We start from the raw sequence: 52,761 nt of genomic DNA on the forward strand, positions 1-52,761 counted from the left end.
GGGCAAGACGGGGGCGGGCGCCTTCACCGGGTCGGCGAGGCGCGTCGGCAGGGTGTCGAGGCGCAGGGCCTTGCGCAGGGCGCGCGAGCCGGCATCGACGGCGATCGTCAGCGCGGCGGTGGCCGCGATCAGCACCGTGGCGACGTCGAGGCGCAATTCCGAGATCGCGGCGTCGACGTGGAAGCCCAGCGTCGCGACGCCCAGGATGCCGAAGATCGCGCTCTCGCGAAGGATCAGCTCCCAGCGGTAGAGCAGGTAGGCGAGGAACTGCCCGTAGAGCCGCGGCACGGTCTCGTAGGCGTAGAGGTTGAGGCCCGTCGGCGCGTCGGCGCGGTAGGGTAGGGCGTCGGCGTGGCGCCCCATCAGGTAGCCGACGATGCCGGCATTGTGGATCGTCAGCGCCAGGATCGCCGGCAGCATCGAGGGGCCGAGGGTCTGCAGCAGGACGTAGGCGAGCATGTATTCCGGCGTCGAGCGCAAAACCACGAGGAGCACCCGCCCCGCGGGCGCGCCGAACCGGCCGGAAAAGCGCCGCGACACCAGCGGGAACAGGACGAGGGCGCCGAGCGCGGTCGCGACCAGCGCGATCTGCGCCAGCACCAGCGTCTGCACCGCGCCGGGGAGGATCTGGCCGGTCAGGATCGGCGAGAACCAGGCCCAGAGCCGGGGCAGGGTGGCGGGGTCGAGGAGGCTCGCGTTGCGCAAGGGCGCGGGGACGACGTCGTGGGTGAGGAAGCGGACGAGGCTGGCGCCGACGTTGGTGGTGCCGACGGTGGCCGGCAGCGCCAGCGCGCTCGCCGCGATCAGCACCGGCACCGTGTTCGCCCGCACCCAGAGCCGGCGCGAGCCGATCAGCGCGTAGAACACCAGCAGCAGCGCCCCGGCCTCGGCGTAGCGCCCCTGGCGGAAGGCGGATTCGAGGTAGAACCCCATGGTCGGCAGGCCGATGAAGCCGAGCACCAGGGTCGAGCGCATGGCGCATTCGAAGCGGTAGAGGGTGTAGTGCCGGAACGCGCCCGCGACCTCCGGCAGGCGGGCGTAGAGGAAGGCCGAGACGGCGCCGGTGCCCGCGGGCAGCACCCGGAGCGCCGACAGGTCGGCCTCCTCGATGATCTCCGAGTAGACCTTCGCGCAGATGCCGGCATAGGGCAGGGCGATGGCCAGGATCCCGGTGGTGGCCGAAAGCCCGAACACCTGCATCAGCAGCAGGGCCCAGAACAGCTCGTGCACCGCGCGCAGGCCGGCGCAGAGGAGGCGGACCGCGCGGAACCGCGCAAAGGGAATCGCCAGCAGGAAGCCGGCGCCGGCGCCCAACGTCACGCCGAGCACCGCGAAGGCGACCGTGTAGACGACGCTCCAGCCCTCCACCGAGAGCAGGTCGGGCCGCAACAGGCCGGCGAGCAGCCGCTGGAGGTCGGCCCAGGGGTTCAGGCTGGTGACGTGGAGGTCGGCCAGGGACAAGGCGGCGAGCGCGGCCCCCGCGAACCACAGGCTGGTCGCGGCGTAGCCAGGGCGTTGAAGCCCGATCACGCCGCCGCCTGGTAGAACGGGCTCAGCGCCGCCGCGTCGAGGCTGCGGGCGGGCGCGTCGAGGACGATGCGGCCGGCCTCCAGCACCACGATCCGGTCGGTGTGGGCGAGCGCGAGCGCCACGTCGTGGAGGGCCACCACCAGGGTCTCGTGGCCGCGGGCCATCTCGGCGAGCACGGCTGCGCCCTGCATCCGGTCCAGCGCCGAGACCGGCTCGTCGCCGACCAGGATCGGCCGGCCGTTGTAGAGCGCGCGGGCGACCGAGACCCGCTGCTGCTGCCCGCCCGACAGCGCGCCCGCCTTCTCGCGGATCTTCTCGGCCAGGCCGACCCGGGCCAGCACCGCGCGGACTTCGGCGAGGTCGGCGGCGGCCGGGCGAACCAGGGTGCGCAGGTTGTGCAGGGTCGAGCGGCGGTCGAGGCGGCCCATGTAGACGTTGTGGAACACCGACAGGGTCCGCACGAGGGCCGCCGCCTGCGGCACCAGCGCGACCCGCTCCGGGCTCTGCGCCTGGATCAGGCCGATCAGCGTCGACTTGCCCGCCCCCGAGCGCCCCAGCAGCGCGACCCGCTCGCCCGGATAAATCGTCAGGTCGATGCCGGCGAGCACCGGGCGCCCGTCGTAGGCGGCGCCCGCATCCACGAGCCGGATCGCAGGGTCTGCCATCGTGTCGGTCAGTCGAGCAGGCCGGTGGACTGCCCCACCGCGATCAGCGGCGCGTAGGCGGCGTTGTCGACGGGGATGAATTTCGAGCGGCCGAACGGCTCCAGGATCGCCGGATCGGCGATGCCGACGAGCGCCGCCTTCAGCTTCGCGGTGAAGCCGTCGCCGTAGATCGCGTCCACGTCGCCGCGCACCGTCCACTGGTAGTCGGGGAAGGTCGGGCTCTCCCAGATCACCGTGACGGCCTTGGGGTCGACCTTGCCGGCCTTGGCGTCGAGGTCCCAGACCGAATAGTCGACCGCGCCGACGGCGAAGGCGCCCGACTGCACGAGCTGGATCGTCCGGCTGTGGTCGCCCGAGAAGCCCACCGTCGGGAAGACCTGCTCGGGGGTCTTGCCCGGAAAGGCCTGCCGGATGAAGTATTCCGGCATCAGGCGGCCCGAGGTCGAGGCGCGCGAGCCGAAGGTGAAGCTCTTGCCGGCGATGTCCTTCGGGAAGTCCTTGGACGGCTGGAGGCCGGTCTTCACGTTGGCGATCAGGTAGGTCTTGAAGGCGGCGTCCTCCGCGCCTTGCGCGATCGCCTGGGAGCCCGGCACCGCCTTGCGCGCCTGCACGCCGGTGAAGCCGCCGAACCAAGCGAGCTGCACCTGCCCGTTGGTGAAGGCGGTGACGGCGGCCGGATAGTTCTTCACCGGGATGTACGTCACCGGCACGCCGAGCTTGGCTTCGAGGTAGCGCGCGACCTTGCCGAAGCGCTCGACCAGGCGGCTCTCGTCCTGATCCGGGATGCCGGTGAACACGAAGGCGGGCTTGGCGGCTTGCGCCGAGGCCGGCCCCGCCGCGGGCAGGGCGGCGAGCACCGCCAGGATCAGCGTCCGAAATCCGTCGCGCATGCTTCGTCCCCGCTCCCCGTCGACCGCCTCGGCCCTGGGCCGCCATCCGCATCGGTGACCGGCCCGCATCGGTGTCCTGCCCTCATCGGTATCCTGCCCTAGAGCATTTTCGAGCGCGGTGGATACCGGCTCGCGTGCAGAAAAAGCGGCCACGCAGGCGGTTAGAGCATGGGCCGGTCACGCCGTGGATGCGGTGGCGGCGCCGCACCGGTCGTCCTCCGCCGTGCCGACCCGCCCGGCCCGACGCCTGGCCCCGCAGGGTCGAAGGCCACGCCTTCGACCGCGGCGGGAGACACGGGCGGCAGGCACGGGCGGCAGGATGGTACGATCAACGGGAACCCGGCCCTCCGAACGCCGTTCGAGCAGGGCGAACGAACGATCACGGACGGAAAACCACCATGAAGAAGATCCTCCTCGGCGCGACCCTGGCCATCGGCCTACTCGCCGGCACGAACATGCCGAGCCAGGCGGCCCCCGGCGACGGCCTCTCCCGCAACGCCGCGGCGACCGGCAACAGCACCTTCGCCGGCCAGCATCGGATGGCCCGCCGCGGCAGCATGATGGCGCGCCCGCACATGATGCGCCGTCACCGTCATCACCGCCGCCATCGCTGACCAGATCGCCGCCGCCGGATTCGATGACGGCTCCGGCGGCGTCATACCAAATCCGGTCGATCCCTTCGGGATGGCGGATGTGGGCTTCGCTCATGCGCCGCGCGGGATGCGCCGCGCGGGCTTGCCTGATACGGCCTCCGCTTCGATCGAGCGGAGGCCGTATCAGGCGGCGGCCGCCTCATCGAGCAACCATTCGATCCGCCCCCGGCTCGTCACCCGGCCCGCCGGCAGGTCCTCGCCGGCGGCGAGCCGCCGGAGCGCCTCGCGCTTGCCCGCGCCGCCCACCAGGAACAGGATCAGGGCGGAGGAGGCGATCGCCTTGAAGGTCAGCGTCACCCGCGGCACGAACGGCGTCAGGCCGGCCTCCGGCACGGGCGCCACGAGGGCGTCCGTCACGGACAGGGCGGGCTTGCCGGGAAACAGCGAGGCGGTGTGGCCGTCCTCGCCGAGGCCGAGCAGGACGCAGTCGAACAGCGGACGGGCGGGGTCGAGCCGGTCGGCGCCATAGAACGCGAGGAGCGTGCGGGAGTAGGCCTCGGCCGCCACCTCCGGCCCGAGGTCGGTCGGGATGAAGTGCAGGTGCGCGGCCGACAAAGCCGTGCCGTGGCCGAAGGCCTCGCGCACCATGCGGACGTTGCTGTCGGCATGGTCCCACGGCACGGCACGGTCGTCGCCGAAGAACCAGTGGACCCGGTCCCAGGGCACGCGGCCGACATGGTCCGGCCCGGCGAGCAGGGCGTAGAGGCGCTTGGGCGTCGATCCGCCGGACAGCGCGATCGCGATCCGCTCGGATCGCGAGGCCTCGCAGACCGCGATCAGGCGCTCGGCAGCCTCGCGGGCCACCGCGTCGGCATCGGGAAGGACCACGGCGTCGGGCGGCAGCGCGCCCATCATGACTTTTTGGGCTCCTGGTGGCCGCCGAACCCCTTGCGCATCGCCGACAGCATCTTGTCGGCGTAGGACGCGTCCTCGCGCGAGCGGAAGCGGCGGTAGAGCGCGTTCGACAGCACCGTGGCCGGCACGGATTCCTCGATCGCCGCGTTGATCGTCCAGCGGCCCTCGCCGGAATCCTCGACGTAGCCGGAATAGTCCTCGAGCTTCTCGTCGGTGGCCAACGCGCTCGCCGTCAGGTCGAGGAGCCAGGACGAGACCACGCTGCCGCGGCGCCAGACCTCGGCGATGTCGCCGAGGTTGAGGTCGAACCGGCGCTCGGGGGGCAGCGCCTCGCTGTCGGCGTGCTTGAGGATGTCGAAGCCCTCGGCATAGGCCTGCATCAGGCCGTATTCGATGCCGTTGTGGATCATCTTGACGAAGTGGCCTGCCCCGCTCGGGCCGGCATGGATGTAGCCCTGCTCGGCGCGGGGGTCGCGGCCGTCGCGCCCCGGCGTCTTCGGGATGTCGCCGATCCCCGGCGCGAGCGTCGCGAAGACCGGGTCGAGGCGATCGACGGCCGCCTTGTCGCCGCCGATCATCATGCAGTAGCCGCGCTCCAGCCCCCAGACGCCGCCGGAGGTGCCGACGTCGACGTAGTGGATGCTCCGGTCCTTGAGCTCGCCCGCGCGGCGCACGTCGTCGCCGTAGAACGAGTTGCCGCCGTCGATGATCACGTCGTCGGCCTGCATCAGGCCGGACAGCGCCTTCACCGTGGCTTCCGTGATCGCGCCCGCCGGCAGCATCACCCAGGCGGCCCGCGGGACGTCGAGCTTGGAGACGAAGTCCTCCAGGCTGTCGGCGCCGACCGCGCCGGCCTCGACCAGCGCCTTCACCGCCTCCGGGTTCTGGTCGAAGACCACCGCCGTGTGCCCGTCGCGCAGGAGGCGCCGGACGATGTTGCCGCCCATCCGGCCGAGGCCGATCATCCCGAGCTGCATGTTTGGCACTCCTCTGAGGCTCTGTGAGGCTCTGTCGGTGGCGGCCCGCCGCACCCGGCTGCGCCCGCGAGGGGCCCCGGGCGCGGCGATCCGTCGTGAGGCTTAGCCCGCCGCGGCGGTCAGGGCCGCGGCGATCCGCTTCAGGCCGGCCGGGACGTCGCCGCCCTTGATGTGGACCCGCAGCGCCCGGCGTCCGCGCTCGGCGAGGACCGACAGGTCGCCGCGCGCCTGCGCCGCGACCACGGTGCCGAAGCCGAGCTTGCGCCCCGGGATCGCGAGGTCCTCGGCGGGGTCGGCGGTGATCTGCACGAACACGCCGGTGTCGGGGCCGCCCTTGTAGGCCTGGCCCGTCGAGTGGAGGAAGCGCGGCCCGAATTCCAGGCAGGTCGCCACGTGCCGCGCGTCGCGGATCGCCAAGCGGGCCTGCTGCAGGACGGCGTGGTTCGCCTCGTTCCGCGGCACGTAGGCGAGGAGCGCCAGGTAGTCGCCGGCCTTGAGCCGGGCGACCTGCGCCTTCAGCCCGGCCTCCAGCCCGTCGGCCGCCTCCGGCAGCGCGCCGGAATTGGCCGTGTCGGCGTAGAGGGCGATGGTCTCGTCCTCGAACACCGGCGTCTCGGACGGCAGCGCTCCGCTCGCCTCGGCGGCCTCGAACAGCTTCTTCGTCTCGATCTTGCTCGCCTCGACGTCGGGCTGGTCGAACGGGTTGATGCCGAGCAGCGCGCCGGCCACCGCGGTCGCCATCTCGAAGCGGAAGAACTCCTGCGGAAGCTGCTCCACCGTGTCGAGGGTGATGCGCACCACCGGATGGCCCTCGCGCTCCAGGCCGCGCAGGGTCTCGTCCTGGCGCTCGTCGGCATGGCCGTCGAGGCGCAGGTAGACGAAGAGGCGGTCGTGGCCGTAGGCGGCCGGCACGTCGACCGGCTCGCCGTCGATCGGGATCAGGCCCTTGCCCTGCTTGCCGGTCGACTCCGCGATCAGCTGCTCGGCCCAACCGCCGAAGCTGGCGATCCCCGGGGAGGCGACGATCGTCACCTTGTCGCGACCCGCCAGACCAGCGGTGCCCATCGCGGCGCCCAGCAGCACGCCGGGGTTCTCGGTCGGCGGCACCGCCGGGCCGCAGGAGCGGACCATGATCCGCGCCCGCTCCAGGAAGTCCGTCACGTCGATGCCGACGCAGGCCGCCGGCACCAGGCCGAAGGCCGAGAGCACGGAGTAGCGCCCGCCGATCTGCGGCACGCCGTAGAAGATCCGCCGGAAGCCGTCGGCTTTGGCCGCCTTCTCCATCGCCGAGCCGGGATCGGTGACGGCGAGGAAGTGCTCGCCCGCCCGCTCGCCGACGACCGCCTTCATCCGCGCCAGGAAGTAGTCGCGAAACACGTTCGGCTCCAAGGTCGAGCCGGACTTCGAGGCGACGACGAACAGCGTGCGCGGCAGGTCGAGGGTGGCCTCGAGCGCGCGGACCTCGTCGGGATTGGTGGAATCGAGGATCGAGAGCTTCGGGAAGCCGTCGCGGTTGCCGTAGGTCAGGCCGAGCACTTCGGGGCCGAGGCTCGACCCGCCCATGCCGAGCACGACGACGTCGGCGAAGCCCTGCCCCTGAACCCAGGCCGAGAGCGCGGCGTAATCCTGCGCCTTCTCCAGCTCGTCCTCGACGATGCGGAGCCAGCCGAGCCACCGATCCTCGTCGGCGCCCGACCAGACCGTGGTGTCGTGCGCCCACAGGCGGCGGATCGCACCGCTCGCGCGCCAGGCTTCGACCGCCTTGCCGGTCTCGGCGGCCAGCGCGTCGCCGAGCTTCAGGCTCTGGACGTTCAGGCGATGGCCGAGCAGCGCCACGCGCTTGCCGGCGACCGCGCCGAGCAGCTTGTCGGCGGCGTCGACGAAGAGCTGCACGCCCTCCTCGACCAGCTGCTTGGCCATCGCGTCGATGTCGATGCCGGCCTCAGCCAGGCGCGCCATCACGGCTTCCGCCCCGGCCACGTCCTCCTCGATCGCGTTGCGCACCGCGCCATGGTCGCGGAACGCGTCCATCGTGGCCGGCGGCATGGTGTTGACGGTGTTCGGGCCGATCAGCTCCTCAACGTAGAGCACGTCGCGGTAGGCCTTGTTCTTGGTGCCCGTAGAGGCCCAGAGCAGCCGCTGCGCCTTGGCGCCCTTCTCGGCCAGCGCCGTCCACTTGCTGTCCGCGAACACCGCCTTGTAGCGCTGGTAGGCGAGCTTGGCGTTGGCGATCGCGACCTTGCCCTTGAGGGCTTCGAGGGCGGCCTTCCGCTCGGGGTCGGCTTCCGCCGCGGCCTTCTCGTCGAGCAGCTTGTCGGCCAGCACGTCGATGCGGCTGATGAAGAAGCTCGCCACGCTCGCGATCCGCGAGACGTCGCCGCCGTTCCTCGCGCGCTCCGCGAGGCCGTCGACGAAGGCGCGGGCGACCTTCTCGTACTCGCCCTGCGAGAACAGCAGGGTGACGTTGATCGAGATGCCTTCCGCCGTGAGCTGGCGGATCGCCGGGATGCCCTCCGGGGTCGCGGGCACCTTCACCATCAGGTTGTCGCGCGCCACGGCCTTGTGGAGCCTGCGAGCCTCCTCCAGCGTGTCCTCGGTCTGCAGGGCGAGGTAGGGCGAGACCTCGAGGCTGACGTAGCCGTCTGCGCCGTCGGACGCCTCGTAGACCGGGCGCAGCACGTCGGCCGCCGCCTGGATGTCGGCGATGGCCAAGCCCTCGTAGAGGTCGATGACGCGGCTGTCGCCCTGCTCCATCACGCTCTTGAGGCTGGCATCGTACTCGTCGGAATGGCCGATGGCCTTCTCGAAGATCGAGGGGTTGGAGGTCACGCCGCGCAGGCCGTCGTTCTCGACCAGCGCCTTGAGCTCGCCCTTGGCGACGAAGCCGCGGGCGACGAAGTCGAGCCAGACCGCCTGATCCTGTTCGGCGTGCAGGGCCTTGAGCGCGTTCATGTCGATGCCTCGCAAAGTCGTCGGTCTCGGTTCGTCGTGTCGTCGACCCCCCGCTCGGGAGATCAACCCGCGGACCCAGGCCTTGGCTCCGGCGTGGAGCGCAGGCCTGGGTCGCGATGCCCAGGACTCGTGCTTGTACGCGTGCTTGTACGCGTGCCTGTCTCAGTGCTTGTCTCAGTGCTTGGCGTTGTGATCGTTCTTGTGCTTGGCGATCTGGTCTCGCGCCGCCAGCAGCACCTTCTCCGGCGTGAACCCGAACTTGGCCTGCAGGTCCTTGATCGGCGCCGAGGAGCCGAAGGTGTGCATCCCGATGATCGTGCCGGCCGAGCCCGCATAGCGGTCCCAGCCGATCACCGAGCCCTGCTCGACGGCGACGCGGGCCAGCACGGCCGGCGGCAGCACGCTCTCGCGATAGGCCTCGTCCTGGCGCTCGAACAGGTCCCAGGACGGCATCGAGACGACGCGCGCCGCCACGCCCTCGGCCTTCAGGCTCTCGTAGGCCTGGAGGCAGAGCTGCACTTCGGAGCCGGAGCCGATCAGGATCACCTCCGGCGTCGCGTCGCCGCCCGCGAGCACGTAGCCGCCCTTGGCGACGCCCGACGCGCTGGCGAAGGTCGTGCGGTCGATGGTCGGCAGCGGCTGGCGCGAGAGGGCGAGCACCGCCGGCTGGTCTTTCAGCGAGAAGATCACGCGGTAGGCTTCCGCGACCTCGTTGGCGTCGGCGGGGCGCAGGGTCACGAGGCCGGGGATGCAGCGCAGGCTCAGGAGCTGCTCCACCGGCTGGTGGGTCGGCCCGTCTTCGCCGACGCCGATGGAGTCGTGCGTGAAGATGTGGAAGACCGGCAACTCCATCAAAGAAGCCAGCCGCACCGCCGGGCGCATGTAGTCGACGAAGACCAGGAAGGTCGCGCCGTAGGCCCTGAGGCCCGAGAGCCCGAGCCCGTTCACGATCGAGCCCATGGCGTGCTCGCGCACGCCGAAGTGGATGTTGCGGCCGCCCGGCTCGAACGGGGTGAGCGAGCCCGCCCCCTCGAAGGTGAGGTTCGACTTGTTCGAGGGCGCCAGATCCGCCGAGCCGCCGAGCATGAACGGCACGTGCTGGGCGATGGCGTTCAACACCTTTCCAGAGGATTCGCGGGTCGCGAGCCCCTTGGCGTCGGGCTCGAACACCGGGATGTCCCGGTCCCAGCCCTCGGGCAGGCGGCCCTCGAAGAAGGCGTCGAGGGTCTCGGCGTGCTCGGGGTCGGCGTCCTTGGCGGCCGTCAGGAAGCCCTGCCACTGGTCGTAGAGCTCGGCGCCGCGCTTGCCGATGTTGTCGGAAAAGTTCTGCTGCACGCCGTCGGGCACCAGGAACTGCGCGTCCTCCGGCCAGCCGTAGGCGCGCTTGGCGCCCTTGGCCTCGTCCTCGCCGAGCGCGTCCGAGTGGGCCTTCGACGTGTTCTGCTTCTTCGGCGCGCCGAAGCCGATGATCGAGTTGACGATGATGATCGTCGGCCGGTCGCTCGACTGCAGGAAGGTCTCGATCGCACCCGAGATCGAATGCACGTCGTTGGCGTCGGCGACGCGCAGCACCTGCCAGCCGTAGGCGAGGAACCGGGTCGCGACCTCTTCGCCGAAAGCCAGTTCGGTGTGGCCCTCGATGGTGATGGTGTTGTTGTCGTAGATCCAGCACAGGTTCGACAGGCGCAGGTGCCCGGCGATCGAGGCGGCCTCGGAGGCGACGCCCTCCATCAGGTCGCCGTCCGAGCAGATCGCGTAGACGTTGTAGTCGAACAGCGGCAGCTCGGGCCGGTTCAGGTGCTCACCGAGGTAGCGGCCGCCCATCGCCATGCCGACGGAGTTCGCCACGCCCTGGCCGAGGGGCCCTGTGGTGGTCTCGACGCCGGTGGTGAAGTGGTATTCCGGGTGGCCCGGCGTGCGGCTGTCGAGCTGCCGAAACTTCTTGATGTCCTCGAGCGTCACGGCCGGCGCGTTGCCGCCGTCCTTTTCCGCCACGCCTGCAAGGTGCAGCAGCGCGTAGAGCAGCATCGAGGCGTGGCCGCAGGACAGAACGAAGCGGTCGCGGTTGGGCCAGTGGGGATGCGCCGGGTCGTAGCGGAGGTATCGGTTCCACAGGGTGTAGGCCACCGGAGCCAGCGCCATCGGCGCGCCGGCGTGTCCCGAATTGGCCTTCTGCACCGCATCGATCGCCAACGTGCGGATGGTGTCGATCGAGAGCTTGTCGATCTCGGAAAGCGCCGTCTTGGGCACGGTGTCAGCTCCGCTCATGGTGTCGTCTTTCCCGTTGTCGTCACTGCGGCGCGAGACCGCTCGCGACCGCGTGCGGTTGGTGCACGCGCAAATCGCGGCCGGCGGGCGCGTCCGAATCGTCCGCGCCGCCCCGCTCCTTCGCAGGCCCTTCGGCCCGGCTGTAATTGAGGATGGTGTTCACGAGCGCAACATGCGTGAACGCCTGCGGGAAGTTGCCGACCAGCCGCCGGGCCTTCCCGTCATACTCCTCGGAGACGAGGCCGAGGTCGTTGCAGATGCCGATCAGGCGCTCGATCAGGGCGCGGGCCTCCGCGCGGCGGCCGAGGCCGATCAGGTTGTCCGCGTACCAGAAGGTGCAGGGCAGGAATGCGCCCTCGTTGCCGGGCAGCCCGTCCGTGGTCTGGCCCCGCGTGTCGTAGCGCAGGATGAAGCCATCGCGCATCAGGTCCCGGCCGATCGCCTCGACGGTGCCGACCACGCGCGGGTCGTCCTGGGGCAGAAAGCCCATATGGGCGATCAGCAGCAGGCTCGCGTCGAGCTTCTTCGAGCCGTAATACTGCACGAAGCTGTTCAGCTCCGGATCGAAGCCCTTCTCGCAGACCTCCGCGTGGATCTGGTCGCGGATCGCCTTCCAGCGCGCGACCGGCGCGTCGGGGGCGTCGGCCTGTCCCGTATGGCTGCGGATCGCGCGATCGAAGGCGACCCAGGCCATGACCTTCGAGTGGACGAAGTGCTTGCGCCCGCCGCGCACCTCCCAGATGCCCTCGTCCGGCTCGCTCCAGACCTTCTCCAGGTGGGCGATGATGGCGAGGCCCACGCGCCAGCCGTCCTTGTCGGTCGGCATGCCGCGCATCCGCGCCTGGTAGAGCGCGTCGAACAATTCGCCGTAGACGTCGAGCTGGAACTGCGAGACCGCGGCGTTGCCGACCCGGACCGGCTTCGAGCCCTCGTAGCCGGGCAGCCAGTCGAGCTCGATCTCGGGCAGCAGCCGCTCGCCGGCGATGCCGTAGAGGATGTGCGCCTGCTCCGGGTTGCCGGCCACCGCGCGCTGCAGCCAGTCGCGCCAGGCGCGGGCCTCGTCGAGGAAGCCGCCATCCATCAGCGCGAGGAGAGTGAAGGTCGAGTCGCGCAGCCAGCAGAAGCGGTAGTCCCAGTTGCGCACGCCGCCAAGGTCCTCCGGCAGCGACGTCGTCGGCGCGGCCACGATCCCGCCCGTCGGCATGTAGATCAGCGCCTTCAGCGTCAGCAGCGAGCGCTTCAGCATCGCGTCCCAGGGCGTGCCGCTGGCGCAGCGGTCGGACCAGTCCCGCCAGAACCGGTCGGTGGCGGCGAGCACCTTGCGCGGCTCGATCGGCGCCGGGTCGTCCTCGTGGCTCGCGCCGTAGCTCAAGGTGAAGGCGACCGCCTCGCCGGCATGCACCGTGAACTCGGAGACCGTGGTCTGCCCATGCCCACGCAGAGGCGCCTTGGTACGCAGGACCGCCTTGTGCGGCCCCGAGATCGCGCGGAGGTCGCCAAGCTCGTTGTGCGAGACCCAGGGGACCGCCGAGCCGTAATCGAAGCGCATCGCGAGATCCATGCGCATCGCCACGCGGCCGTGCAGGCCCTCGACCAGGCGGATCAGGTGCGACCCGTCGCCGACGGGCATGTAGTCGACGACACGCACCTCGCCCTCGCGGGTCTTGTGGTGGGTCTCCAGCACGAGGCTGCCCTCGCGGTAGGCCCAGCGGGTCTCGACGTGGGCGGCCTGCGGCGCGAGGCGCCAGAACCCGTGCTCCTCGGTGCCGAGGAGGGCGGCGAACAGGGCGGAGGCGTCGAAGCGCGGCCAGCACAGCCAGTCGACGCTGCCCTGCCGGCTAATCAGCGCGGCGGTGCGGCCGTCGCCGATCAGCGCGTAGTCCTCGATGCGTGCGGCCATGAAGCGGATCCGTCGCGGCCGGCGACGGGCGCCGTCCGATGCACTGCACCTAGTTCGGCAAAGCGATGCGGTCCAGGGCGCGACGGGGAAAACGGACGCCGCCCAAGACGCTAATCACGGCGCCCGTCACGGTGCGCACGCGGCCGGACGGCCGCAGCGCAGCATGGCGGAAAGCCCTCAGTCCAAACGGTCGACCAGGACCGAAACCGGGCTGCCGAGTGCGGAGGCGCCGGTGCGCAGGTAGGCGGCGGCGTCCCCGACCGCGCGCACGGCCGGGGCGAAGGGCAGGGCGAGGTCCGGCAGCAGGCCGTCGCGCACCTGCGCCTCGGCCTCGACGGGTGAGGGCCGGACGATTTCGGAGAACGGGTCGGGCCGGCGCGGCGGCCCCTCGGCGCAGCGCGGTCCGGAGCAGGCGCGGCGCGGCGTCACGGCCGTCGTCGCGACCCGCGCGACCGGATGCGACGCGGTGCGGATCTCCGGCAGGACGAGGCTCGGCGGGAACTGCGCGAAGGCGATCGCGGCCGGCGGCCGGGGCAGGGCGGCCTCGGCCGGGGCCGCCGCATGGAAGGCGTGGGGCGCGACGGAGGCGGAGGGCGCCGGGACGGCCGGTGCCTGGGCCGGCTCGCGGCACAGGAGCGAGGCTGCCCCGATCACGAGCGCCGTAGCCAGGGTCGGCAGGAAGGGGAGGGAAAGCCGGCCGGAACCGCCGCCGTCCAGGGTCGCGAAGGGGTCTGGCTTCGACATCCGATGCTTCGAACCTCCTCGACCGTCGCGACGACCGCCTGGGTGATCCCGATTTGCGGCGGAAGCTAGACCGTTTCCTTTCCGCTCCGTTGCCCGGAGCGATCCGGCAGGGCGCGAAGGGCGCCCCGCGGAGCGAAAGCCCAAACCCGTGGAGGCAGGCGCCGTTGATCGAGACCGAAGAAAAAAGAGCCGGCGCTTTCAAGCGATCGCCCTGGCGATCCGGGGCACGACGCTTGCCTTGCGGGGCAGCCGGCGGCATGCGTCGCCGCGATCCGATTTGTCGCCCAGCACCGGGCCTAGATGTCAGACACCAGCCTCACCGTCGCCGTGATCGATCCGAGCCGGGCGCGTGCCGCGATCCTGGAGGAGGGCCTGCGCGCCGCCGGGATCGGTCGCGTCGTGGTGATGGCCGACACCGCCGACCTGATGGAGCGCGTCGCCGCGCTCGCCCCCGACGTGGTGGTGATCCACCTGGAAAGCCCGAGCCGGGACATCCTGGAGCAGATGTCCGGCGTCGCGCGCCACGTCGAGCGGCCGGTGGCGATGTTCGTGGACCGCTCGGACGCCACGATGATGCAGGCGGCGGTCGACGCAGGAATCTCGGCCTACGTCGTGGACGGCCTGCGCCCCGAGCGGATCAAGCCGATCCTCGACATTGCGATCCTGCGCTTCAACGCGTTCTCGCGCCTGCAGCGGGAGCTCTCGGAGGCGCGCGGCGAACTCGCCGACCGCAAGCTGATCGAGCGCGCCAAGGGCATCCTCATGAGCATGAAGGGCCTGTCCGAGGACGAGGCCTACAAGCAGCTGCGCAAGAAGGCGATGAACGAGAAGCGGAAGATCGCCGACATCGCGCGGGCGATCGTCACCGCGGCCGACCTGCTCGGATGAGGGCGCCAGTGACTTCGCCGAGGAGGCTTCGCAGATGAGACTTCATCTGGGCTACGTGCCCCTCTGCGACGCAGCCCCCGTGATCGCCGCCCACGAGATGGGCTTCGCCCGCGCCGAGGGGCTCGACCTGGAGCTGACCGCCGAGCCGTCCTGGGCGACGCTGCGCGACCGGCTGGCGCTCGGATACCTCGACGCCGCGCACATCCTGGCGCCGCTGGCGTTGGCGAGCGCGCTCGCCCTGTCGGGGCCGCCCTCCGACCTGATCGTGCCGCTGTCGCTCAGCCTGAACGGCAACGCGATCACCCTATCCAACCCCCTCTGGGCCACGATGGCGCCGGAGAGCGAGCGCCTCGCCGACGTCGCCGGCGCCTTCGCCCGGATGGCGGGCGCGCGCAGGGAAGCCGGCCGGCCGCTGACGCTGGGCACGGTCCATCCGTTCTCCTCGCACACCTACCAGCTCCGGCTGTTCTGCGAGGCCGGCGGACTAGACCCGGCCGCCGTCCGCCTGGTGGCGGTGCCGCCCCAGCACAGCGTCGAAGCCCTATCGCGCGGGATCGTCGACGGCTTCTGCGCCGGCGCGCCCTGGAACGCGGTGGCGGTCGCGGCCGGACTCGGGCGCATCGCCGCGCTGGGCTGCGAGGTGGCCCCGGACGCGCCCGAGAAGGTGCTCGCCGTCGCGCCGCGGCTCGAGGGCGCGATCCCGCCCCTGGTGCGGGCCGTCGCCCACGCCGGGCGCTGGTGCGCCGACCCGGCCAATCGCACCGAGCTCGCCCACCGCCTCGCGCGGCGGCCCTACCTGAACCTCGACCCCCATCTGATCGCCCGCACCTTCGAGGGGACGATCGTCCTCGACGGGCCGGGCCGGGAGCGCGAAGCGCCCGATTACCTGCGCCTCGACGCGGCGGCGCAGGAGCCGCGCGCCGCCCATGTCGGCTGGATCCTGTCGCAGATGCGAGCCGCCGGGCAGATGCCGGCCGAGGACCTCCTGCCGGCCGCGGAAGCCGTCTACCGGCCGGACCTCTACGCAGCGGCCGGGCTGTCCCCGGCCTGAGCCCTCCGGACCGCACCGGCACGACGATCGCAACGGAACGCGGGCGCCGCGACGCAGTTATGGTTCTGCCATGCCAGGTTGCCGCAAGCTCGACACCGCCTCGTCCAGTCCCGCCTCGCGCGGACGCGTCGATCTTTCGGCCTACGTTCGGCACCGTGGACGCGCGCCGCGGGCGATGAACGACAACCGGCGCGCGAAGGCCGCGCATCCGTGGCGCTGGGTCCTGCTGATCGGCGCGGTTCCCGTCGTCGGCCTGATGGCCGCTCTCTCGACCCTCATCTAGCCTCCGCAGCGGGCCTCGACCCCGCCGAAGCGCATCGCGACCGCCCCCCTAAGCCGGAGCCGTCGCGTTCGCACATGCCTGCCTGATCAGCGCTCAATAGCCTGATCTTTGTGCAGCGCACGCGTGTGATCGAAAGGCCCGCGAAGGTGCCGTTCGCGTTCCCGGCGACAGCGGGCGAACCGTATCCTCACGAATTGGCACGGAACCTGCTGAGATCGCCTGCCCCGTCAACGACGACGGGCAACACCGTCAGCGAGGCCGCTGAACCGATGTCTCCTCGCGGGCGGATACGCTCGCCCGAGGTCGATCGGCGGCGGCTTTTTTCGTGGCGGACGTGCCCGCGCAGTTTTTCGAGGACGAGACCCTTCCACCGATGCTCACAGCGCAGACGGATCAGGTTCCAGCGGCGGAGATTCCGCGCGAGAGGCTCGTCGTGGTCGGCAACGGCATGGCCTCGTTGCGCTTCCTCGAACGGCTGACCGAAGGGTCGCCCGGCCGCTACGACGTCACCGTCGTCGGCGCCGAGCCGGTGGCCGCCTACAACCGTGTGCTGCTGTCCTCCCTGCTCGGCGGCGAAGTGGACGAGGCGGCTTGCGCCTTCCGCGGGCTCGACTGGTACGAGAGCCACGGCATCCGCCTGATCACCGGCGCCCCCGCGACGCAAGTCGACCGCGAGAACGCGCTGGTCGTCGTCGGCGAGACCCACGTGCTGCCCTTCGACAAGCTGGTGCTGGCGGTGGGCTCCGTGCCGATCCGCCTGCCCAAGCCCGGGATGGACCTGCCCGGCATCATCACCTTCCGCGACCTCGCGGACGTGTCGGCGATCCGGAAGGCGGCGGTCGAGCACGCCAAGGCCATCGTCATCGGCGGCGGCCTGCTCGGATTGGAGGCCGCGGTCGGGCTGGCGCGGCTCGGCGTCAACACCACCCTGCTCCACGTCATGGACCGGCTGATGGAGCGTCAGCTCGATCATTCCGCCGCCACCCTCGTCCGTCGGGCGATGGAGGCGCGGGGCGTCAAGGTGCTGCTCAAGGCCGACACCGACCGCGTCGAGGGCGACGGCCGGGTCGAGCGCCTGATCCTCGCCGACGGCACGGTGCTGCCGGCCGACCTCGTCGTCATGTCGGTCGGCGTGCGCCCGAACCTCGCCCTGGCGCAGGGCGCAGGGCTCGAGACCGGCCGCGGCATCAAGGTCGACGACCGGATGACCACCTCGGACCCGCGGATCTTCGCGCTCGGCGAATGCGCCGAGCACCGCGGCATGGTCTACGGCCTCGTCGAGCCCGCCTACGAGCACGCCGAGACCCTGAGCCGCCACCTTTCCGGGCAGGAGGCGCGGTATTCCGGCACGGCGCTGTCCACGAGCCTCAAGGTCTCGGGGCTGCCGGTGTTCTCCGCAGGCGTCGTCGACACGCCCGAGACCGCCGAGGCGATCGTGATGAGCGATCCGGGCGCCGGCCTCTACCGCAAGCTCCTGATCGAGCGCGACCGCCTGATCGGCGCGGTCTTCGTCGGCGACATCGGCGAGCAGGCCCGATGCAAGACACTGATCCGCACCGGCGAACCGGTGGGAGACCAGATCGACGACCTGATGTTCGGGCGCCCCGCGACGGCGGCCGACCCCCTCGCCGAGACCTTGGCCGCGTGAGCAAGGATCTTGGCCGCGTGAAGGAGGCGGACCATGGCTGAAGACTTCAACGCCGAGCAGAAGCGCTACCTCGAAGGCTTCGCCTCGGGCGTGGCCGCCGCCCGGCTGACGGGCGGCCTGGCCATCGGGCAGGGCGGTCCGCCGCCCGAGCCGACCGGGCCGGACGCGATCCACATCAAGGCGCAGGACGCCACGGTGAAGGCTGGCGGCAAGCTCTGCGAGCAGGAGAAATGGAAGCGCGCCGAGAACCCGTTCGAGGGCCACAACCGGCTGAAGGTCGAGGCGGCGACGGGCAAGGCGCCGAAGCCCGAGGACAACTTCCGCTGGCGCTATCACGGCCTGTTCTGGGTCGCCCCGAACCAGACCTCGTTCATGGCCCGCCTGCGCATCCCCAACGGCATCCTGCACCACTGGCAGTTTTCAGGTGTCGCCGACCTCGCCGACGCGCATGGCGGCGGCTTCGTCCACGTGACCACGCGGGCCAACCTCCAGGTGCGCCACATCGCGCCCGAGCACGCCCAGCCCTTCCTCGACGGGCTGGTCGACATCGGGCTGACCGCGCGCGGCTCGGGTGCGGATAACATCCGCAACGTCACCGGCTCGCCCACCGCCGGCATCGATCATCAGGAGCTTCTGGACACCCGCCCGCTCGCCAAGTCCTGGAACAACTGGATCATCAACGACCAGTCGCTCTACGGCCTGCCGCGCAAGTTCAACGTCGCCTTCGACGGCGGCGGCATCGTCGCGGTGCTGGAGGAGACCAACGACATCGGCTTCCAGGCGATCGAGGTGCTGGAGGGCGCGAGCGTCACGCCGGGCGTGTGGATGCGCCTCGTGCTCGGCGGCATCTCCGGCCACCGGGATCTGGCCCGCGACACCGGCATCGTGTTGAAGCCCGAGGATTGCAACAAGGTCTCAGACGCGATCATCCGCGTGTTCATCGAGAACGGCGACCGGACGAACCGCAACAAGAGCCGGATGAAGTACGTCCTCGACGCCTGGGGCTTCGACAAGTACCTCGCCGCGGTCGAAGAGAAGCTCGGATACAAGCTCGACCGGGTCGATCCGGCCCACGTCGTGCCGCGGAAAGCCACCGACCGGTTCGCCCATGTCGGCGTCCACGCCCAGGTGCAGCCCGGCCTCAACTGGATCGGCGTGATCCTGCCGGTGGGCAAGATCATGAGCGATCAGGTCCGCGAGCTCGCGCGGATCGCGCAGGAATGCGGCGACGGGCAGATCCGCATGACGGTCTGGCAGAACTTCCTGTTCTCCGGCGTGCCCGACGTCAAGGTCGCCGAGGTCGAGGCGCGGGTGGCGGCGCTCGGCCTCACCACCAAGGCGGCGGGCATCCGCTCGGGCCTCGTCGCCTGCACCGGCTCGAACGGCTGCAAGTTCGCCGCCGCGGACACTAAGGGCGACGCGATGATCATCGCCGGCCACGTCGAGGCGACGCTCCCCGAGCTCGACGTGCCGGTGAACGTCCACATCACCGGCTGCCACCATTCCTGCGCCCAGCACTACATCGGCGACATCGGCCTGATCGGCGCCAAGGTGGTGGTCTCGGAGGAGGGCGACACCGTTCCTGGCTACGACGTCGTGGTCGGCGGCGGGTTCGCCGAGAACCCGAAGATCGGCACCGGGATCTGGACGGCGATTAAGGCCGAGGACGCGCCGTCACGCGTCGAGGCGCTGCTGCGCACCTACCTCGCCCGCCGCACCGGGCCAGAGGAGAGCTTCCAGACCTTCACGGCGCGAACGGGGCCGGAAGCCCTGCGCGACCTTGCCGAAGAACAGCCAGCCCTCAAGGCAGCCGCATGAGCGAGCACGTCTCCCCCCCCCTCGTCCTCGTTCCCGAGAACGCCCCGTTCTCCGCCGACCAGCGCTCGTGGCTTTCGGGCTACTTCGCCGCCCTCCTCGGCCCGGCGGTCGAGGGCGCCACCGCGATCGGCACGGCCGAGATGCCCGGCGGCCCGAAGCTCGCCGACAACGACGACGCGCCCTGGCACGACCCGTCGATGCCGATCACTGAGCGCATGGAGATGGCCAAGGCCCGGCCCGAGCCGCAGAAGCTCATGGCGGCGATGGCCCAGCAGGATTGCGGCCAGTGCGGCTACAACTGCGCCGACTACGCCAACGCCATCTTCCTCAAGAGCGAAGCGCGTCTGAACCTCTGCCAGCCCGGCGGCAAGGAGACGCTCCGGATGCTGAAGAAGCTCGACGAGGAGTTCGGCACGGGCGACGCGGCCGCCCCGGCTGCGGCCGCAGGCGAGGCGGCGGCGGCGGACAAGCCCATCGACCTCGGCCCGCTGGGCTATTGCCGCGAGAACCCGGTCGAGGCGATCTTCCTCGGCCGGCGCCGGCTCAACGAGCCAGGCGGCGAGAAGGAGACGTGGCACGTCGAGTTCGACCTTAGGGACACGCCGATCACCTACGAGGCCGGCGACTCGCTCGGCCTCTTCCCGGCCAACGCGCCGGCGCTCGCCGACGCGGTGATCGCCGAGCTCGGCGCCCGCCCCGAGCGGGTGATCGGCGGCAAGACGCTCCGCGACCGGCTGATCGCCGACTACTCGCTCGGCGCCGCCCCCGACGGTCTCTACCAGCTGCTCTCGCTGCTGACCTCGGGCGAGGCCCGCCGCAAGGCCAAGGCGCTCTCGGCCGGCGAGGACCCGGACGGCGACGCCGCCTACCTCGACGTACTCGGCGCGCTCCACAAGTTCCCCGGCGCGCGTCCCGACGCCGAGGTGTTCCTCGAATCCCTCGACGAGCTGCAGCCGCGGCTCTACTCGATCTCGTCCTCGCCGAAGATGGATGCGGGCAAAGTCTCGCTAACGGTGGACGCGGTGCGCTACAACCACCGCTCGCGCCTCCGGCTCGGCGTCGCCTCGACGCATCTCGGCGAGCGCATGCCCGAGCAGACCCGGGCCAAAATCTACCTGCAGAAGGCGCACGGCTTCGCGCTCCCCGCGGACCTTTCCACCGACGTGATCATGTGCGGCCCCGGCACCGGCATCGCCCCGTTCCGGGCCTTCCTGCGCGAGCGCGCGGCGACGCAGGCGCCGGGGCGCAACTGGCTGTTCTACGGCCACCAGCGCCAAGCGAGCGACTTCTTCTACAAGGACGAGCTCACGCAGATGCGCGACGACAAGGTGCTCACCCGCCTGTCGCTGGCCTGGTCGCGCGACGGCACCGAGAAGACCTACGTCCAGGACCGCATGCGCGAGACCGGCGCCGACCTGTGGAAGTGGCTGGAGGGCGGCGCCCACTTCTACGTCTGCGGCGACGCCAAGCGCATGGCCAAGGACGTGGAGCGCGCGATCATCGACGTGGCCGCCCAGCACGGCGGCAAGTCGCCCGACGAGGCGGTGGCCTATCTCGGCACCCTGAAGAAGGCCGGTCGCTACCAGGCCGACGTGTACTGAGCGGCGACGGTTCTTCCCTTCCCCCCTCTGCGGGGGAGGAAGACTCCGCAAATGCCCGGCCCGACTCTTGCTGCCCTCCGCCGCGCCGGCCGACGTCGAAACCACCAAGACGTCGAAACCACGAGGACCTTGCCATGACCGTGCACGTGCCGGAGCCCAAGGTCTCGAGCCAGGCTGCAGCGGTTCGGACCACCTGCCCCTATTGCGGGGTCGGCTGCGGCGTGATCGCGACGCCGGACGGGACGGGCGGCGCCGGGATCGCCGGGGACACCGCGCATCCGGCCAATTTCGGCCGCCTGTGCTCCAAGGGCTCGGCGCTCGGCGAGACGCTGGGCCTGGAGAACCGCCTGCTGCATCCGCACGTCGACGGCGTGCGGGCGTCTTGGGAATCGGCGCTGGGCACGGTCGCCGGCGCCTTCCGCCGCACGGCCGAGAAGCACGGGCCGGACGCGATCGCCTTCTACCTCTCCGGGCAATTGCTCACCGAGGATTACTACGTCGCCAACAAGCTCGCGAAGGGCTTCATCGGCACGCCGCACGTCGACACCAACTCGCGCCTGTGCATGTCGAGCGCGGTCGCCGCGCACCGCCGCGCCTTCGGCTCCGACACCGTGCCCGGCTGCTACGAGGACCTCGACGAGGCCGACGTGATCGTGCTGGTCGGCTCCAACACCGCCTGGTGCCATCCGATCCTATTCCGCCGGATGGTGGACGCGCGCACGGCGCGCGGCACCAGGCTGATCGTGGTCGACCCGCGCCGGACCGAGACCGCCGAGGAGGCCGACCTGTTCCTCGGCCTCCGGCCCGGCACCGACAGCGCCCTGTTCTCGGGGCTGCTGGTGCATCTCGACCGGGTCGGCGCCTGCGACGCCCGCTTCGTGGCCGACCACACCTCCGGCTACGACGGCGCGCTCGAGCGGGCGCGCGCCATCGCGCCGACGCCGGCCGCCACCGCCGCGGCGACCGGCCTGTCGGAGGCGGACGTGTCCGCCTTCTTCGACCTGTTCGCCGGCACGAAGCGCGTCGTCACCGCCTTCTCGCAAGGGGCCAACCAGTCGGCACAGGGCACCGACAAGGGCAACGCCATCATCAACTGCCACCTCGCCACCGGCCGCATCGGGCAGCCGGGGGCGGGGCCGTTCTCGCTCACCGGCCAGCCCAACGCCATGGGCGGGCGCGAGGTCGGGGGCTTGGCCAACATGCTGGCCGCCCACATGCACTTCGCACCCGAGGAGGTCGACAAGGTCCGCCGCTTCTGGAACGCGCCGAACCTCATCACCGGCGAGGGGATGAAGGCGGTGGCTTTGTTCGACGCGATCGCACGCGGCAAGATCAAGGCGCTCTGGGTGATGGGGACCAACCCGCTGGTCTCGATGCCGCAGGCCGACGTGATCAAGGACGCCCTGAAGGGCCTCGACCTGCTCGTCGTCTCAGAGGTGATGGCCGATTCCGACACCGCCAGCGCGACGGCCAAGAAGACCGTGCTGTTGCCGGCCCTCGCCTGGGGCGAGAAGGACGGCACCGTCACGAATTCCGAGCGCCGGATCACGCGCCAGCGCCGCTTCCTCAAGGCGCCGGGCGAAGCGCGGCCGGACTGGGCGGTGCTCGCCGACGTCGGGCGCCGCCTCGGCCACGGCGCCGCCTTCGGCTTCACCTCGGCGGCGGCGGTGTTCCGCCAGCATGCTGCGCTCTCGGCCTTCGAGAACAACGGCACCCGCGACTTCGACATCGGCGCACTCGCCGACATCGGCGACGCCGCCTACGAGACGAACCTGCCGGTGCAGTGGCCCCTGACGAAGCGCGGCGGCACGAAGGCGCGGCTGTTTTCGGACGGACGCTTCTTCACCTTCGACAAGCGCGCCCGCTTTGTCGCGGTGCAGGCGCCGGCGCTGGCCCAGGCCACGAGCGAAACGATGCCGTTCGTGCTGAACACCGGGCGCGTGCGCGACCACTGGCACACGATGACGCGGACGGGGAAGAGCCAGCGGCTCTCGGCCCACCGCCCGGTGCCCTTCGTCCAGGTCCACCCCCGCGACGCCACCGCCGCGAATCTCGCCGAGGGCGGCCTCGCTCGGGTCTCGACCGCGCACGGCGCGGCCGAGCTGGAGGTGATCGTCACCGAGGCGGTGGCGCCCGGCACCCTGTTCATGCCGATGCACTGGAACGATTCGAACGCCTCGATGGCCCGCGTCGGGGCGCTGGTCCGGGGCGTGCCCGATCCGCTTTCGGGCCAGCCTGAGCTGAAGGCGACGCCGGCGGCGATCGCGGCGGCCTCTTACCGTTCGCGGGGCTTCCTGCTCAGCCGCGACCCGGTGACGACGCCGGCCGGGTGGTGGTGGGCGCGGGCGGCGATCGGCGGCGGCTCGGGCCTGCAATTCGCCACGCGGGAGGGATCGCGGGAGGCCATGCTGCTGATGCGCGGCCTGTTCCAGGGGCTGGAGCTCGCCGAATACGCCGACCACGCCCGCGGCCGCTACCGCTGCGCGGTCTACGACGGCGAGCGCCTCGTCGCCTGCCTCGCGCTCGGTCCCGAGGCGGGCCGGCCCGACTGGGAGGCGGCCAAGGCCCTGTTCGCGGGGGCGGTGCCCGGCGCGGCCGAGCGCCGCGCCCTGCTCTCGGGCCGCGCCGCCACCGCCGGCGCTGGACCGGTGGTCTGCGCCTGCCACGGGGTCGGGCTCGACGTCATCACGGCGGCCATCACGGGCGGCGCGGGCTCCGTCGAGGCGGTGGGCGCAGCCTGCAAGGCCGGCACGAATTGCGGCTCGTGCATCCCTGAGATCCGCAAGCTGCTGCCCGAGGCGCTTGCGCGCGACGCCGCGTAGCATCAGGTTCGTCCGTGACCCAGACGAGATCCAAGCCGACCCTCATGAGCACGCCCCGCCAGCCGCGCGAGACCCGCGCCGGCCTCGAACCCCTCGCCGTCCTCCCGGTCTTCGTGCCGCTGCAGGGCAAGCGCGCGGTGCTGGCCGGCTCGAACGGCGGCGCGCCCTGGAAGGTGAAGCTGCTCGCCGCCGCCGGCGCCCACGTCGACGTCTACGCGGCGGAGCCGAGCGAAGAGATGCGAAGCGTGCCGGGCGAGGTCGTCGCCGGCAGCGTGACCCTACACGAGCGCGCCTGGGCGCCGGACGACTTGTGGGGCTCGGCCTTCTGCATCGGCGCGATGGATGACGAGGCCGAGTGCGTTGCCTTCGTCGCCGCCGCGCGCGGCACCGGCGCCATCGTCAACGCCGTCGACCGGCCGCATCTCTGCGACGTGAAGTTCGGCGCCATCGTCAACCGCTCGCCCTTGGTGGTCGGCATCTCGACGGAAGGCGCGGTGCCGGTCTTCGGGCAGACCGTGCGGGCGCGCATCGAAGCGATGCTGCCGCGCGGGTTTTCGCGCTGGGTCGCGGCGGCGCGGGACTGGCGCGAGGGTGTCACCGCGCGCTTCCACGGCTTTGCCGAGCGCCGCGGCTTCTGGGAACGGTTTTCGGATCTGGCCTTCGCCGAGCCGGACCGGGCGCCGACGGACGCGGACCTCGAACGGCTGCTCGCGCAGACCGAATCCGCGCCCAAGGGCGGGGCGGTGACGCTCGTCGGCGCCGGGCCGGGCGACGCCGAGCTGCTGACGTTGAAGGCGCTGCGTTCCTTACGCAACGCCGACGTGATCCTCTACGACGACCTCGTCGCCCCCGAGATCCTGGATTACGCCCGCCGCGAGGCGCGCACGATGCTGGTGGGCAAGACCGGCCATGGGCCGTCCTGCCGCCAGGACGACATCAACGCGCTGATGGTCTCGCTCGCCAAGTCCGGCAAGCAGGTGGTGCGCCTCAAGTCCGGCGACCCGCTGATCTTCGGCCGCGCCGGCGAGGAGATCGAGGCCTGCCGGCAGGCCGGCATCCCCGTCGCCGTGGTGCCGGGGATCAGCGCGGCGCAGGGTGCGGCGGCCTCCCTCGGCGTCTCGCTCACCCACCGCGACGCGGCGCGCCGCCTGCAATACGTCACCGGGCACGACCGCCGCGGCGCGCTGCCAGACGACCTGAACTGGGGGGCGCTTGCCGATCCCTCGGTCACCACCGTGGTCTACATGCCCAAGCGCACCCTGCGGGTGCTGCTGGAGCGCGCGGTCGCCGAAGGCCTCGCGCCCGCGACGCCGGCGCTCCTGACCTTCAACGCCACCCGCCCCGATCAGCAGGTTGTGACGGGCACGGCCTTCGACCTTGCCGACCGCGCGGACGCGGCAGGCCTGGACGGTCCGGCGATCCTGATGATCGGCGAAGCCCTGCGCCACACGAAGGCTTCGTCCGCCCTCGACGACGTGGCCTTGCCGACGCCGTTCGAAGCAGCGGGCTCCGTCGCGTCCTGACCGCGTTGGTCGAGGCCTCACGCGGTCGGCGCTTGATCGGCGCGCCGGCGTCCAGGCGGATGGCCGTGGCGGTGGATACCGAGGCCTGAGGCAAAGCGCCAGGGTCCTTAGAAGTGCCCCGACCTTGCCACCCGCGGCCGCCCATGCTGTTCCAGCGGCCTTCGCGAGAAGGTCACCTCCATGCGCCGCTCCCTCCTGCCCATCATCGCCTTCGTGCTCGGCTTCGTCGGGCTCACGGCCGCGGCCGTGTTCACGCTGATGCCGGAACGGACGGAGGTGGCGGCTTCGAGCGTCGGCGGGCCGTTCACGCTAGTGGATCAGGACGGGAAGGCGGTCACCGAGGCCGACTTCGCCGGCGCGACGCACCTCGTGTTCTTCGGCTTCACCCACTGCCCCGACATCTGCCCGACGACCCTGCAGCAGATCTCGGACGTGCTGGCGGCGCTCGGGCCGAAGGCCAAGGCAATGAAGGTCGCCTTCATCACCGTCGACCCGGATCGGGACACGCCGGCGAGCCTCAAGGCCTACCTGTCGAGCTTCGATCCGCGGATCACCGGGCTCACCGGCAGCCCGGCCCAGGTGGCGGCGTCCGTGAAGGCTTATCGCGCCTACAGCCGCAAGGTGCCGGGCAGGGACGGCGACTACACGATGGAGCACACCGCCCTGGTCTACGTGATGGACGGCAAGAACCGCTTCCTCGGCGCGCTCAACCTGATGCGCCCGGCCGACGAGACGGCGGCGGAACTGGCCAAGCGGATCTGATCGGCCGCCCCAGGCGGCCCGGCCTCACGCCGCCGGGCGTCGCGGACGCAGCACGCCGCTGCGCGAGGTGCGTGACAGCCCGTGCTCCGTCTTGTTCCACTGCGAGGGCGCGCGGACGAACTCGATCACCGCGAGCCACGCGGCGACGCTCACCAGGGCGAAGTAGAACGGCATCACCGGCACGAACCACAGGAGGTCCCACCAGCCCCGGCGGATGCATCCGAGCGCCGGCGGCAGGATCAGGGCCGTGATGCCTGACAGGAACAGGGTGATCGCGACGGCGATGGGGAGGTTGCGCCAAAACTCGGGTGCGACCGGAATCTCGAAGAGCAGGAAGTCGGCGCACGCCCAGACGAGGAAGACCGGGTAGACCAGCGCGGAGGCGACCGCGCCGGGAATCAGCGTCGCGGCGCAGAGCGTGTCGAGGCGCCCGAGGCGCCGATAGGTTTCGATGGGGTTGCGGCCGTGGGTGACGGTGGTCTGCAGGAACCCCTTCATCCAGCGGACGCGCTGGTGCAGTTAGGCCCGCAGCACGATCGGTGCCTCCTCGATCGTCGCGCTCGGCAGGTCGCCGACGTGGTAGCCGGCGCAGGCCAGCCGCATCCCGAGGTCGGCGTCCTCGGTGACGTTGCGCGCGTCCCAGCCGTGCAGCTCGCGCAGCACCGCGGTGCGGACGTGCATCGAGGTTCCCCCGAGCGGCATCGGCAGGTGCCAGTGCGCCAGCGCCGGGTTCAGCACGTCGAACAGGCCGGCATATTCCAGGGCGAAGCACCGGGCGATCCAGGAATCCTCCGGGTTGTCGATCACCAGGCGGCCCTGCAGGCAGGCGGTGCTGGCGGGCGCCCGCGCAAAGATCTCGGCGGCGAGGCGCAGCTGGCCCGGGTCGGGCACGTCCTCGGCGTCGTAGACCACGAGCAGCTCGCCGCGGGCGAGAGGCAGGGCGACGTTGAGCGCCCGCGGCTTCGTCCGCGGCCGGCCGTCGGGAACCGCGATCACCTCGAAGCGGGCGGGCAGCGGGATCCGCGCGAGGGCGGCGATAGTGCCGGCATCGTCCGCCTCGACGACGAACTTCAGGTCGAGCTTGGCCAACGGGTAGTCGAACCGGGCCAGCGCCGAGACGAGGCGCGGCACCACGCGGGCCTCGCGATAGAGCGCCACGAGGACGGTGTACGTCGGCAGGTCGCGGTCGTTCAAGGGCGCGACGACTGGTGGCGGCACGGTCGGGGAGGGGATGAACAGGGCTCCGACGCGGAACATCGCCATCGCCAGGAACAGCGTCTGCGCCGCCACGACGAGGATCAAGGCAAGGATCGGCGGCAGGGCCTCGAAGGCGAGAGTGCCGGCGCAGGCGATCAGGGCGGCGAGCGCCAGACCCGGCCCGAGCGGCCGGGTGCCGAAGGCCCAACCCGGCGCCTTCGCTTCCAGGTCGTCGGCGGCGTACTGGGCGATGGCTTTCGGCATCGCCGCGAACAGGGCCGCGCGCAGGCGCGTCGGGCTCGTCACCGCAGGCATCCGCCCGCGCGGACTGCGCCCGGCGAGCAGTTCGGCGATCTGCCGCCCGCGCGGCGCCAGCACCGCCGGGGCGCCCGCCCCCAGCACCAGCGGCGCCATGCCGAGCGACAGGCTGTCGGGGAAGCGCGCGCCCATGCCGAGCGGGATCGGCCCGTCGAGGTACTCGGCCTCGAGGGCTTGGGCGAGGGCCCGGTAATACGGTTCCTCGTCCATCAGCCCGGCGCGCAGAAGGGCGGTCGCCGCGTCGGTCCCGCTCGCCTCGGCCAAATCCGCGGCGCGACGCAGCAGCTCTGGATCGACGCCCGCGTCCGCCAGGAACGCGATCTCCGGCGGCAAAGCCGGTGGGCCGGGGGAGGGGCCGAGGAAGCGGAGGAACGACACGGGGCGCCGGCTGCCGTCGGCTCCAGGACGTGCTAAGGCGAGGACGTGAGCCGGACCCCCTCCCCATCGCGCCGTCGGCGCTCCGCGATCATAGGCGCGCGCGCTCAGGGTGCAAGGACGATGTCCTTTTCAAAGACTATTCTCTTAGCGCTCTTCGCCTGCGCCGCCGCGATGCCGCGGGCCGGCGCCCAGCCCGTTGCCGCCCCGCAAGCGCCCGCGGCGGTGACGGTGCCCAACTTCTGGAACCCGCGCAGCCGCGGCGAGCGGGTCGAGGCGCCGCAGACCGGCCGGGCCGTGCGCTTCCTGACCGACGACGAGTTCCCGCCGCTGCACTTCGCCGGCCCCGACGGGAACCCGACCGGCTTCGCGGTGGAGCTGGCCCGCGCCGTCTGCGAGAAGCTGGCGATCACCTGCACCGTGCAGGCCCGGCGCTTCGACACCCTCCTCGACGGCCTGACCGAGAAGCAGGGCGACGTCGTCGCCGCCGCGATCCCGCTGACGCCGACGCTGCGGGCGACGTTCGCCGCGACGCGGCCCTATTTCCGGTGGCCGGCGCGCTTCGCCGCCCGCGTCGACCGGGGCCTGCCGGTTCCCTCGGCGGGCGCGCTGGCGGGCAAGTCGGTGGCGGGCAAGTCGGTGGCGGTGGTCGGCGGCAGCGCCCACGCCGCCTACCTCCAGGCGTTCTTTCCCAAGGCCGAGGCGAAGCCGTTTTCCGACCTCGCCTCCGCCGAGGGCGCGGTGAAGCGCGGCGAGGCCGACTACGTCTTCGCCGACGGGCTCGGCCTCGCCCTCTGGGTCGGCGGCCTGGAGGCGGGCAATTGCTGCGCCCTGACCGGCGGCGACTACCTGGAGAACCGCTACTTCGGCGAAGGCATCGGGCTGATCACCCGACAGGAGGACGCGGCCCTGTCGCGGGCGCTGGACGACGCGCTCCAGCGGGTGTGGGACGACGGGAAGTACACCGAGCTGTACCTGCGGTTCTTCCCCGTGAGCCCGTTCTGATTCAGGGCCATCGCTCGAAAGCGCCGGCCCTGTGTTCCTGACGCCTCGATCGCCGGCGCCCGCCTCCGCGGGCTTGGGTTTGGGCTTGGGCTTGGGCTTGGGCTTGGGCTTGGGCTTGGGCTTGGGCTTGGGCTTTCGCTCCGCAGTGCGCTCTTCGCGCCCTGCGTTCCGGTCCTTTTCGGATTTCGCATCGCGGTAAACCGCACGAGAGCATTTTCAGTGATCTTTGCATCACCGAAAATATTCTCACTTGTTGCGGGATTGCATTTTCTTCACGCGAGCCGGCATCCCCCTCGCTCGAAAATGCTCTAGGGTGCCGCACCCGCAAAAACCCCATGTCACACGCGAAGCGTCTCGAAGCCCATGTCCGCGCCTCTCCACCTCGACCCCGACCTGATCGAGGCCGCAGCCCACGCCGCCGCCTGGCCGTTCGAGGAGGCGCGCAAGCTCGTGGCGCGGCTGGAGCGCCGGCCCAAGCACGAGGTGCTGTTCGAGACCGGCTACGGCCCGTCGGGCCTGCCGCATATCGGCACCTTCGGCGAGGTGGCGCGGACCTCGATGGTCCGCCACGCCTTCAGGGTCCTGACGAAGGACGCCGTGCCGACCCGGCTGATCGCGTTCTCCGACGACATGGACGGCCTGCGCAAGGTGCCCGAGAACGTGCCCGAGCGCGCGATGCTGGCCGGCCACCTCAACCAGCCGCTGACCCGGGTGCCCGATCCGTTCGGGACGCATGACAGCTTCGGCGCGCACAACAACGCGGAGCTGCGCCGCTTCCTCGACGCCTTCGGCTTCGACTACGAGTTCCGCTCGGCCACCGCGTGCTACCGCTCCGGTGCGTTCGACGAGGCCCTGATGCGGGTCGCGGAGCGCTACGACGCGGTGATGGCGATCATGCTGCCGTCGCTGCGCGCCGAGCGCTCGGCCTCGTACTCGCCGTTCCTGCCGCTTCACCCGGTGACGGGGGAAGTGATGCAGGTGGTGATCGACGCGGTGCATGCCGACAAGGGGACGCTCGCCTGGCGCGACCCGAAGACGGGCGAGGCCTACGAGACGCCGATCACCGGCGGCCACGCCAAGCTGCAATGGAAGCCCGACTGGGCGATGCGCTGGGTGGCGCTCGGCATCGACTACGAGATGGCGGGCAAGGACCTGATCGACTCGGTGAAGCTCTCCGGGCAGATCGCCCGGGCGCTCGGCGGCGAGCCGCCGGAAGGCTTCAACTACGAGCTGTTCCTCGACGAGAAGGGCCAGAAGATCTCGAAGTCGAAGGGCAACGGGCTCACGATCGACGACTGGCTCGCCTACGGCACGCCCGAGAGCCTGAGCCTGTTCATGTACAACAAGCCGCGCGAGGCCAAGCGGCTGTTCTTCGACGTGATCCCGCGGCACGTCGACGAGGTCCTGAACTTCTCCGAGCGCTACGCCGGGCAGGACGCCAAGCTGCGCCTGGGCAACCCGGTCTGGCACATCCATGCCGGAAACCCGCCCGCGCCGGAGCGGATCGGGGAGGGCGCGGAAGGCGGGGCCAAGGGCGGCGTGAGCTTCGCGATGCTGCTTAACCTCGTGGCGGTGGCCAACGCCGAGGAGCCGGGGGTGCTCTGGGGCTTCATCCGCCGCTATGCCGCCGACGTCGGACCCGACACCCATCCCGGCCTCGACCGGCTCGTCGGCCATGCGCTGGCGTACTTTCGCGATTTCGTGCGCCCGGCCAAGAGCTACCGCGCGCCGAGCCCGGAGGAGCGCGCAGCCCTCGAGGACCTCTCCGCGTCGCTCGCCGAGCACGACGGCTCGACCGATCCGGAAGGCCTCCAGGCGGTGGTCTACGAGGTCGGCCGGCGGCATTTCCCGGACCTGTCGGGCAAGGGCAAGAGCCCGGACGGGCGGCCCGGCGTGTCGCAGGCGTGGTTCACCACGATCTACAACGTGCTGTTCGGCGAGGCCCGCGGCCCGCGCTTCGGCTCGTTCGTGGCGCTCTACGGCGTGGCCGAGACCCGCGCCCTGATCGAGAAGGCGCTGTCGGGGGACCTGCTCGCCGAGCACGCGGCGTTCAAGGCGGACCGGGCGGCGAAATCCACCTGAGGAAGACTGCCCTTCGCCGCGGCCGGACGCAGGGTCCCCGCAGCGCTCACGCGTTCGGCACCGCCACCTTCTGGCGCAACCCCGCGATCACCGCGCGCAGGATGTCGGCGCCCGCCTCGGCGCCGGCCTGGGGACCCATGTCGCCGCGCACCGCGTAGATGCGCTCGTGGACGAAGGCGAGCTTGGCGATCACCGCGGGCGTCAGGCGGAACGGGTAGAGGTCCGGCTGGCCCATGCTGCGCGAGAGCGAGTTCACCGCGTAGGTGAGGGGCAGCCACGCCGCGATCAGCTTGTCGAGGTCGGGGGTGCGATAGGGGTCGAAGTCGATCACCACCGGCTCGCTCGGCCCCCGGCGCAGCTGCGGCCGCAGCTGCAGCGCGAAGGTGGATGCGGTCTCCACCGTGTCGACGATGTGCAGGTAGTGCGCCCAGGTCTCGGCGAAGTCCTCCCACGGGTGGCTGGTGGCGTAGGCCGAGACGTAGGATTCCTCCCAATCGCTCGGGGCGCCGTGGGCGTAGTGGGTCTGCAGGGCGCCGACGTAGTTCAGGCTCTCGTCGCCGAACAAGTTGCGGAACGTCCACAGGTGCGGGCTGTTCTGGACGAGCAGGTACCAGAAGTAATGCCCGATCTCGTGACGGAAGTGCCCGAGCAGGGTGCGGTAATGCTCGCCGAAGCGGATCCGGCGCCGCTCGCGCTCGACGTCGTCGGCCTCGGCGATGTTCATGCTGATCAGGCCGTTGAGGTGGCCCGTCAGCACCGGCGGCCCGATCAGGAAGCTCTCGGACGGGTCGACGAGGAAGTCGAAGGCGAGCCCGTCGGTGTAGGCGGCCCGCGTCGCCAGCGGCAGGTCGAGGCGCAGCAGCGAGTAGAACAGCCGGTGCTTGGCCGCCTCCACCTGGCGCCAGCGGGTCAGGTTCCAGGCGAGCGTCAGGTCGGGCACCACGCGGTTGTGGCGACAGGTGACGCAGAACGTCTCGGGCGCGTCGTCCGGGACGAGCCAGTTGCAGGCCGCGTGCCGGGCGTTGGCGCAGAACCGGTAGCGCGGCCCGGGGCGTGCGTAGGCGTGGAAGGTCTGCGCCGCGCCCGAGCCCGGATGGGCCGATTGCCCGGACGGCTCCAGCGCCGAGATCTCGTGCACCTCGCAGACGTAGCCGAGGCGCCGCTGGCAGCTGTCGCAGGCCGTGCTCTCGAACGTGAGCGGCTGGTCGCAGGCTTGGCACTGGAAGATCTTCATGGCGGGTCCCGGCGCCCGAGGCGGGCAAGCACCCTGTCGTCGAAGGCGTCGTCGGCAGATGTCGGCGAGCGCAGGCAGGCGGCCCGCCCTCGCCGCATCAAACGGGCTTGCCCGGCAAAGTTCCCCGGGCGGGCGAAGGGGTGGGCGGAGCGGAATTCACGCGGCGCGCCGCAGGGAGCCGGAGGCCGCATGGAAATTGCTTGCCTCCCCCCCTTTGCCGCATAAGGCGAAGACGAGGGCACCGCCGGATTCGGTCCGGCCGCCACCTGCTTCGCCCAGACGAGAGTGCCCGTGTCGATCAAAGCCGCCCTGCACCACGTCACCCACTACACCTACGACCGGCCGATCGCGCTCGGTCCCCAGGTGATCCGCCTGCGGCCGGCGCCGCATGCCCGCACGAAGATCCCCTCCTACACCCTCAAGGTGACCCCGGAGAACCACTTCGTGAACTGGCAGCAGGACCCGAACGGGAACTGGCTCGCCCGGCTGGTCTTCCCGGAGAAGACCAGCGAGCTGAAGATCGAGGTCGACCTCACCGCCGACATGTCGGTGATCAACCCGTTCGACTTCTTCGTCGAGGACTACGCGCAGACGCGCCCCTTCGCCTACGCCCCGGACCTCGTCGCCGAGCTCGCGCCCTACCGCGTCCTCGACGACGCGCAGGGGCCCGAGATCGACGACTTCCTGACGCGCCTGCCGGCCGAGCCGAACACCGTGCTGTTCCTCGTGGCGCTGAACGCGCAGATCAGCCGCGAGGTCGCCTACGGCGTCCGCATGGAGCCGGGCGTCCAGACGCCGGCCGAGACCCTGACCCTGAAGAGCGGCTCGTGCCGCGATTCCGGCTGGCTCCTCGTCCAGGTGCTGCGCCGGATCGGCTTCGCCGCCCGCTTCGTCTCGGGCTACCTGATCCAGCTCGTGCCCGACACCACCGCGGTCGACGGGCCCGAGGGCACCAAGACCGACTTCACCGATCTGCACGCCTGGGCCGAGGTCTACCTGCCGGGAGCGGGCTGGATCGGCCTCGACGCCACCTCCGGCCTGCTCTGCGGGGAAGGGCACATCCCGCTCGCCGCCACCCCGCACTACCATTCGGCTGCGCCGATCTCGGGGCTGGCCGAGCCGGCCAAGGTCGAGTTCGGCTTCGAGATGACCGTGACCCGGGTCGAGGAGAGCCCGCGGATCACCAAGCCGTTCTCGGACGCGGTCTGGGCCGCCATGGACGCGCTCGGCGACCGGGTCGACGCCGACCTCGTCGCCCAGGACGTGCGCCTGACCATGGGCGGCGAGCCGACCTTCGTCTCGATCGACGACTTCGAGGCGCCCGAGTGGAACATCGCCGCCGTCGGCCCGTCGAAGCGGGGGCTGGCCGACCAGCTGATCCGGCGCCTGCGCGACCGCTTCGCGCCGGGCGGCATGCTGCATTACGGCCAGGGCAAGTGGTATCCGGGCGAGAGCCTGCCGCGCTGGGCCTTCGCGCTCTACTGGCGCCGCGACGGCCGCCCGATCTGGCGCGACGCCGACCTGATCGCGCGGGAGGACGCCCCGAAGTCGGCCGACGCCGACGCCGCGCGCAAGCTGATCGACGCGGTCGCCGGGCATTTCGGCCTGGGCGACTACGTGATGCCGGCCTACGAGGACCCGGCGCACTGGGAGGAGAAGACCGCCGAGCTTCCCGTCAACGTGACGACGCAGGAGGCCAAGAGCGGCTCGGTGGAGTTCGATTCGCGCATCAGCCGCGTCTACGAGCGGGGGCTCGGCAATCCGGCCGGCTTCGTCCTGCCGCTCGCGAGCCTGCCCACCGGCAAGGACGGCGATTCCGACCGGGTCTGGATCTCGGAGGCCTGGGCCTTCCGGCGGGGCCAGGCCTTCCTGGTGCCCGGCGACTCGCCGCTCGGCTTCCGCCTGCCGCTCGGCTCGCTCCCGCACGTGCCGCCGGAGCACTACCCCTATTACCAGCCGCAGGACCCGCTGGAGCCGCGCGATCCCCTGCCCGAGGGACATCCGGGCGAGGGACATCCGGGCGAGGGGCCGGGCAAGGAGGCAGGGAAGGCGACCGTCAACGGCGGCGGCATCACCGGCGTCGCGGTGCGCACCGCGCTCGCCGTCGAGCCGCGCGACGGGACGCTGCGGGTGTTCATGCCCCCGACCCAGCGCGCCGACGAGTACCTCGAGCTGATCGGCGTGCTCGAGGCGGCGGCGGACAAGCTCGGGCTCGCGATCCACGTCGAGGGCTACGAGCCGCCCTTCGACCCGCGCCTCAACGTCATCAAGGTCACCCCCGACCCGGGCGTGATCGAGATCAACGTCCACCCGGCGACCTCCTGGCGCGAGGCGGTGGCGATCACCACCGACCTCTACGCCGACGCGCGGCAGACGCGGCTCGGCGCGGAAAAGTTCATGGTGGACGGGCGCCACACCGGGACGGGCGGCGGCAACCACGTGGTGATGGGCGGCGCGACGCCCGACGACTCGCCGTTCCTGCGCCGGCCCGACCTCCTGAAGAGCCTGGTGCTGTACTGGCAGCGCCACCCGGCGCTCTCGTACCTGTTCTCGGGCCTCTACATCGGCCCGACGAGCCAGGCCCCGCGCATGGACGAGGCCCGCCACGACGGCCTCTACGAGCTGGAGATCGCGCTGGCGCAGGTGCCGGGGCCGGACGAGCCCAACATCCCGCGCTGGCTCGTCGACCGGGTGTTCCGCAACATCCTCGTGGACGTCACCGGCAACACCCACCGCTCCGAGATCTGCATCGACAAGCTGTACTCGCCCGACGGGCCGACCGGGCGGCTCGGCCTGCTCGAGTTCCGCGCCTTCGAGATGCCGCCGGACCCGCGCATGAGCCTCGCGCAGCAATTGCTGCTGCGGGCGCTGGTGGCGTGGCTGTGGCGCGAGCCGCAGGTCGGCGGCTGTGTCCGCTGGGGCACGGGCCTGCACGATCGCTTCATGCTCCCGCATTTCCTCTGGGCCGACTTCCTCGACGTGCTGGAGGATCTGCGGGCCGCGGGCTACGACTTCGACCCCACGGCCTTCGAGGCGCAGGCCGCGTTCCGCTTCCCCGTCTTCGGCCGGGTCGAGCATGGCGGCGTGAAGCTCGAGCTCCGTCAGGCGCTGGAACCGTGGCACGTGATGGGCGAGGAGGGGACCAGTGCCGGCACCGTCCGCTTCGTCGACAGCTCGGTGGAGCGCCTGCAGGTCAAGGTCGAGGGCTTCGTGCCCGGCCGCCACGTCATCGCCTGCAACGGCCGGCGCCTGCCGATGACCGGCACCGGCACGAACGGCGAAGCGGTGGCGGCCCTGCGGTTCAAGGCGTGGCAGCCGGCCTCGTCGCTGCACCCGACGATCCCCGCCCACTCGCCGCTGACCTTCGACATCCTCGACAGCTGGAGCGGGCGCTCGCTCGGCGGTTGCCGCTATCACGTCGCCCATCCGGGCGGGCGCAACTACGAGACCCATCCGGTCAACACCTACGAGGCGGAGGGGCGGCGGCTGGCCCGCTTCCAGGCCCACGGCCACACGCCGGGCAAGGTCGCGATGCCGGCGCCCGAGACCAACCCCGAATTCCCCCACACCCTCGACCTGAGAACGCCGAAACCGACATGAGCTCGACGCTGGGGGCGGCACAGGTCACGGCGGGGTATCAGGCGGCGACCGGGCCGGACGCGGCGGACGAGCCCGACCGGCTCGCCCGCTGGACCGACGGCTATCGGCCCGAGCCCGGACGCCCGGACGAGTACCGCGACGCCGACGGTCGCCCGCGCGGCGCGTGGCCCCGGCTGCTGGAACGGCTCGCGCGGCTCTCCGAGCCCGAGATCATGGCCCGCTTCGTCTCGGCCGAGCGCCACATCCGCGACACCGGCATCTCGTTCCGCATTTACGGCGACCAGCGCGAGCATGCCTGGCCGCTGGGCTCGCTGCCGCTGGTGATCGAGGCGGCCGAGTGGCGGAGCTTGAGCGCCGGGCTGATCCAGCGGGCCGAGCTGATGGAGGCGGTCCTCGCCGACGTCTACGGGCCGGGCCGCCTCGTCGCCGACGGCCTGCTGCCCGCGGCCGTGGTCGCCGGCAGCCCCGAGTTCCTGCGCCCGCTGCAGGGGGTCTCGCCCCCCGGCGGGCGCTGGCTCAAGCTCTACGCCGCCGACATCGGCCGCGGGCCGGACGGGGCGTGGCGGGTGCTGGCCGACCGGACGCAGGCGCCCTCCGGCCTCGGCTACGCCCTGGAGAACCGGATGGTGCTCGGCCGCACCTTCCCGGACGTGCTCGAAAGCCTGCAGGTCGAGCGCTTCCCCGCCTTCTTCCAGGCGTTCCGCGAGGGCCTGGCGTCCGGCGCCGCGCGCTCGGACCCGCGCATCTGCCTGCTGACGTCGGGTCCCTACAGCAGCACCTACGTCGAGCAGGCCGCGCTCGCGCGCTATCTCGGCCTGATGCTCGTGGAGGGCGACGACCTCGTCATGCAGGACGGGTGCCTGCACGTGCGCACCGTCTCCGGCCTGAAGCGGGCCGACGCGGTCTGGCGCCGGATCGACGGCGACTTCCTCGATCCGCTGGAACTCAACCCGGCCTCGCGGCTCGGCATCCCCGGGGTGATCGAGGCCTTGCGCAACGGCAGCCTGGTGATGGCCAACATGCCGGGCTCCGGCGTGGTCGAGTCGGCGGCCCTCAGCCCCTATCTCGACGGCATCGCCCAGCGCCTCCTCGGCGAGGGCCTGAAGCTGAAGAGCCCGCCGGCCTGGTGGTGCGGCGATCCCGCCGGGCTCGCCCACGTCCGGGACAACCTCGACGCGATGACGCTGCGCCCGGCCGCCACGCCGCAGCGCGGGGCGGGGCGCGACGCGATCCTCGGGCCGCAGGCGCTCGCGGCCGAACGCGAGCGGGTGCTCGCGGCCTTCCGGGACCGGCCGTTCGACTTCGTGGGCCAGGACCTCGGCCCGCTCTCGACCATGCCGGCCTGGGAGCGGACCGACCGGGGCCTGCACCTCGTCCCCCGCCCCTTCGCGCTCCGCGTCTTCGCGGCCCGCACCCCCGACGGCTGGCGGGTCATGCCGGGCGGCTTCTGTCGCGTCTCAGAACGCGAGAACGTCGACCCGATCGAGATGCGCCTCGGCATCCGCTCGGCCGACGTCTGGATCCTCTCCGAGAACCCGGTCGACGTCCGGCATCTCGGGCAGCAGGCCACGCCGCGGGTGCGGCGCATCTCCGGTCACCTGCCCTCGCGGGCGGCCGACAGCCTGTTCTGGTTCGGCCGCTACGTCGAGCGCGCGGAGGCGGTGATCCGCCTGACGCTGGCGCATCTGCGCAGCGTGGGCGACGCCGTCGTCACCGACATCTCGGGCGACACCGAGGCCCCCACCGCCTTGCGCATCCGCGCGCTGCTGGAGGAATGGGGCGCGACCCGGTCCGCTGACATGCCGACCGCGGCGCTGGCGCAGGAGGCCCTGGTCGGGCGCGAGGTGCACGGCTCGGCCCGCGCCCACGTGATCTCGGCGCGCACCAACGCGGCGACCCTGCGCGCCCGGCTCTCGGGCGAGGCGTGGCGGGTGCTCGCCGACCTGATCGACCTGCTCTCCCTCGACGCCGCCCGCGCGTTCACCGAATCGCAGCTGCTCGGGCGGGCCGAGCGGGCGCTGAGCCACATCGCGGCGCTCTCCGGGCTGACGCACGAGAACATGAACCGCGCCGCCGGATGGCACTTCGTCGACCTCGGGCGGCGGATCGAGCGGGCGATCAACACCAGCGCCTTCACCCTGGCCTTCGCCCACGACGAGGCCGGGGCCGACTGCCTCGGCGTGCTGCTGTCGCTCACCGATTCGCAGGTCACCTACGGCGCGCGCTACATGCAGGGCGTGGCCCTCGACCCCGTGCGCGACATGGTGCTCCTCGACCCCTACAACCCGCGCTCGGTCGCCTTCCAGGCGGAGGCGATCGGCCGGCACCTGGCCGAGCTGCCGGCGCTTTCGGCCGACGGCATCCCCGAGCCGCATTGCCGGCTGGCCGCACGGATCGTGGCGGCGCTGCGCAGCGGTGAGGCCGCCGACTTCGACGTCGTCGGGCTGACGCGGATCGAGGACGACCTGGAGCGGCTCGCCGACACCATCGCCGGCCGCTACTTCCCCAACGGACCCCACGCCCTGCGGCCCGAGAAGCTGGCGGGGCTGGCGTGATCTACACGCTGCGCCACGTCACCACCTACACCTACGCGAAGCCCGTGAGCTTCGCGCGCTGCTCGCTGCGCCTGAAGCCCGCCGAGGGCGAGGGCCAGTCGGTGATCGAGAGCGTGGTGACGATCGACCCGAGCCCGGCCACCGCGGTGATCCGGCGCGACACGTTCGGCATCGAGACCGTGGGCATCACCCTGGACGCGCCGCACACCCGGTTCCGGGTCGAGGCGCTGTCGAAGGTGCGGGTCGAGCGCGCGCCGCCGCCCGCCCCCGAATCCGGCCGCGGCTGGGAGGCGGCGCGGACGGCCGCGATCGCGTCCCGCGACCTCGGGGCCGACGCGCCGGTCCACTTCCTGTTCCCCAGCGCCCGGGTGCCGCTGCTGCCCGACGTGACCGACTATGCGCGAAAGAGCTTCTCGCCCGGGCGCAGCGCCTACGGCGCCGCCTTCGACCTGATGACGCGCATCCGCGCCGACTTCCGCTTCGACGCGAAGGCCACGGACGTGCACACGCCGCTTTCAGAGGCCTTCGCGCTGCGCGCCGGGGTCTGCCAGGATTTCGCCCACGTAATGATCGCGGGCCTGCGCGGGATGGGGCTGCCGGCGGCCTATGTCAGCGGGTATCTCCGGACGATCCCGCCGGCCGGCCGGCCACGCCTGCGCGGCGCCGACGCGAGCCACGCCTGGGTCGCGGTCTGGTGCGGCGACGGCTGGCTCGGCCTCGATCCGACCAACGGCATCGGCGTGCGCGACGACCACATCGTCGTGGCCCGCGGGCGCGACTACGGCGACGTCGCCCCGATCGACGGCATCGTCAGCGGCTCGGGCAAGCAGAAGCTCAAGGTCGAGGTCGACGTGATCCCGCAGGACGAGGCGGAGGCGCTGGCCCTCGTCGGCTGAGCGCCGCCCGCCGTCAGCGGCCCGGTTCGATCTGGAGCGTGAAGCGCTGGCGCGGGTCGCGCCGGAACGACAGCAGGTCGGACGCCGCCGCGAGATGCGCGCGCAGCCTCGGCAGCGCGTCGGCGAGACGTGGATGCGCGGGCAGCATGCGCATCCGTGCAGCCAGGCCCGCGAACGCCGCGGCCGCCCGGCCGCCGAACGTGGCCGCCGCACGACCCGCCACACCATCAGCCACTTGGCCGCGCAGGCCCGAGCGCGGACGCCCGGCGCCCGCGCGCTCCGGCGCCGCGACGGGGACGTAGAGCGCCTCGAAGAACGACAGGTCGAGGATGCTGGCGCCGTCCGCGTCGGTGACCGCCATCACGGCGTTCAGCAGGCGCGGCTCGCCGCCGTGCTGGACGACGAGGCGGCGGATGATGGTGCGCGCCACCGCGCGCGCCTCCTCGGCGTCCTGGACGAGCTGCCCGGTGCGTTCCGGCAGGAAGGCGTCGTCGAGGCGGATGTTGAAGTATGCGTGGATCATGATCGAACGCCCCGTTCCTCAGGTTGCGTGGGCCGGCGGACCTCCGACGACGGTCGATGGCAAGTCTCATGGGTCGGGACCCATGAGGTCCGGCGGATTGCCGCCGCCCCGCAATCGCGGGGGCCAGCCCTCGATGAGGCGGGCTCATCGCGAGGGCTGGTGTCAGGCGGCCTGGGCGCCGGGGTCGGCGGCGTCTGCCGCCGGGATGAGCCGCGGATGGAAGGCGTCGGCCAAGCGTTCGAGGCGGTGGGCCATGTCCCGCACCTCGTTGAGGGCGATGGACTTCTGGCCTTCCTTCACGGCGCGCGTGATGTCGCTGATCTGCGTCGTCGCGATGCGCTTCAGCTCGGTCGCGAGCTGGTCCTTGGTCATCATCGGTCCGGGTTCCGGTGCTGGTCGGGGGACACCGTGGCGCGGCGTCCGTTACCAGTCGGTTTCCCATCCTCCGAGGTCGCCGGAAGAGCGGTGGACAAGTCAGTCAGGAACGAATCCGGCGGCCGGACGCGACGCGCCGCCGGCCCCTTCGGACCGGCGGCGGACGCGGCACCGGCCGGGCGCGCGGGATCAGACCAAATCCGGTCGATCCCTTCGGGATGGCGGATTCGGGCTTCGCTCAAGCGCCGCGCGGGCTTGCCTGACACGGCCTCCGCTTCGATCAAGCGAAAGGCCGTGTCAGGCCGTGGGGTGCTGCGTCGCGAGGCGCTCGGCGAGGCCGAAGCCGACCCGGACGAGGAGGGCCTCGAGGGTCGCCTTCATCTCCGGCGTGCCGGCTTCCTCGATCAGGCCGTGCGCCTCGATGCAGATCTCGGCGAGGCGCTCCATCGGGTTGTCGGGCTCGGTGGGGGCGGGAAGGGTCTGGCGGGGCATCGGTACGTTCGCGTGTTGGCGTCTGTCGGGGGTCCGGCGGCGGCGCCGCCGGAGCGGACGGGTCTCAGCTGGCCAGGCGCTGGGGCAGGGCGGGCCGGGCGGTGAGCACGGAGGCGGCGTCGCCCCGGGTCTCGCGCAGGCGCCGGAGCGTGCGCACGTCGAAGGCCGCGACCACGGCGAGGGTGTCCTCGCCGGCGATCCGGCAGGGCAGGCCGAGGGGCGTCACCCGGAAATGCAGCTGCACGAGGCGCAGCAGCCAGAGCGGGTTCATCTCGATGACGATCGACTCGATGCCGCTCTCCAGGCCCCACTCGACGATGCCGGCGAGCAGCGCGCTGCCGACCGGGCTCAAGATGCGGCCGCGGTCGCGCACGTCCCGCTGCACGGCGTAGCGGGTCCACTCCCAGACCCGGGCGCTGCGCGGCGCCTCGACCTCGCAGAGCTCCGGCAGCACCTCGGTGAGCAGGTAGGGGCGGGTGGTCGGCAGCATGCGCTGGTAGCCGACGACGCGGTCCTCCTGCATCGCCAGCATGTGGACGGCGTGGCCGTCGTCGAACTGGTCGATCTCGCGTCCGTCGGGCTTGGCGAGGTCGTGCCAGCCCTTCTCTTCGACGAAGACTTGGTGCCGCAGGCGATAGGCCTGCTCCATGGCATCGCGGTAACGATCGACGTTCTCAGGGGTGACGATATGGATCAAGACGGCCTCCATTGATTGGCCGTCAGTATCGTTCCTAAGTATTTCTCCGAAAGTACGCGTTCGCGTACTATTCTGCACTTAAAATTGGCGCAGCTTGACTGGATTTTATCAATCCGTCCGCGTTTGCGGTCGGCCGCCCCGCCACCTCGCCGGCAGCCGTTTTCGAGAAACCGGTATCCGATACGAGGGCTTGCTGCGCCTACTTCAGCAACCCGCGACGAAACCCTTCCGCGACCGCGTGCGTCCGGCTTGCGGTGCCGAGCTTGGTCCGGATCGAGCGCAGGTGCTTCTCGGCGCCGTGCTCGGAGATCGACATCAGCTCGCCGATCTCCCACTCGGTCTTGCCGTCGGCGGCCCATTGCAGGGCCTCGCGCTCGCGCGGGGTCAGCCGGACCTCCGGCCGCGGCGGTCCTTCGCCGAGCGCGATCGACCGGCCGAAGGCGTAGCTCGCCACGAGCTGCAGCATGCCGCGCAGCTCCGGCGACGGGTCGAACCGCTCGGCACCGAAGCTGAACCCCGCGACGCGCCCGTCGAGGGTGATCAGCGGCACGGTGAAGCCCTGGCGCAGGCGGAAGTCGCCGGCCTCGTCCATCACCCGCCGGGCGGCGGCGTCGGCGCGGTAGGCCGGCTCGATGTCGGACCAGCGGAACGGGGTCAGGTCGGCGGTCAGGCGGCGGATGGTCGGATCGCGGAAGAGGTGGCCGGCCTTGAAGTAGCGCTCGGTCCACCCGGGCGGCGTGCTGTCGAGCAGGACGTGGGCTGCCTGGTCGCGACGGCTGGTGCCGGGGATCGGGATGATGCCGGCGAACGTGCTCTCGACGCCGAGCTTGGACACCGCGTCGAGCAGCGTGCGGTCCAACGCGTCGACCGAGCCGGCCCGGTCGAAGGCCTGGAAAAGGCCGTAGGTGACGTCGAGGGCCTTCGTGATCATGCGTTGCGCAGCCCTTTCGCAGGAGCCGTACGACGGAGCCGGCCGTCGCCCGCCGGTCGCGGACGCGACGGATATCGCGTCCGGCGGCTGGACAGACACCATCCTGCCCTGTTTATAGAGTCCTGTAAGTTTATTCTAGGTTGCATAACGAGACCGTGGCGTAAGGAGCCCACCGTGGAGGACGGCCGGAACGACGGATCGGATCGATCCGAACGGGCGCAGATCCTGCTGGGCAAGATCGCGGAACTGCTTCGCGTCGACACGGCGTTCTTCCTCGGCCCGCGCACCGGCGTCCAGGCCTCCGATCCGGACCCTGCCGAATTGCTGCGGCTGTTCCAATCCATCGGCGACGCGGAGCTCCGCCGCTCGGTGATCGCCATGCTGAAGGACCTCGAGGCGAAGGACGACACCCGCCGCGATTCCTGAGGGTGCGACGCCCCGCGTCCTCGCGCCCGCTTGCCCCCGGACGGGCGCGGACGATCTCTGGACGACGTGTCCCACATCTTCGAGGCCTGCGTGCTCAGAATTTCGATCCCGTCCCGAGCGGTCGCTCGCCCGCATGCGCGCCTCTCCGTTCCCCGCTTCGCCACCCCCCACCTCGCCATCGCCTACCTCGCCATCCCCTACCTCGCCTTGCCCCTGCTCGCGCTCGCGCTCGGGGCCGCGCCGGCGGCGGCGATCGAGGGCGGCGCCGCGGGGCGGGCGGGCGACGCGCTCGCGCAGGCCACCGTCGGGCTCGGCACCGTGACCGACCCCGGGGACGGCCTGCACCTCTCGCGCTGCACCGGCGTCCTGATCGCCCCGGACCTGATCCTCACGGCGGCCCATTGCGTCAACGGCGATCCGCTCGGCTCGCTCGTCGTGTTCTTCCGCGGCAGCGAGCCGGTGAAGCCGGTCCGCACCGCCCGCGTGACCGCGCGCTACAGCCCCGACCCTGGGCAGATGACCTCGAACGTGGTCGACGTCGACCTGAACGCCCTGTCGCTCGACCTCGCCGTCCTGCGCCTCGCCGAGCCGGTGCGCGACCGCGTGCCGGTGCCGCTCGCCACCGATCCGAGCCGGGTGCCCCGCAGCCTGCGCGTCGCCGGGACCGGCGTGTCCGGCCGCACGGTCGGCCGGCTGCGCACGGTCGGCCTGACGCCCGTCGCGGCGTCGAGCACCGGGCTGACGGTCGCCCGCGTGAACGGCGGCCGCGTCTGCTTCGGCGATTCCGGCGGACCCGTGGTCGGGCAGGACCGGCGCGGCCTGTTCGTCTGGGGCGTGGCCAGCGCGGTGCTCTCGCGCCAGGCGCCGTGCGGGAACCTCGTCGTGATCGCCCCGGCGGCGCAGGTCTTCACCAGCCCCGGGATGCGCTGACGCGGCCGTCGCGGTTTTTCGGGCCGCCCATGCAACGGCGGCCCGGCAGCGTCGTTGACCCGGCATTACGTCGTCCTGCGTCGCCCGCGTTCCTGCGTCGCCCTCGTGCCGCCACCTCGGGTCTGGCGGCCCTGCCGAATTCCGCCGTCCTCGATCGCGCGGGTGCCCCATGCTCTACGAACGCCTGCTCGACCTCGCCCCGGGCGCGCGGCTCGAACGCCGCCTCGCCGAGCGCGTCGCCGCCCGGCTCGTGATCGGGCTTCTCCTCGGCCTTCCCCTCTGCGCGGTCGCCGCCTTCGTCCTCGTCGCCGGCGCGGTCCACGCGGTCTTCGCCGCGATCTGGGATGCGGGACGGGTCGCGGGCCTGCGCCTCCGGGACGGGTTCGAAGCCGTCTCGCCGCGCTGAAGCCGGACGCAGGCCGTCCCACCGGGAACGCCCGGTCGCATCCGGGGTTGGTAGCCGCGCCGCGGTGGTGCGCGTTTGCCTGGCGCCCTTGCCGGCCCCTCTGACTGGACGACGGCTCCCCTCGATGCAGGATCGCACCTCCGAGAGCACACCCGCGAGCACCTTGGCGCTGACCCTCGGGATGCTGCGCGAGTCGAGCCGCCTCGTCGGGCGCACGCTCGACCTCGCGCGGACCGAAATCGACGGCAACATCCGCGCACTGATCGGCCTGCTCGCGCTTCTGGGAACGATCGTCGTGCTGCTCGTCGCGGCGTTCTTCGTCTTCCTCGACGCGATGGTGAAGGCGCTCACGGTGCTCATCGGCTCCGAGGTCGTGGCGGCGCTCGTCGTCGCGAGCCCGTTCCTGGTCGCCGCGGGGCTGCTGGCGGCCCTCGGCCTGCGCCGGATCGCCCGCGCCACCCGGATCGTGCCTCCGAAGGTACGCGGGCAGGCGGCGCTCGCGACCGGTTCCTGACGGGACGCGGCGGGCAAGCCCTTCGGGCCGCCGGGATTCGGCGCGTCGTCGGGGGATGCGGCGGCCGCCGGCCTCGACAAATCCGGCGCGCTGCGCTTCGTGGATGTACCGCGACGCCCGGACGCCCCTCCGCCATGAAACCGATCCTGCCATCAGCCGTCCTGATCCTCGGCTGCATCGCCGTCGCGTCGGCGCAGGCGCCGAAGCCGCGGAGTTCCGACTTCTTCGCGCGCGACGCCGAAGAGCGGCCCGCCAAGCCGAGGGCGTCCGAGTTCTTCTCCCGCGGCGACGCGCCCGCGCCCGCCATCTCCGCCCTCGGTGCCGACGGCCTCGTCGCCGAGGGCGTCCGCCACGTCTCCGGCGCGATGACGCTCACCGCGCCCCGCATCGAGGTGCGCGGCACGTCCCTGACGCGCGAGGACGTCGCCCGGCTCCTCGACCCCGCCGCGCCCGGCGACCTGCGCGAGCGCCTCGCGGCGATGAAGGCCCGCGAGATCGTGGTGCCGGACCTCGCGATCACGCTCGGCTCGGCCGTCGCCAGCCTGAAGGACCTTCGCCTGTCGGATGTCGGCGACGGCCGGATCGGTGCGGTCGTGGTCGGGCCGGGATCGGTCGCCCTCGGGGAGGGCGCAACGCCCGCCCGCGCCGCGTTCGCGCGGTTCGAGACGGCCGGGGTCGACGTCGACCACCTGCTCGCCCCGCTCCTGCCGCACCCGGTGGACGACGCGAGCGCCCTGAAGGCGGCGTTCGTCGGCGCGGCGCTCGACGGCATCGCGCTGACGAGCCCGGACGGCGACGTCGTCCGGATCGCACGGGTCGTCGGGCGCGACGCCCGCAGCCGCCGCACCGCCGCCGGCCTCGGCGCGACCTTCGACCGGATCGCGGCAGGCCTCGACAAGGCGGCCGACGCCGGCGCGAGCGCCCGCGGGCTGGCGGCCGCGGCCGACCTCCTCGGCGCGTTCCAGGTCGGCAACCTGGAGGCGGTCGGCCTCGACTACGCGGACCCGCACGGGACGACCGGACGGATCGCGCGGATCGGGCTCGCCGCCGCGGCCGGTGCGCCGGGAAGCGTTCGGCTCGACGGATTCGAGACCGCCGGCCCGGATCTCACGGCGCGCGTCGCCTCCGTCGCGGTCGAGGACGTCTCGCTGCGCAGCCTGATCGACGGGATGGCGGCGGCGGCCGCGACCGGTTCCCGGGTCGGCCCGGCGGAGGCCCGGCGCTTCGTGCCCCAGGTCGGCGCGATCCGGCTCGGCCGCATCGAGGTCGCGAAGTCTGGATCCAAGGACGGCTCCAAGGACGGCTCCAAGGACGGCTCCAAGGATGGCTCCAAGGACGGCACGACAGGCGGTGAAGGCGCCGGCGCGGCAGCCTTCGCCCTCGACGGCCTCGAGCTCGTGACCTCCGACCTCGTCGAGGGCGTGCCGACGCGGCTTCGCTTCGCGATGCGCGACCTGTCCGTGCCGGCGGCCTTCGTGTCCGGGCAGGATTCGTCCGGCCAGCTCGCCGCCCTCGGCTACACCGCCATCGCCACCAGCGTCAGGGCCGACCTCGCCTGGAGCGAGGCGAGCCGGCAGCTCGCCGTGCACGAGATCGCCGTCGAGGGCGGCGGAATGGGCACGGCGAAGCTGCGCGCCGTCGTCGGGAACGTGTCGCGGGACCTGTTCGGCCGCGATCCGGAGGCGGCGACGCGGGCGGCGCTCGGCGCCACCGCACAATCCCTCGACCTCGACATCCAGGATCGCGGCCTGCTCGACCGCGTCCTGGCGATGCAGGCCCGGCAGAGGGGCGTCGCGGCGGAGGACGTCCGCATCGAGTACGCCGCCTACGCCCGCCTCGGCATCCCGCAAATGCTGAGTTCCATGCCGGGCGCCACCGAGCTGGGCCAGGCGGTGGCCCGCTTCATCACGCGGCCCGGCCAGCTCCGGCTCGGCGTGAAGCCGCTGCAGCCGGCCGGCCTCAGCGCAGCCGAGGTGGCGGCGGCCGAGGACCCGGCGACGCTGCTCAGCCGCATCGCGGTGACGGCGACGACCGAGTAGGCGTCGCGAGCACCGACGGCGCCCTTCGCGGCGCCTCTCGCGGGGCTTCCGAACCGCTGGTACAGGGAGCGCGCTGCAACCACGCCGCCGGGCGGCGGGAGGATATCCGTGACGCCTTGGGTCCACGTCGACACCGGTCTCGTCCCCGGCGAGAAGACCACCTTGCGCCTGATGCGGCAGGGCGACGCCTTCGCGATCACCGTCGGCAACCAGGACCTGATGCGCGACCGGCACTGCGAGTCCGAGCGCGCGCTCGCGACCCTCGTCGCGGCGCGGCTGCAGGACCGGCCGAAGGCGCGCGTGCTGATCGGCGGCCTCGGCATGGGCTTCACCCTGCGGGCGGCGCTCGACGCCTTCGGGCCGGAGGCCGAGATCGTCGTCGCCGAACTCGTGCCCGCGGTGGTGGCGTGGGCGCGCGGCCCCCTGGCGCACCTCTTCGCCAGCAGCCTCGACGACCCCCGCCTCGCCCTGCACGAGGCGGACGTGAACCGCCTGATCCAGTCCGGCCCGGCCATGTTCGACGCCATCCTGCTCGACGTCGACAACGGCCCGGAGGGCATGGTCCGGGGCGAGAACAACCGCCTGTACGACGCCTGGGGCCTGAAGCGCGCGCATTACGCCCTGCGACCAGGCGGCGTCCTCGGCGTCTGGTCCGGCCGCCCGGATCGCAAGTTCAAGGCGCGGCTCGCCCGCTCGGGCTTCTCCGTCGAGGAGGTGCGGGTGCGGTCGCGCGCCAGCGGAGACGGCCCGCGGAACGTCCTGTGGATCGCCACCCGGACGGGGCCGCCGGTCTCGCCGCCCGCCCGTCCCGCATCGGAGGCGATGCCCTAGGGCATTTTCAAGCGAGGTGGTTGCCGGCTCGCGTGAAGAAAATGCGACCACGCAACAAGATAGAGCATTTTCCGTGATCCGTAGATCACGGAAAATGCTCTAGACGATGCGGATCGACAGCGGCGGCAGGCCGTCGATGGTGCCGAGCAGGACGTCGCCGCGCACGACCGGCCCGACGTTCTCCGGCGTGCCGGAATAGATCACGTCGCCCGCCTTGAGTTCGAACGCCTCGGAGAGGTTGGCGATCTGTTCGGCGACCGACCAGATCATGTCGGACAGGTCCGCATCCTGCCGCACGGTGCCGTTCACCGCGAGCCGGATCCGGCCGCGCGCGGGATGGCCGAGGGTCGCCGCCGGCAGGATCGGCGTGATCGGCGCGGACCGGTCGAAGCTCTTGCCGACCTCCCAGGGCTTCTTCTGGTCGCCCATGCCGCGCTGAAGGTCGCGCCGGGTCATGTCGAGGCCGGTCGCGTAACCGTAGACGTGGTCGAGGGCGCGGTCCTTCGGGATGTCGCGTCCGCCGGACTTCAGCACCGCGACGAGTTCGAGTTCGTGGTGGTAGTTCTTCGTCAGCGACGGATAGGGGTGGTCGGCCACCATGCCGGGCTCCACCACCTGGATCGCGTCCGCCGGCTTCTGGAAGAAGAACGGCGGCTCGCGGGCCGGGTCCGATCCCATCTCGCGGGCATGCGCCGCGTAGTTGCGCCCGATGCAGTAGATGCGCCGCACCGGGAAGGCCTGCGCCAGCCCCGCGACGGGGATCGTCGTCTGCGCCAGGGGAAACAGCGTGGCGCCGCGGTCCGGCTCCGCAGCCGCGGGGTCTACGGCAAGGCCGACGAGGGCGGCCCCGGCGGCTCCGAGGGCCGTGCGGCGATCGAGGCGGGTCGTGATGCGGCTCATGAGGGCGGGTCCGATGGGAGCGCGGCGAGGCGGCATCGTCGCATATCGGGCGCGGCGGGGCGACGGTCGCGGTCGTCGGGCCGGCGCGCCGAGACCCGCGAGGGCCCGTCAGGCCCGGAACGACAGCACGGCCCGCGTGCCGACGCGGTCGGGGACGTAGCACAGGCCCGAGCGCAGGTTCGTCGCCATCGCCCGGACGATGCGCGAGCCGAGGCCGGTGCCGCGCGGCCGGCCTTCGCCGGTCCAGCCGATCCCGTCGTCCTCGACGGCGAGCTCGAGGGTGTCCTCGGCGCGGCGCCGGAGCTCGACCCGGATCTCGCCGGCCGCGTCCACGGGGTAGGCGTACTTGTAGGCGTTGGTGACGAGCTCGGTCACGACCACGCCGACGGAGACCGCCTTGTCGGTGGCGAGCCGCACCGGGTCGGCGCTCAGCCGGATGGCGTGGTCGCGCCCCGAGGCCCGCATCGCCGCCTGCAGCTCCTCGACGAGGCTGGCGAGGTAGGCGTCGAGCTCGACCGCCTCGACGTCGTCGGAGGTGTAGAGCCGGCGGTGGATGCCGGCGATGGCCGAGATCCGCGCCTGCATCTCCTCGAGCGCCGCCTTGGCGGCCGGGTCCGAGACGGCGCTGGTCTGCATGTGCGTCAGCGCCGCCACCAGGGCGAGCGAGTTGGCGACCCGGTGGTTGACCTCGCGCAGCAGCATCACGGCGTGGTCGCGCGCCGCGCGCACCTCCGCCTCGGCGCGCTCCTTGTCCCGGCGCAGCGCCTCCTGGCGCAGCGCGGTGTCGATGGCGCCGCCGAGCAGTTCGCGGAACTGCCCCTGCACGTCCTTCCAGACGTAGTCGACCGCCCCGGCCTTCAGCGCGGCGACGGCGACCCGGCTGTCCTCGGAGCCGGTGACGTAGACCACCGGCGGCGCATCGGGCAGCGCGCGGATCGCCGGGAGCACGTCGAGGCCGGTCTGCCCCGGCATGTGGTGGTCGAGGGCGACGACGTCGATGCCGCCCTGGGCCAGCCGCGCCAGCCCCGCGTCGCCGTCGGCGGCGAGCTCGACCACGTAGCCGCGCGCGCCGAGCGCGCGCTGGACCAGGCGCGCGAGACCGGGGTCGTCGTCGATGTAGAGGATGCGGGCCGTGCCGGCCGGTCCGGCCGCGGCGGGGGGAGGGCCGGTCATGGGTTCTCGGGCACCTGGATCACCGAGAAGAACAGCCCGAGCTGCCGGATGGCGTTGGCGAAGCCTTCGTAGTTCACCGGCTTGGTGATGTAGACGTTGGCGCCGAGATCGTAGCAGCGCTGGACCTCGCGGCTGTCGTCCGTGGTGGTCAGGACGACGACCGGCGAGCGCTTGGTGTGCGGGTTGGCCTTCACCTTCTCGAGGATGTCGATCCCGGTCATGTCGGGCAGGTTGAGGTCGAGCAGGATCAGCAGGTGGCGCCGCGCGCTGACCTCGCCCGAGCCGTCCGGCCCGAGGAGGAAGTCCAGGGCCGAGGTGCCGTCGCGGAAGGGGATGATCTCGTTGTTCACGCCCGCGCGGCGGATGTTGCGCTCGATCAGCCGGGCGTGCCCGTCGTCGTCCTCGATCATCACGATGCTGACGGCGTTCATGGCGGCCTCCAGGGTCATTCCGCGGCCAGGGTCGTCGGGGCGCCGTGTGCCTCACGACCTGTAGCCGCCTCGCGCGGCAGCGTCACCTCGAAGGTGGTGCCCTCGCCCAACGTCGAGGTCAGGTCGATGCGCCCGCCGAGCGACCGCACCAGCGCCTTGACGTGCGCCAGGCCGATCCCCTCGCCCGGCCGGTCCTGGACCCCGGAGCGGCGGAACAGCTCGAACACGCGGGCGTGGTCGCGCGGGGCGATGCCGCGCCCGTTATCCGTGACGGCGATGCGCACGCGGTCGCCGCCCGCCGGCCGGGCGGTGATGGCGATCCGGCCGGGCCGGCCTGCGTCGAGGTACTTCACGGCGTTGTCGATCAGGTTGCCGACGACCTGCTCGACCGCCAGCCGGTCCGCGACGATGGTGGGCAGGTCGGCGGCGACGGAGACCGTCGCCCCGGCGGTCTCGATCTGGTGGCGCTGCGCGTCGGCGAGCGACTGCAGGAGGCTCGTCAGCGCGAGGGGTTCGGGGGCGAAGCGCCGTCGCCCTTCGCGCGACAGCTTGAGGATGGCGGCGATCAGGCCCTCCATCCGGGTGACGGCGGCCCGGATGAAGCCGAGCGCCTCGCCGAGGTCCCGGTCGATCCGCTCGGCGTCCGGGTGGTCCCCCAGGGCGCGGCGGATCTCGGGACGGGCCTCCTCCAGCTCGGAGGTGAAGCCCATGACGTTGACGAGCGGCGAGCGCAGGTCGTGGCTGACGATGTAGGCGTAGCGCTGCAGCTCTTCGTTGGATTCCAGCAGCTCGCCTTCGGCCTCGCGCTGCTCGGTGATGTCGGTGTGCACCCCGACCCACTCGGTGATCCCGCCGCGGTCGTCGAGCACCGGCACGGCGCGGATCGCGAAATGGCGCCAGGCGCCGTCCTGCGCGCGGACCCGGTGCTCGTGCACGAAGGGCCGGCGCGCCGCCACCGTCGCGTTCCAGGCCGCCACGCTCGGCGCCACGTCGTCGGGATGCACGGCGCTCGCCCATCCGAACCCGGCATAGGCTTCGGGCGTCTGGCCCGTCAGCGCCGCCCAGCCGGGCTGCTCGCCCACCATCCGGCCCTCGGCGTCGTTGGTCCAGAGCACGCCGCGCACCGCCTGCACCGCCGCGCGGAACCGCGCCTCGCTGGCCTGCAGCTCGCGCTGGACCCGCTGCTGGTCGATGGAGGAGGCCAGCATGGCGAGGAACAGGATCAGGAAGGTCGCGCCGCCGACGGCCAGCGCGAGGTTCTGCTGCCCGGCCCCGACGCCACCGGCATGGACCTCGCCAGCATGGGCCGCGTGGGCGCCGGCCGCCTCCGCCGTGAAGGTCGCCGCCGCCATCCCGGTATAGTGCATGCCGGCGACCGCGAGGCCCATCACGAACGCGGCCGCCAGCTTCTGCCCGACGCCGTGCTGCCGGAAGGTCAGCCAGAGCGCGGTCGTGGCGGCGGTGACGGCGATCGCCACCGACAGCGCGACGACGGGCAGGCTGTAGGCGAGGTTGCCGGGCACCCGCATCGCCGCCATGCCGGTGTAGTGCATCCCGGCGACGCCCACGCCCATCAGCGGGCCGCCGACGAGGATGTCACGCAACCCCGCGCCCGGCCGGCTGATCAGCACGAAGGCCGCACCGGTGGCGCCCACCGCGATCAGCAGGGAGGCCAGCGTGAGGCCGAGGTCGTAGGCGGCCGGCATCCCCATCTCGAAGGCGAGCATGCCGACGAAGTGCATCGACCAGATGCCTCCGCCCATCGCCAGCGCGGCCCCGGCGACCCAGGCCCAGCGCGGCCCGCGCGCGGAACCGCGCATGCGCCCGGCGAGGTCGAGCGCGGTGTAGGAGGCGAACACGGCGATCGCGAGGGATAGGGCGACGAGGGCTGGGTTGTAGCCGGTGTGGACCATGGCGCGACCGGTGGACGGGGACACTCGCGCGAGGCCGGCCGCGGCCGTCGCCGCACGGCTCGGGCCGGCGAGGGCGCTCGCGGTCGGCGCGACCTTAGAGGGCTTTCGGCCCGGCGGGATACCGACCGGACGAAAGAAAGCGCGTCACGCGACCGGTCGTCGACGCCTCTTGCCGAACGCGCGCAGATCGACGGCACACGACGCTTCCTGCCCCGTCGAGCCCGGACGTCCGTCAGGCCGGGAGAAGCTGGATCAGCAGGTCGCCGACGAGGAGGACGAGGAGGGCCGCGCCGATATAGGCCGGCATCCGGCTCGTGCGCCCGCGTTCCCAGACCGGGAACGCCGCGACGTCCTCCGCGTCGTCGAGGCGGCCGAGCCTCAGCACGGCGCCGGGGACCGGGCGTCGGCGAAGGCCGGGGGGACGCGGTCGGCGGCCCGTTCGGCGTCGGCGATCTCGCGGATCAGGTCGGCGCGTTGCGCGTCGACGAGGTCGGGCAGGATGTCGTCGTCGCACGCGTCGATCGCCGCGATCAGGCGGAAGCCCGACCCGATGCGCTCGAAGGCGACCCGGACCTCGCGCTGCGCGTAGGGGTCGTGCGGGTCGAGGCAGACATGCTCGGGCATGGTATCGGGACGCGATGCCGCCGAGGCGGCGAGGGCGTCCGCTTAAGGGGGTCGCGTGACGGCCGGATGACGGGCGCGGGCGCCCGTCGTCGAGGTCCTCTCCTCGGTAGGCCCTACTTGCCGCCGGACTGCGCGTAGGCGTCGATCGCCCGGCGGCAATTCTCCGTCAGCGCGTCGCGGTTCTTCTTGAAGCACGCGTCCATCGCCGGATCGTCGGGATCGATGTCGCCGCAGAGTTTCAGCGCGTCTCCGGTGCAGTACTTCTTCAGGTCCGCGTTGCCGCGCGTCGAGGCGGGGGCCGCGAGGGCCGGGACGGCGGTGAGGGCGAGGACGAGGGCTAGGAGCGCGTCCGAGTAATCCTCTCGACGGCGGGGCCGGAGGGTGATTCACTTGGCTCATGGCCAAGGTGTTTCGCTCCTGGGATGTGGATCAGGGCTGGTTGCTGCCGCCCTCGCTGCACGAGT

Annotated in this window: 44 protein-coding genes; 20 read left to right on the forward strand and 24 right to left on the reverse strand. The window is 71.9% G+C overall.

What is annotated here, in order from left to right; translation table 11 throughout:
* The 3 genes from FV226_RS13795 to FV226_RS13805 all read right to left on the reverse strand — a co-directional run.
* Positions 1-1,530, reverse strand: a 1,530-nt coding sequence (locus FV226_RS13795; RefSeq protein WP_147763358.1) for an ABC transporter permease, incomplete at its 3' end; no start/stop codon positions are given.
* Entirely contained in the window at positions 1,527-2,195 is a 669-nt protein-coding gene (locus FV226_RS13800) for an ATP-binding cassette domain-containing protein (RefSeq protein WP_147751493.1), read from the reverse strand. The genes FV226_RS13795 and FV226_RS13800, both read right to left, overlap by 4 nt.
* 8 nt (positions 2,196-2,203) lie before the next feature.
* Positions 2,204-3,085: a putative selenate ABC transporter substrate-binding protein gene (locus FV226_RS13805; protein ID WP_147763359.1), complete on the reverse strand. Its 882-nt coding sequence runs from the start codon at positions 3,083-3,085 to the stop codon at positions 2,204-2,206.
* A 398-nt stretch (positions 3,086-3,483) separates the two neighbouring features.
* On the opposite strand from FV226_RS13805, the gene FV226_RS13810 reads away from it, so the two are divergent.
* On the forward strand, positions 3,484-3,699 hold the full coding sequence (locus FV226_RS13810) for a hypothetical protein (RefSeq protein ID WP_147751495.1): 216 nt from the start codon (positions 3,484-3,486) through the stop codon (positions 3,697-3,699).
* Between the two features lie 162 nt (positions 3,700-3,861).
* Here the strand turns inward: FV226_RS13810 and pgl are convergent, their stop codons facing one another.
* The 6 genes from pgl to FV226_RS13840 form a co-directional block, all read right to left on the reverse strand.
* Entirely contained in the window at positions 3,862-4,590 is a 729-nt protein-coding gene (gene pgl / locus FV226_RS13815; protein ID WP_147763386.1) for a 6-phosphogluconolactonase, read from the reverse strand.
* The gene (gene gnd / locus FV226_RS13820) at positions 4,590-5,570 is read right to left on the reverse strand and encodes a phosphogluconate dehydrogenase (NAD(+)-dependent, decarboxylating) (protein ID WP_147763360.1); all 981 of its coding nucleotides are present in this window, start codon (positions 5,568-5,570) and stop codon (positions 4,590-4,592) included. The genes pgl and gnd overlap by 1 nt, the downstream gene beginning before the upstream one ends.
* A 102-nt stretch (positions 5,571-5,672) precedes the next feature.
* The gene (locus FV226_RS13825; RefSeq protein ID WP_147763361.1) at positions 5,673-8,522 is read right to left on the reverse strand and encodes a bifunctional transaldolase/phosoglucose isomerase; all 2,850 of its coding nucleotides are present in this window, start codon (positions 8,520-8,522) and stop codon (positions 5,673-5,675) included.
* Positions 8,523-8,696: 174 nt separating this feature from the next.
* Positions 8,697-10,790, reverse strand: a complete 2,094-nt coding sequence (gene tkt / locus FV226_RS13830; RefSeq protein ID WP_147763362.1) for a transketolase — start codon at positions 10,788-10,790, stop codon at positions 8,697-8,699.
* Positions 10,791-10,812: 22 nt separating this feature from the next.
* On the reverse strand, positions 10,813-12,690 hold the full coding sequence (locus tag FV226_RS13835; protein WP_147763363.1) for a glycoside hydrolase family 15 protein: 1,878 nt from the start codon (positions 12,688-12,690) through the stop codon (positions 10,813-10,815).
* A gap of 177 nt (positions 12,691-12,867) precedes the next feature.
* Positions 12,868-13,434 (reverse strand): hypothetical protein, encoded by a 567-nt coding sequence (locus tag FV226_RS13840; protein WP_147763364.1) that lies wholly within the window; start codon positions 13,432-13,434, stop codon positions 12,868-12,870.
* A gap of 300 nt (positions 13,435-13,734) precedes the next feature.
* On the opposite strand from FV226_RS13840, the gene FV226_RS13845 reads away from it, so the two are divergent.
* From FV226_RS13845 to FV226_RS13880, 8 genes are all read left to right on the forward strand, one after another.
* Positions 13,735-14,322, forward strand: coding sequence for an ANTAR domain-containing protein (locus FV226_RS13845; protein WP_147751501.1), 588 nt, complete (start codon positions 13,735-13,737; stop codon positions 14,320-14,322).
* 34 nt (positions 14,323-14,356) lie between these two features.
* Positions 14,357-15,373 (forward strand): CmpA/NrtA family ABC transporter substrate-binding protein, encoded by a 1,017-nt coding sequence (locus FV226_RS13850; protein ID WP_147763365.1) that lies wholly within the window; start codon positions 14,357-14,359, stop codon positions 15,371-15,373.
* Positions 15,374-16,029: 656 nt separating this feature from the next.
* Positions 16,030-17,304 (forward strand): FAD-dependent oxidoreductase, encoded by a 1,275-nt coding sequence (locus FV226_RS13855; RefSeq protein WP_147763366.1) that lies wholly within the window; start codon positions 16,030-16,032, stop codon positions 17,302-17,304.
* A gap of 33 nt (positions 17,305-17,337) precedes the next feature.
* The gene (locus tag FV226_RS13860; protein WP_147763367.1) at positions 17,338-19,122 is read left to right on the forward strand and encodes a NirA family protein; all 1,785 of its coding nucleotides are present in this window, start codon (positions 17,338-17,340) and stop codon (positions 19,120-19,122) included.
* On the forward strand, positions 19,119-20,723 hold the full coding sequence (locus FV226_RS13865) for a sulfite reductase subunit alpha (RefSeq protein WP_147763368.1): 1,605 nt from the start codon (positions 19,119-19,121) through the stop codon (positions 20,721-20,723). Before FV226_RS13860 ends, FV226_RS13865 begins: the two co-directional genes overlap by 4 nt.
* A 134-nt stretch (positions 20,724-20,857) precedes the next feature.
* Positions 20,858-23,545: a nitrate reductase gene (locus FV226_RS13870; protein ID WP_147763369.1), complete on the forward strand. Its 2,688-nt coding sequence runs from the start codon at positions 20,858-20,860 to the stop codon at positions 23,543-23,545.
* Between the two features lie 44 nt (positions 23,546-23,589).
* Positions 23,590-25,068 (forward strand): siroheme synthase CysG, encoded by a 1,479-nt coding sequence (cysG, locus tag FV226_RS13875; protein ID WP_147763370.1) that lies wholly within the window; start codon positions 23,590-23,592, stop codon positions 25,066-25,068.
* A 180-nt stretch (positions 25,069-25,248) separates the two neighbouring features.
* Positions 25,249-25,830: an SCO family protein gene (locus FV226_RS13880; protein WP_147763371.1), complete on the forward strand. Its 582-nt coding sequence runs from the start codon at positions 25,249-25,251 to the stop codon at positions 25,828-25,830.
* Positions 25,831-25,854: 24 nt separating this feature from the next.
* Here the strand turns inward: FV226_RS13880 and FV226_RS29085 are convergent, their stop codons facing one another.
* Both FV226_RS29085 and FV226_RS13885 read right to left on the reverse strand, forming a co-directional pair.
* Positions 25,855-26,328, reverse strand: coding sequence for a glycosyltransferase (locus FV226_RS29085; RefSeq protein WP_348644107.1), 474 nt, complete (start codon positions 26,326-26,328; stop codon positions 25,855-25,857).
* A 21-nt stretch (positions 26,329-26,349) separates the two neighbouring features.
* On the reverse strand, positions 26,350-27,723 hold the full coding sequence (locus tag FV226_RS13885; protein WP_348644108.1) for a glycosyltransferase: 1,374 nt from the start codon (positions 27,721-27,723) through the stop codon (positions 26,350-26,352).
* Positions 27,724-27,894: 171 nt separating this feature from the next.
* Between FV226_RS13885 and FV226_RS13890 the strand changes: the two genes are divergently transcribed.
* Together FV226_RS13890 and FV226_RS13895 are read left to right on the forward strand one after the other, a co-directional pair.
* Positions 27,895-28,725: a transporter substrate-binding domain-containing protein gene (locus FV226_RS13890; protein WP_246686180.1), complete on the forward strand. Its 831-nt coding sequence runs from the start codon at positions 27,895-27,897 to the stop codon at positions 28,723-28,725.
* A 363-nt stretch (positions 28,726-29,088) separates the two neighbouring features.
* A complete protein-coding gene (locus FV226_RS13895) occupies positions 29,089-30,807 on the forward strand; it encodes a lysine--tRNA ligase (RefSeq protein ID WP_147763373.1) in 1,719 nt (572 codons plus the stop codon).
* A gap of 46 nt (positions 30,808-30,853) precedes the next feature.
* On the opposite strand, the gene FV226_RS13900 is transcribed toward FV226_RS13895, so the two are convergent.
* A complete protein-coding gene (locus FV226_RS13900) occupies positions 30,854-32,041 on the reverse strand; it encodes a putative zinc-binding peptidase (RefSeq protein WP_147751512.1) in 1,188 nt (395 codons plus the stop codon).
* Positions 32,042-32,332: 291 nt separating this feature from the next.
* Here FV226_RS13900 and FV226_RS13905 point away from each other — a divergent pair, with 291 nt between their 5' ends.
* The 3 genes from FV226_RS13905 to FV226_RS13915 are packed head-to-tail and all read left to right on the forward strand — an operon-like array spanning position 32,333 to position 39,092.
* Positions 32,333-35,641: a transglutaminase family protein gene (locus FV226_RS13905; RefSeq protein ID WP_147763374.1), complete on the forward strand. Its 3,309-nt coding sequence runs from the start codon at positions 32,333-32,335 to the stop codon at positions 35,639-35,641.
* Positions 35,638-38,196 (forward strand): circularly permuted type 2 ATP-grasp protein, encoded by a 2,559-nt coding sequence (locus FV226_RS13910; RefSeq protein ID WP_147751514.1) that lies wholly within the window; start codon positions 35,638-35,640, stop codon positions 38,194-38,196. The genes FV226_RS13905 and FV226_RS13910 overlap by 4 nt, the downstream gene beginning before the upstream one ends.
* Positions 38,193-39,092, forward strand: a complete 900-nt coding sequence (locus FV226_RS13915; protein WP_147763375.1) for a transglutaminase family protein — start codon at positions 38,193-38,195, stop codon at positions 39,090-39,092. Before FV226_RS13910 ends, FV226_RS13915 begins: the two co-directional genes overlap by 4 nt.
* A gap of 13 nt (positions 39,093-39,105) precedes the next feature.
* On the opposite strand, the gene FV226_RS13920 is transcribed toward FV226_RS13915, so the two are convergent.
* From FV226_RS13920 to FV226_RS13945, 5 genes are all read right to left on the reverse strand, one after another.
* A complete protein-coding gene (locus tag FV226_RS13920) occupies positions 39,106-39,615 on the reverse strand; it encodes a catalase (RefSeq protein ID WP_147763376.1) in 510 nt (169 codons plus the stop codon).
* Positions 39,616-39,777: 162 nt separating this feature from the next.
* The gene (locus FV226_RS13925; RefSeq protein ID WP_147754784.1) at positions 39,778-39,990 is read right to left on the reverse strand and encodes a hypothetical protein; all 213 of its coding nucleotides are present in this window, start codon (positions 39,988-39,990) and stop codon (positions 39,778-39,780) included.
* A 297-nt stretch (positions 39,991-40,287) separates the two neighbouring features.
* Positions 40,288-40,482, reverse strand: a complete 195-nt coding sequence (locus FV226_RS13935) for a hypothetical protein (RefSeq protein ID WP_147763378.1) — start codon at positions 40,480-40,482, stop codon at positions 40,288-40,290.
* 64 nt (positions 40,483-40,546) lie between these two features.
* Positions 40,547-41,179 (reverse strand): acyl-homoserine-lactone synthase, encoded by a 633-nt coding sequence (locus FV226_RS13940; protein WP_147754772.1) that lies wholly within the window; start codon positions 41,177-41,179, stop codon positions 40,547-40,549.
* Positions 41,180-41,378: 199 nt separating this feature from the next.
* A complete protein-coding gene (locus FV226_RS13945; protein WP_147754771.1) occupies positions 41,379-42,110 on the reverse strand; it encodes an autoinducer binding domain-containing protein in 732 nt (243 codons plus the stop codon).
* A 174-nt stretch (positions 42,111-42,284) separates the two neighbouring features.
* On the opposite strand from FV226_RS13945, the gene FV226_RS13950 reads away from it, so the two are divergent.
* From FV226_RS13950 to FV226_RS13975, 6 genes are all read left to right on the forward strand, one after another.
* On the forward strand, positions 42,285-42,536 hold the full coding sequence (locus tag FV226_RS13950) for a hypothetical protein (RefSeq protein ID WP_147754770.1): 252 nt from the start codon (positions 42,285-42,287) through the stop codon (positions 42,534-42,536).
* Between the two features lie 66 nt (positions 42,537-42,602).
* Entirely contained in the window at positions 42,603-43,466 is an 864-nt protein-coding gene (locus FV226_RS13955) for a trypsin-like serine protease (RefSeq protein ID WP_246691600.1), read from the forward strand.
* Positions 43,467-43,635: 169 nt separating this feature from the next.
* A complete protein-coding gene (locus FV226_RS13960) occupies positions 43,636-43,872 on the forward strand; it encodes a hypothetical protein (RefSeq protein ID WP_147754767.1) in 237 nt (78 codons plus the stop codon).
* Between the two features lie 124 nt (positions 43,873-43,996).
* Complete coding sequence (locus tag FV226_RS13965) at positions 43,997-44,386, forward strand: phage holin family protein (protein WP_187278758.1); 390 nt, start codon at positions 43,997-43,999, stop codon at positions 44,384-44,386.
* 134 nt (positions 44,387-44,520) lie between these two features.
* On the forward strand, positions 44,521-46,425 hold the full coding sequence (locus FV226_RS13970) for a hypothetical protein (protein ID WP_147763380.1): 1,905 nt from the start codon (positions 44,521-44,523) through the stop codon (positions 46,423-46,425).
* A gap of 108 nt (positions 46,426-46,533) precedes the next feature.
* Complete coding sequence (locus FV226_RS13975; protein WP_147763381.1) at positions 46,534-47,256, forward strand: hypothetical protein; 723 nt, start codon at positions 46,534-46,536, stop codon at positions 47,254-47,256.
* Positions 47,257-47,355: 99 nt separating this feature from the next.
* Here FV226_RS13975 and FV226_RS13980 read toward each other — a convergent pair whose 3' ends face one another.
* The 7 genes from FV226_RS13980 to FV226_RS14005 all read right to left on the reverse strand — a co-directional run bounded on the left by FV226_RS13980 (position 47,356) and on the right by FV226_RS14005 (position 52,683).
* Positions 47,356-48,156, reverse strand: coding sequence for a fumarylacetoacetate hydrolase family protein (locus FV226_RS13980; protein WP_147763382.1), 801 nt, complete (start codon positions 48,154-48,156; stop codon positions 47,356-47,358).
* A gap of 108 nt (positions 48,157-48,264) precedes the next feature.
* Positions 48,265-49,329: a response regulator gene (locus tag FV226_RS13985; RefSeq protein ID WP_147754181.1), complete on the reverse strand. Its 1,065-nt coding sequence runs from the start codon at positions 49,327-49,329 to the stop codon at positions 48,265-48,267.
* Positions 49,326-49,760 carry a response regulator gene (locus FV226_RS13990; RefSeq protein WP_147754180.1) on the reverse strand — a complete coding sequence of 145 codons (435 nt, stop codon included), beginning with the start codon at positions 49,758-49,760 and terminating at the stop codon, positions 49,326-49,328. The genes FV226_RS13985 and FV226_RS13990 overlap by 4 nt, the downstream gene beginning before the upstream one ends.
* A 14-nt stretch (positions 49,761-49,774) precedes the next feature.
* Positions 49,775-51,673, reverse strand: coding sequence for an MHYT domain-containing protein (locus tag FV226_RS13995; RefSeq protein WP_147763383.1), 1,899 nt, complete (start codon positions 51,671-51,673; stop codon positions 49,775-49,777).
* Between the two features lie 232 nt (positions 51,674-51,905).
* Complete coding sequence (locus FV226_RS27990; protein ID WP_187275257.1) at positions 51,906-52,058, reverse strand: hypothetical protein; 153 nt, start codon at positions 52,056-52,058, stop codon at positions 51,906-51,908.
* Entirely contained in the window at positions 52,052-52,297 is a 246-nt protein-coding gene (locus FV226_RS14000) for a hypothetical protein (RefSeq protein ID WP_147763384.1), read from the reverse strand. The genes FV226_RS27990 and FV226_RS14000 overlap by 7 nt, the downstream gene beginning before the upstream one ends.
* Positions 52,298-52,410: 113 nt before the next feature.
* On the reverse strand, positions 52,411-52,683 hold the full coding sequence (locus tag FV226_RS14005; RefSeq protein WP_147763385.1) for a 3',5'-cyclic-nucleotide phosphodiesterase: 273 nt from the start codon (positions 52,681-52,683) through the stop codon (positions 52,411-52,413).
* Positions 52,684-52,761 lie beyond the last annotated feature (78 nt).

This window comes from Methylobacterium sp. WL12, assembly GCF_008039475.1.
In the GTDB taxonomy this organism is placed as follows: Bacteria; Pseudomonadota; Alphaproteobacteria; order Rhizobiales; family Beijerinckiaceae; genus Methylobacterium; species Methylobacterium cerastii.

Excerpts from the sequence above, each read along its gene's own strand:
- FV226_RS13840 (WP_147763364.1), bottom strand. The coding sequence starts at position 13,434 with ATGTCGAAGCCAGACCCCTTCGCGACCCTGGACGGCGGCGGTTCCGGC.
- FV226_RS13800 (WP_147751493.1), bottom strand. The coding sequence starts at position 2,195 with ATGGCAGACCCTGCGATCCGGCTCGTGGATGCGGGCGCCGCCTACGAC.
- FV226_RS13865 (WP_147763368.1), top strand. The coding sequence starts at position 19,119 with ATGAGCGAGCACGTCTCCCCCCCCCTCGTCCTCGTTCCCGAGAACGCC.
- FV226_RS13880 (WP_147763371.1), top strand. The coding sequence starts at position 25,249 with ATGCGCCGCTCCCTCCTGCCCATCATCGCCTTCGTGCTCGGCTTCGTC.
- FV226_RS13855 (WP_147763366.1), top strand. The coding sequence starts at position 16,030 with ATGCTCACAGCGCAGACGGATCAGGTTCCAGCGGCGGAGATTCCGCGC.
- FV226_RS13945 (WP_147754771.1), bottom strand. The coding sequence starts at position 42,110 with ATGATCACGAAGGCCCTCGACGTCACCTACGGCCTTTTCCAGGCCTTC.
- FV226_RS13825 (WP_147763361.1), bottom strand. The coding sequence starts at position 8,522 with ATGAACGCGCTCAAGGCCCTGCACGCCGAACAGGATCAGGCGGTCTGG.
- FV226_RS14000 (WP_147763384.1), bottom strand. The coding sequence starts at position 52,297 with ATGCCCGAGCATGTCTGCCTCGACCCGCACGACCCCTACGCGCAGCGC.
- FV226_RS13805 (WP_147763359.1), bottom strand. The coding sequence starts at position 3,085 with ATGCGCGACGGATTTCGGACGCTGATCCTGGCGGTGCTCGCCGCCCTG.
- FV226_RS13925 (WP_147754784.1), bottom strand. The coding sequence starts at position 39,990 with ATGATGACCAAGGACCAGCTCGCGACCGAGCTGAAGCGCATCGCGACG.
- FV226_RS13845 (WP_147751501.1), top strand. The coding sequence starts at position 13,735 with ATGTCAGACACCAGCCTCACCGTCGCCGTGATCGATCCGAGCCGGGCG.
- FV226_RS13895 (WP_147763373.1), top strand. The coding sequence starts at position 29,089 with ATGTCCGCGCCTCTCCACCTCGACCCCGACCTGATCGAGGCCGCAGCC.
- FV226_RS13960 (WP_147754767.1), top strand. The coding sequence starts at position 43,636 with ATGCTCTACGAACGCCTGCTCGACCTCGCCCCGGGCGCGCGGCTCGAA.
- FV226_RS13965 (WP_187278758.1), top strand. The coding sequence starts at position 43,997 with ATGCAGGATCGCACCTCCGAGAGCACACCCGCGAGCACCTTGGCGCTG.
- FV226_RS13935 (WP_147763378.1), bottom strand. The coding sequence starts at position 40,482 with ATGCCCCGCCAGACCCTTCCCGCCCCCACCGAGCCCGACAACCCGATG.
- FV226_RS13835 (WP_147763363.1), bottom strand. The coding sequence starts at position 12,690 with ATGGCCGCACGCATCGAGGACTACGCGCTGATCGGCGACGGCCGCACC.
- FV226_RS13970 (WP_147763380.1), top strand. The coding sequence starts at position 44,521 with ATGAAACCGATCCTGCCATCAGCCGTCCTGATCCTCGGCTGCATCGCC.
- FV226_RS13810 (WP_147751495.1), top strand. The coding sequence starts at position 3,484 with ATGAAGAAGATCCTCCTCGGCGCGACCCTGGCCATCGGCCTACTCGCC.
- FV226_RS13985 (WP_147754181.1), bottom strand. The coding sequence starts at position 49,329 with ATGACCGGCCCTCCCCCCGCCGCGGCCGGACCGGCCGGCACGGCCCGC.
- FV226_RS13990 (WP_147754180.1), bottom strand. The coding sequence starts at position 49,760 with ATGAACGCCGTCAGCATCGTGATGATCGAGGACGACGACGGGCACGCC.
- FV226_RS13910 (WP_147751514.1), top strand. The coding sequence starts at position 35,638 with ATGAGCTCGACGCTGGGGGCGGCACAGGTCACGGCGGGGTATCAGGCG.
- pgl (WP_147763386.1), bottom strand. The coding sequence starts at position 4,590 with ATGGGCGCGCTGCCGCCCGACGCCGTGGTCCTTCCCGATGCCGACGCG.
- FV226_RS13920 (WP_147763376.1), bottom strand. The coding sequence starts at position 39,615 with ATGATCCACGCATACTTCAACATCCGCCTCGACGACGCCTTCCTGCCG.
- FV226_RS13860 (WP_147763367.1), top strand. The coding sequence starts at position 17,338 with ATGGCTGAAGACTTCAACGCCGAGCAGAAGCGCTACCTCGAAGGCTTC.
- FV226_RS13980 (WP_147763382.1), bottom strand. The coding sequence starts at position 48,156 with ATGAGCCGCATCACGACCCGCCTCGATCGCCGCACGGCCCTCGGAGCC.
- FV226_RS13890 (WP_246686180.1), top strand. The coding sequence starts at position 27,895 with ATGCCGCGGGCCGGCGCCCAGCCCGTTGCCGCCCCGCAAGCGCCCGCG.
- gnd (WP_147763360.1), bottom strand. The coding sequence starts at position 5,570 with ATGCAGCTCGGGATGATCGGCCTCGGCCGGATGGGCGGCAACATCGTC.
- cysG (WP_147763370.1), top strand. The coding sequence starts at position 23,590 with ATGAGCACGCCCCGCCAGCCGCGCGAGACCCGCGCCGGCCTCGAACCC.
- FV226_RS29085 (WP_348644107.1), bottom strand. The coding sequence starts at position 26,328 with ATGAAGGGGTTCCTGCAGACCACCGTCACCCACGGCCGCAACCCCATC.
- FV226_RS13870 (WP_147763369.1), top strand. The coding sequence starts at position 20,858 with ATGACCGTGCACGTGCCGGAGCCCAAGGTCTCGAGCCAGGCTGCAGCG.
- FV226_RS13900 (WP_147751512.1), bottom strand. The coding sequence starts at position 32,041 with ATGAAGATCTTCCAGTGCCAAGCCTGCGACCAGCCGCTCACGTTCGAG.
- FV226_RS13850 (WP_147763365.1), top strand. The coding sequence starts at position 14,357 with ATGAGACTTCATCTGGGCTACGTGCCCCTCTGCGACGCAGCCCCCGTG.
- tkt (WP_147763362.1), bottom strand. The coding sequence starts at position 10,790 with ATGAGCGGAGCTGACACCGTGCCCAAGACGGCGCTTTCCGAGATCGAC.
- FV226_RS13995 (WP_147763383.1), bottom strand. The coding sequence starts at position 51,673 with ATGGTCCACACCGGCTACAACCCAGCCCTCGTCGCCCTATCCCTCGCG.